The following is a 56,874-nucleotide window of genomic DNA, read 5'->3' as shown; positions in this document are numbered from 1 at the left end:
ACCAAGCATCGCAACTTCGACTACAAGATCACCCTGACCCGCGAAGAACGCGATGGCTATCTTGGTGGACGCGTCGATGCGGTATTGCCCGGGCTCTTTCCCGATGTGTCGAAGCACACCATCTTCGCCGCCGGCAGCCCAGCCTTCGTGGACAGCTGCGTCGCCACCGTCAACTCCCTGGGCGCCCGGCCAGAGCTGATCCACACCGAAGGCTTCTTCGCCCAGCAGCAGCCCGTGGTGCCGGATGCGGCGCACCTGCTCACGCTGTAATGCTCGTGCAGGGGCTGCTTCAGCCGCCTGCTCGTGCCTTTATCTGGTCGGCCTTCCTTTGTTTTGCGTTGAACGGAAAGCCAACCAGTAAAGGCCCCCCCAGCTTCGAACACAAAGAGCTGACAGCCCCCCCCCCAAAAAGCTTGAACCGGCAGATTTTGCGCCGCTCTGAAGCCGCCCCTGCATGGCGCCTCCAATTCCCGCCGAAGCCCGAAATCCCCAAAACTGATGGCGAGCCGCTAAAATCCAGGCTTTGTTGCAGCCATACGGCCCCGCAAGTGCTTCCGCCCCTCCAGAAACGCCTCGACGAGTTCCGCCAGCAGGGCCGTGTCCAGGCCGGCTCCCTGATCATCTCCGTTTTCGGCGATGCCATCATGCCGCGGGGCAGCCGCATCTGGCTCGGCAGCCTGATCCGCCTGCTCGAACCCCTGGAGCTCAACGAGCGCCTGATCCGTACTTCCGTGTTCCGCCTGGCCAAGGAAGAGTGGCTGCGTTCCGAGCCATCCGGCCGGCGCACCGACTACCTGCTCACCCCTGCCGGCCAGCGCCGCTTCGAGGAAGCCTCCCGCCACATCTATGCCTCCACTGCGCCCCAGTGGGACCGCCGCTGGCGCCTCATCATCGCAGCCGGCGAGCTCACCGCGAAACAGCGTGACGCCCTGCGCCGGGCACTGTTCTGGCAGGGCTTCGGCAGCCTCGGCGGTGACTGCTTCGTGCATCCCAGCGCCGACCTGCGGGCGGCCTTCGACGCCCTGATCGCCGAAGGCCTGGCCGAAGTGCTGGGCAAGCTCAAGCCCCTGATGGCCGCCGACGCGCAGCTAGGCGGCGCCGCCAGCGACATCGAGATGGTGCACGGGGCCTGGAACCTGGAACGTCTGGCCGGGGTGTATTCGGAATTCGTCGATCGCTACCAGCCGGTTCTGGACCAGCTGCGCGACGGCCAGGACCAGATCGACGACGAGAGCACCTTCCTGCTGCGCATCCTGCTGATCCACGACTATCGCCGCCTGCTGCTGCGCGATCCGGAGCTCCCCGACGTGCTGCTCTCCGCCGACTGGCCGGGCCAGCAGGCGCGGGTGCTGTGCAAGGAGCTCTACCGGCGCCTGCTGGCGCCTTCCGAGCGCCACCTCGACAGCCACCTGCAGCTGGCCAGCGGACAAACCCCCGAAGCCGCACCCTTCCTGCTCGAACGCTTCCGCGAAGCCGACCCCCTGGCCCAGGTGGCCTGAAGCCCTCCCCCTTGCAGTTTCCGCTTGTCATGGGCGACCGCAGCGCGTCTAATACCGCGCTTTTTGACGGGACGCCACGCGATGTACTCCTCGACTTTCATCTTTGCGTCGAAGGAATTCGATGCGGAATTCCATCGCCTCGACGCGGCGATCGCCGCGGCCGCCCGTGACATCCCGGGCTATCTCGGCGAGACCTCCTGGGAAAATCCGCAAACCGGCCTGGTGGCCAACGTGTACTACTGGGACAGCCTGGAAGCCCTGCAGGCGCTGGTGAAGCATCCGCAGCACCTCGAGGCCAAGGAGCACCAGTCCAACTGGCTGGATGGCTACCAGGTCATCATCTCCGAGGTTCTGCGCACCTATGGCGACGGCGGCCTGGGTGGCCTCCCTCCAGGCCCAGCACCGCGGGACGCACAGCCGTGACCGCCCCGGGCATTTCCATCCGCCTGGCCGGTGCCGACGACGCCCCCGCCATCGCACCGCTCTTCGACGCCTATCGATGCTTCTACGAGCAGGACACCGACCTGGAGACGGCGACGCGTTTCCTGACCGAGCGCCTCGCCCGCCAGGAGTCGGAAATCCTGATGGCCTGCGATCAAAAAGGCTGGATCCTGGGCTTCTGCCAGCTCTTTCCGACCTTCTGCTCGGTGGAGGCAAAGCCGATCTTCAGTCTTTACGATCTCTTCGTGCAGCCCGCCCATCGCCGCTCGGGCGTCGGCCGGGCCCTCTTGCTGGCGGCCGAAGATCTCGCCCGGGCACGTGGCAAGGCCCGGATGGACCTCACCACCGCCCGCAGCAATCTCCAGGCCCAGGCCTTGTATGAGTCTCTTGGCTGGCAGCTGGACACCGTGTTTCTCGCCTACAACCGCCGCATCGCGCGCTGACGTCACGCGACAGCGGGAGGAACCCTCAGCCGTCCTTCCTGCGCAGCGCCACCAGGGGCACCACGTCGGGCATGTGGATGCGCGGCCGGTCGGGTTCGACCTCGGTGAGGGGCGTCGTCTCCACCATCGTGGCCAGGCAGCGGCGGGTGAGGTCCTGGTAGGTGGCGGTGCCCTCCCCTTTCCAGCGGATCTCCTCATCGGAGAGTTCCCGGATCACCTTGGCGGGCATGCCGGCCACCAGCACCCGGGGCGGGATCTCCATGCCGGCCTTGACGAAGGCCGAGGCGGCCACGATGGAGGCCTCGCCGATCACCGCGTTGTCCATGATCACCGCGTTCATCCCGACCAATGCGTTGCGGCCGACCCGGCAACCATGCAGCACGGCGCCGTGGCCGATGTGGCCGTCTTCCTCCACCACCGTGTCGGTGCCCGGGAAGCCGTGCATCACGCAGGTATCCTGGAGATTGGCGCCCTTCTCGAGGATCAGCCGGCCGAAATCGCCGCGCAGGCTGGCGCAGGGGCCCACATAGCAGCCGGGGCCGACGATGACATCGCCTATCAATACCGCCGAGGGGTGGACGTAGGCCGTGGGATCGACGACGGGCACGATGCCGTCGATGGCGTAAACCTTGAGACTCGTCATGCTGGGTTCTCCTTCACCTGTTGTTGTGTTACTAATATTAAAACCAATTCTGGAATTCGTAACATAAACACGAGCACATCATGAGTGAAGAACTGGAAGGAAAACACGGCGTCCAGTCCCTGGAAGTGGGCATGGGCATCCTCAAGGCCATGGCCACCGGCAAGCGCTCGATGATGCTGAAGGACATCGCAGCGTCTGCCGAGATGCCTCCCTCCAAGGCCCACCGCTACCTGGTGAGCCTGATCCGCAGCGGCCTGGTGGAACAGGACCCGCTCACCTCCCGCTACAACCTGGGGCCCTTCGCCCTCAATCTGGGCCTGGTCGCCCTCGATCGCCTCGACCGCATCCGCCTGGGGCTCAGCGCCATCACCGACCTGCGCGACGCGGTCAATGAAACCACGGCGCTGGCCGTGTGGAGCGACAACGGCCCGGTCATCGTGCGCTGGGAACGGCCGCGCCGCCCAATCACCGTCAACGTGGTCACCGGCACCACCCTCGGCGTGCTCGGCTCGGCCATCGGCCGGGTCTTCGCCGCCTGGCTGCCGGAGCGCCAGACCGAAGCGCTGATCCGCCGCGAGCTCGAATCGGGCAAGGCGCCACTCGGGGTCCATACAATGGAAGACGCCCGCTCCCTGCTGGCGGGGGTCAAGGCGCGCGGGGTGTCCGTCATCTCGGGCGACTACGTGATCCGCGGCGTAGAGGCGGTGGCTGCCCCCGTATTCAACTTCAAGAATGAGATCACCCTGGTGATCGTACTGGTCGGGGTCGAGGGCTCGATGGACATGCGTGACGACGGCCCCACGCTCACAGAGCTCCGCCAGGCCGCCGCGGCCCTCTCGGCCCGCCTCGGCGCCCCTTCCGAATCTGCCGGCTAAGCCGGCTTTTTTCTGCGTCCTCATCCCGGGGACGCTGGCATGACTGCTCCCACCAGACCCCCGACCGCAACGGCCGGGGCTGCAGCAGCCATCAATCTATTTGATACATATTTTCCTGTTGACTGAATTTATTGTATCACTTCTAATAGACGGAAACGATTACAAAATACAGAACAAACACCGACCGACTCACCTCGGCACAACACCACAGGAGGCACGATGAATCCGCATACCCCCGAGCCCATGTCCTCAGGAGGCGCATGATGCTCGCCCAGTTCCTGCAGTTCTTCTTCTCCGGCATCACCGTTGGTGCCACCTACGCGCTGGCCGCCCTCGGCTTCACCCTCATCTACAACGCCAGCAACGTGATCAACTTCGCCCAGGGCGAATTCATCATGCTCGGCGGCATGCTCGCGGTGTTCTTCACCCAGGCCGGCCTGCCCCTGCCGGTGGCACTGCTGCTGGCCATCCTGGTGCCTGCGGTGGTCGGCGTGCTCATCGAGAAGCTGGCCATCGAGCCGGTCAAGGGCGCCGAGACGGTGACCCTGATCATCATTACCATCGGCGCTTCGCTGGTGATCCGCGGTCTCGTCGCGGTGATCTTCGGCAAGGGCACCCACAGCCTGCCGGCCTTTTCGGGCGACGAGCCGATCCAGATCCTCGGCGCCACACTGATGCCCCAGAGCCTGTGGGTGCTGGGCGTCACGGCGGTGGTGGTGGTGGTGCTGTGGTACTTCTTCACCCGCACCCTCACCGGCAAGGCCATGCTGGCCACCTCCTACAACCGGCTCGCCGCCGAGCTGGTGGGGATCAACACCAACGGGGTGCTCTTCATGAGCTTCGCCATGTCGGCGGCCCTGGGGGCGCTGGGCGGCATCCTGGTCACCCCGATCACCCTCACCTCCTACGACGCCGGCATCATGCTCGGCCTCAAGGGCTTCGTCGCGGCGGTGCTCGGTGGCCTGGGCAACGGCCTCGGTGCGGTGGTCGGCGGTCTGCTGGTGGGCCTGCTGGAATCCCTCGGCGCGGGCTACCTGTCGTCGGCCTACAAGGACGCGATCCCCTTCGTGCTGATCCTCTTCATCCTCTTCTTCATGCCCCGCGGCCTCTTCGGCGCCCGGGTCACCGACCGGGTGTAAAACATGCAGAAACGCGCCTATTACGGGCTTTACATCGTCATCGCGATACTTGCCGTGCTGCCGATGGTGCTGCCCAACAGCTTCTATCTCGACCTGGCGATCCGCATGGCCATCAATGCGGTGATCGTCCTCGGCCTCAACCTGCTGATCGGCTTCGCCGGCCAGATCAGCCTGGGCCATGCCGGCTTCCTCGGCATCGGTGCCTACGCCTCGGCGGTGTTGCCGACCCACTTCGGCTGGCATCCGCTGCTGGCCATGGTGGCCGGCGCCGTCGCCACCGGACTGCTGGCCGCGCTGGTGGCCCGGCCGATCTTCAAGCTCAAGGGCAATTACCTCGCCATGGCCACCCTGGGCCTCGGGATCATCCTCAACATCGCGCTGCGCAACGAGGCCACCTGGACCGGCGGCCCCGACGGCATGCCGGTACCGGCCTTCGGCCTGTTCGGTTTCGAGCTGTCGAACGACAAGCAGTGGTACTGGGTGGTCGCCATCCTGCTGACGGTCAGTGTGTGGGCCTCCCTCAACCTGATCGACTCGCCCTTCGGCCGCGCCCTGCGGGCCCTGCATGGCTCGGAGGTGGCGTCCCGGGTGGTGGGGGTGGACGTGGTCCGCTACAAGGTCGCCATCTTCGTACTGTCGGCCGTCTTCGCCAGCCTGATGGGCAGCGTCACCGCCCATTACGTGGGCTTCGTGACGCCCAACCTGGCCGACTTCTTCCACTCCATCGAGCTGGTCACCATGGTGGTGATCGGCGGCATGGCCTCGGTGTATGGCTCCCTGGTCGGCGCCGTGCTGCTCACCGCCCTGCCCCAGGCCCTGGCCACCTTTGAAGGCTGGGAGACCGTGGTCTTCGGCGCCATCCTGATGATCTGCATGATCTTCCTGCCCAAGGGCCTCGTCCCGACGCTGGCGGCGAAGTTCGACAAAGGGGATCAAGCATGAGCCTCCTCGAAGTCAAGGACCTGTCCATCCACTTCGGTGGCGTGAAAGCCGTCCAGAACGTCAGCTTCACCATCGACGCGGGCATCGTCTATTCGGTGATCGGCCCCAACGGCGCCGGCAAGACCACCCTGTTCAACCTGATCACCGGGGTGTACAAGCCCACCTCCGGCGAGATCCGCCTCGATGGCGAGTCCATCGGTGGCAAGTCGCCGGACGAGCTGGCCCGCCGCGGCGTGGCGCGCACCTTCCAGAACCTGCAGATCTGCATGAACATGAGCGCCATCGAGAACGTGATGGTGGGGGCCCACCTGCGTCTCGACCGCAATCTCATCAAGGCCGCCCTGCGCCTGCCCGGCCTGACCCGCCGTGACGCCGAGCTACGCGGCGAGGCCGCCGAGCTGATGCGCTTCGTCGGCCTCGACAAGTACATCAACGCCCGCGCCGACTCCATGCCCTACGGCGCCCTCAAGCGCCTGGAGATCGCCCGCGCGCTGGCCATGAAGCCGCGCCTGATCTTCCTCGACGAACCCGCCGCCGGTCTCAACCCCAAGGAGACCATCGAGGTGGACGAGCTGATCCGCAAGGTGGCCGACTCCGGCATCACCGTGGTCCTCGTCGAGCACGACATGAAGATGGTCATGAACCTGTCCGACCGCATCCTGGTGCTCGACTACGGCAAGAAGCTGGCCGAAGGCAGCGGCGAGGAAGTGCGCAAGAACCCGGACGTGATCGCCGCCTACCTGGGCGCCCACGCCTGAGAACGAGGAAGACCAAGATGGAAGCACTCCGCATCATCAAGGACGAGCACCGCAACCTGTGGCGCCTGGCCATCACCCTGGAACAGGTGGCTGCCGAAATGGAACGCGAACAGAAGGCCGACCCGGCCTTCCTCGGCTCGGTGTTCGACTATTTCGAGCATTTCATGGACGGCTGCCACCACCGCAAGGAGGACGAGCACCTGTTCCGCGTACTGCGCCTGCGCAGCGACGTCGCCGGCCCCCTGCTCGACCGGCTGCAGGCCGAGCATCGCAATGCCCCCAAGAACCTCGCCGCCCTGCGCCAGCAACTGGCCGACACGGTGGCCGGGCGGGGCAGCGTGAGCGGCCTGGTCGAAGCCCTCAGGCTGTATCTCGAAGACCAGAAGGCGCACATCCGCAGCGAGGAGAAGGACATCTACCCGCTGGCCTCCGAGGTGCTCACCGCCGAGGACTGGCAGGAGATCGACAAGGCCTTCCTGGACAACGACGACCCGGTGTTCGGCAGCACCGCGAGGGCGGAATTCCGCGAGCTGTTCCACAAGGTGGCCAGCCTGGCGCCCGTGTCGGTGGGCCTGGGCGGCAGCAGCGCCGGAGAACTGCAGTCCTCCACGGCCTCATCCGAAGTGCTGCTCAAGGTCGACGCCCTGGAAAGCTGCTACGGCCGCATCAAGGCCCTCAAGGGCATCTCCATGGAGGTGCGGCGCGGTGAGACAGTGGCCCTGGTGGGTGCCAACGGCGCCGGCAAGACCACCTTCCTGCGCAGCCTGTCCGGCGTGCAGCCGATGAGTGCCGGACACATCGTCTTCGATGGCGAGGACATCTCGAAGCTGCGCTCCGACATGCGCATGCGCCGGGGCATCTGCCAGTCGCCGGAAGGCCGCCAGGTGTTCGGCCCGCTGTCCATCGAGGACAACCTGCGGCTGGGCGCCTACACCCAGCCCAAGCAGCAGGTGGAGGGCGACCTGGAAAAGATCTACGCCATGTTCCCCATCCTCAAGGAGAAGCGGAAGCTGCCGGCCGGCACCCTGTCCGGCGGCCAGCAGCAGATGCTGGCCATCGGCCGGGCCCTGATGGGCCGGCCCAAGCTGCTGCTGCTGGACGAGCCCTCGATGGGCCTCGCCCCGCTGCTGGTGGAGGAAGTCTTCAACGTGGTGAAGACCCTCAAGGCCCAGGGCATGAGCATCGTGCTGGCCGAGCAGAACGCCTTCTCGGCACTGGCCATCGCCGATCGCGGCTATGTGCTGGAGACCGGCAACATCACCCTGACCGGCAGCGGCCGCGAGCTGATCGAGAACGAACAGGTGCGTGCCGCCTACCTGGGCATGTAAGACAGCCGCACCGGGCGGGACCAAGCCGGGACGAGGGGTTTCCCTCCGTCCCGGCTTTTTTACGGGTGTCTCACCTGCCTTTCCGTCGCCCCGTCCTTTCCGGTGTCCTCATCCGCGCCATGGGCCAGCCGGTAGAGCAGCGGCAGCACCAGCAGGGTGAGCAGGGTCGACGAGAGGATGCCGCCGATCACGACGGTGGCCAGGGGGCGCTGGACCTCGGCCCCCGTCCCCGTCGCGATCGCCATCGGGACGAAGCCCAGGGAGGCCACCAAGGCCGTCATGAGCACGGGGCGCAAGCGGGTCAGGGCTCCCTCTTGAATCGCCCGATCGAGCGCCTGGCCCTCCTCGCGCAGGCTACGGATACAGGCGATCATCACCAGGCCATTGAGCACCGCGACGCCGCACAGGGCGATGAAGCCCACCGCGGCCGAGATCGACAGCGGAATGTCACGCAGCCACAGGGCGATAATGCCCCCGGTCAGCGCGAACGGAATGCCCGAGAACACCAGCAGCCCATCCTTGATGTTGCCGAACATCGCAAACAGCAGCACGAAGACGAGGAGTAGCGCGACGGGCACCACGATCTGCAGGCGCTCAGCGGCCGACTGCAGGTTCTCGAAGGTCCCGCCCCAGCTCGTCCAGTAGCCCGCCGGCACCCTGATCCGCGCCAGACCCTGTTCCGCCTCTGCTACAAAGGAGCCGATGTCCCGCCCGCGCACATTCGCGCTCACCACGATCCGACGCTTGCCGTTCTCGCGGCTCACCTGGTTGGGGCCGGGGGCCAGGTCCAGGCTGGCGATCTCGGCCAGCGGGATGAAGTTCGCCCGGCCATCTCCCGCAGCAGCGCCGCGTGGCAGCGGGATCGGCAAGCGCTTGATCGCCTCCGGATCGCTTCTCAGGCTGTCGGGGAGCCGGACCTGGATGTCGAAACGGCGATCGCCCTCGAAGACGGTCCCGGCCCCGCGTCCGCCGATCGCGGTGGCGACGGCATCCTGCACATCGCCCACATTCAGCCCGTAGCGGGAACTCTTCTCCCGGTCGATCTGAACAGTCAGCACCGGCAGGCCGGTGGTCTGCTCGACCTTCACTTCCGAGGCCCCAGCGATCTTCTGCAGCATGGCGGCGATCTCCGCGGCGCTTCCGTTCAGCACCTCCATGTCGTCGCCAAAGATCTTGATCGCCACGTCGCTGCGGACACCGGAGATCAGCTCGTTGAAACGTAGCTGGATGGGCTGCGAGAACTCGTAGCTGTTGCCGGGCAGGCTGGCCACCTCGGCCTGGATCGCGGCAAGCAGGGCCTCGCGGCTGCGCCGGGGCGCGGGCCAGTCCTGCTCGGGCCTGAGCATGATGTAGCCATCCGAGATGTTGGGCGGCATCGGGTCCGAAGCGATCTCCGCCGTACCCGTCCGCGCAAAGACGCGCTCTATCTCCGGAAACTTCTCCTTCAGCCGGCTCTCCAGCTGCCGCTGCATGGCCACCGACTGGGTCAGGCTGGTGCCCGGGATGCGCAGGGCCTGGATGGCGAAATCCCCTTCATTGAGGTTCGGGATGAACTCGCTCCCCATCCGCGTGGTGATCAGGCCACTGAGGATCACCGTCACGAGGGCGAAAGTCAGCACCACGGGCCGCGCCCCCATGGCCCACTGGAGCGCAGGTGCGTAGGCCTCCCTGGCCAGCTGCATCAGGCGGTTCTCCTTCTCGGAGACCTTGTCGCCGATGAAGAGGGCCACCGCGGCCGGGATGAAGGTCACCGACAGGATCATCGCCCCTAGCAGGGCGATGACGACGGTGAAGGCCATCGGGTGGAACATCTTGCCCTCGACGCCGGTCAGGGCAAAGATCGGCAGATACACCACCATGATGATCAGCTGCCCGAACAGCAGCGCCCGCCGCGACTCGCGCGAGGCCTTGAAGACCTCGTGAAAGCGCTCCTTGCGGTCGAGGGGGCGGCCGAGGGCTGCGCGGGCGTGGGCGAGCCGGCGGACGCAGTTCTCGACGATCACCACCGCGCCGTCAATGATGATGCCGAAATCGAGCGCGCCCAGGCTCATCAGGTTGGCGCTCACCTTATTGGCGACCATGCCCGAGAAGGTGAACAGCATCGCCAGCGGGATGATGCAGGCGGTGATCAGCGCCGCCCGGATGTTGCCAAGGAACAGGAACAGGATGGCGACGACCAGGATGGCGCCTTCCAGGAGGTTCTTCTTGACCGTGGCAACGGCCTTGTCCACCAGGGCGCTGCGGTCATAGACGGTGACCGCCTCCACCCCGGCCGGCAGGTTGCGGTTGATTTCCTCGATTTTCCTGTCCACCGCCTGGGAGACTGTCCGGCTGTTCTGGCCGATCAACATGAAGACCGTGCCGAGCACCACCTCCCGGCCGTTGTCGGTGGCGGCCCCGGTGCGCAGCTCGCGGCCTATCCCCACCTCAGCCACGTCGCGGATGCGGATCGGCAGGCCCTGGGCGGTACCGACGATGATATTGCGGATGTCCTCTTCGGTCTTCACCTGGCCGGGTGCGCGCACCAGGTATTGCTCCCCGCGCCTTTCGATGTAGCCGGCCCCGACGTTGCCGTTGTTGCGCTCCAGCGCCATGACGATCTCCTGCAGTGTCATGCCGTAGGCGGCCAGTCGCTCCGGTAGCGGCGCCACCTGGTACTCCTTGGCGAATCCGCCGATCGAGTTGATCTCCGTCACGCCCGGCACGTTGCGCAGCTGGGGCTTGATGATCCAGTCCTGGATCTCGCGCAGGTCGGTAGGGCTATAGGGGCTGCCGTCGGCCTTTCTGGCGCCCTCCCGGGCCTCCACCGTCCATAGGTAGATCTCGCCGAGCCCGGTCGAGATCGGCCCGAGAGCCGGCGAGATGCCGGCAGGCAGCTTGTCCCGCGCCCCCTGGATCCGCTCGTTGACCAGCTGGCGGGCGAAGTAGATGTCGGTCCCATCCTTGAAGATCACCGTCACCTGGGACAGGCCGTAGCGCGACAGGGAGCGCGTCTGGACCAGGTTGGGCAGGCCGGCCATCACCGTCTCGATGGGATAGGTCACGCGCTGCTCGGCTTCCAGCGGGGAGTAGCCAGGCGCCTCGGTGTTGATCTGGACCTGGACATTGGTGATGTCGGGCACGGCATCGATGGGCAGCTTCTGATAGCTGAAGGCGCCCAGCGCAGCCATTCCGAAAACGGCCAGCAGGACCAGCCAGCGCTGCTCGATGGAGAAGCGGATGATGCGTTCAAACATGATCGTTCCCCTTTCGTTCAGTGCGCATGCTCGGCGGAACCCTTGCCGATTTCCGCCTTCAGCACGAAGCTGCCGGCCGCGGCGTAGGGCGTGCCGGCCTTGAGGCCGGACAGGATCTCGGTGCGCGTCCCATCACTGCGCCCGGTCTGCACGGACTGGGCGGCAAAGCCGTCGCCGGTCCGGACGAACACCACCGTCCTGCCTTCGACGATCTGGATGGCGTCGGAGAGCACGGCAAGCGGCACTTCGGTTTCGTCCGAGACCACCTCCACATTCACGAAGAGGCCGGGACGCCAGCTTCCCTGGGGATTCGACAGGAGCACCCGGGCGCGCGCCGTACGGGTCTGCTCGCCGATGAGCGCGCCCACGTAGGCCACCGTGCCGGTCGCCGTGGAGTCGAAGGACGAGGCCCGGATGGCAACCTTTCCGCCAACCCGGACCCGCGCCAGATCCGTGGCCGGCACACTGATCTCCGCCCACACGGTGCTCAGGTCGGAGAGGGTGAACACCTGGCTGTCTTCCTTGACCGCTTCACCCAGGGCGATGTGCTTCTCGACGACCATGCCGTCGAAGGGGGCGCGGAGTACGTAGCGGTTGAGGCCGCCCTCCGCCTCCGCACCGGCCCCGATGGCGCTCAGCTTCTGCTGGACGTTGGCAAGGGCGATCTCCGCCTCGCGCAGCACTTGCCGGGCCTGCAGGTAGTCCTGTTCGGCGGAGATCCGCTCCTCCCACAGCTTCTTCTCCCGCTCATAGGTCGTCGCGGCGAGGCTCAGGCGCTTGCGGGCCGCCAGCAGCTCGCTGCGCTGCTCGGACAGCGCCGGGCTGGCCAGCACGGCCAGCACCTGCCCCTTTCTGACGAGCTGCCCGAGATTGGCCGGGACGTTCTCGACCACCCCGGTAACCCGGGGAACGACGTGCGCGGTCCTGTCCTCGTTGAAGCGGATCTCCCCGGGCAATTGCAGCGACGATCGGATCCGCGCCACGCCGGCCTGGTGGACTTCGATGCCGGCGGCCCTGATCTGCTCGTCGCTGAGCGAGAGCTTGCCCTCCTCCCCTTCCGCCGGCGCCCCGGCCGGGGTTTTGGCATGGTGCTCGGCGTCGTCATGGGAATCAGAGTCCGCGTGTGCGCGGCCTGCACCGGCCTCATGCCCTCCGTGCAGGATGAAGCCACCGGCCACCCCGCCAAGGACGAGGATGAGGGCCACGGCAAGCAGGTGCTTCCGGCTGATCCGGGTCGTGATGTTGTTCAGATTCATCATGGAATCCTCTTTCATTCATTCAGAAGTGCGATCAGCCAGCAGGCGATCGATCTCGGCCGCGGCGCCATGGGTGTCGCTCAGGGCGCGGAGGTATTGCCTGCGTGCCTGGAACAGCGTCCGCTGGGCATCCAGGACATCGAGAAAGCCGAACTTGCCCAGCTCGAAGCCCTTACCGGCCTTGTCGTAGGCCAGCTCCGCCCCGGGCAGCACGTCCCGCTGCAGGGACTCAAGCTCGAGCCGGCTGTTGCTCAGGCGCTCGCGGGCCTGCAGGACATCGCCGGTGAGCCGGACCTTCAGCGCACCGAGCTCATCCCGGGCCTTGTCCTCTCGCTTGAGGGCTTCAAGCAGGTTGCCGCGATTGCTGTCGAGGACGGGTATCGGGATCGACACGCCCAGCAGCACCTGGTCGCGGCCAAGCTCCTCGGCGCGCTTCACCCCCAGCGTGATGCTGGGGTCGGGAATGCGCCGGGCACGCTCGAGCGCCGTGATGGAGGCACGCCGGGTGATCTCGAGCGAGGCCTTGTGCAGCACGGGAGAGGCCTCGATGCGCTGCCTGAGCAGATCGACGGACGGCACCGGCGGAAGCGCATCGACGTCGCCCTGGGCACGCTCGAAGCGTGGCAGGGGATTGCCCCAGAGCCCTGACAGGCGCTGGCGTGCGATCCGCAATTCACCCTGGGCCTGGGCCAGCTCGACCCGGACGCCGGCTTCGGCCACGCGCGCCCGGGTCTCCTCGACAGGCGAGACCTTGCCGGCGATGACCCGCCGCGAAACGGCCCCCGTGGCGCGCTCGGCGAGGTTCACCGTGTCGCGGGCGAGCCGGGTCCGCTCCTGGGCCGACAGCACCTCGAAGAAGGCGCTGACGACCAGGGCACGGACCTCGGCGCGCCGGCTGGCCAGCTCGATATCGGCAATGTCCCGGCCACGCTCGGCAATGGCGATCCGGGCGTCCCGTTTGCCGGGCATCTCGATGGGCTGGTTGAGCTGCACGGTCGTGGTACGCGTCGCGGCACGGCGGTCCTCCACGAGGTATTCGACGGACGGATTGGGGCGGGCATGCCCCTGGATCACGGCACCTTCGCTGGCTTCGCGCTCACGTAGCGCGACGCTGATGTCGGGGTTGGCCCGCAAGGCCAGCTCGAGCGCGGCAGCCAGGGTCAGCGTGCCGCCGGCTTCGGCGGGCAGGCGCTCAAGTACGCCTGCGGGTACGGAGAACGGTGCCTGGGCGTGGGCAGCGGATGCGGCCGCGGAAAGAATTGCGAGCAGCGCGAGCGGGGTTCGGAATGCGGTTCTGGATGGCACGGAAGTGCACATGGAAATCTCCTTGTTGTGCAGTCGCCGGCACGAGCCGACAGGACGACGAAACAAACGAGATCCGGCGCGGGCACCGCGTGAACGCGGGCTCCGGGGAGAACCTGGGTGGAAGCTGAGGGAAAACTACAGCAGGCCGCCGCGCCGGATCAGAGCGCGGCGAGCCAGTTGGGCCGCTCGGGGCCCGGGGGGATGTGGGTACGGAAGTGCGGCGACCGGGACTCCGGTGCCGGAGTCAACAGGGATTGAGGCAGGCCGAAGCTGTCCTGGGCAAGCAGTTTGAGGGTGTTGTAGTGGCACAACCCGCAATCTTCGTCGACGGACAGGCTGGCGCCGGGATCGGACTGCTTGGGTGTCTCCGCCTCCGAGGCCTTGTGCTCGTGGCTGTGATGCCCGAAATGGCCAGCCTTCTTGCCGGTTTCATGCTGGCAATAGACGCCCACCGCCGACCAGCTGAGCTGGAGCGGCATGAAAACGGCCAGGAGCAGGGCAAGCCAGAAACGCATGCGCGGCAGTATACCCAAAGATGTGTTCACTCAAGCTGCAAGGCGGCTGGCTTGAACCACGCACCTCCCGCTAGGTGTCGTACAGGTAGCAGCGCACCATGCGGCCGCCGGAGAGACGGGTCTCGGCCGGGTAAGTGCTGCGGCAGATGTCGCTGGCGTGCTCGCAGCGGGGGTGGAAGTGGCAGCCGGAGGGCGGGTTGAGGGCCGACGGCATGTCCCCGTGGGGAATGGCCGGGGCCGGCAAGGCGTCTCCGGCCACATCCACCCGCGGCACCGCCGCCAGCAGCATGCGGGTGTAGGGATGGCGCGGCTCGCGCAGCACCTCTTCGGTGCTTCCCTGCTCCACGATGCGGCCGAGGTACATCACCGCCACCTGGTGCGCCAGGTAATCCACCACCGCCAGGTTATGGGTGATGAAGAGGTAGGACAGGCCGTACTCGGCCTGCAACTCCCTCAGCAGGTTGAGGATCTGGGCCTGTACGGAAACGTCCAGGGCGCTGGTGGGCTCGTCGCAGACGATCAGGCTGGGCGACACGGCCAGTGCCCGGGCAATGGCGATGCGCTGGCGCTGGCCCCCCGAGAACTCGTGGGGAAAGCGGTAGCGCATGGCCGGGTCCAGCCCCACCCGGTTCAGCAGGGCCTCGATGCGCTCGGCACGGGCAGCGGCGTCGGACTCCACGCCCAGCGCCTGCATGCCCTCCTCCAGGATCTCGCCGACCCGCATACGCGGGTCCAGGGAGCTGAAGGGGTCCTGGAAGATCATCTGCAGGTCGCGGCGCAGGGGGCGCCAACGGCTGGCCGGCAGGGACAGGACTTCCTGGCCGCCATAGCGGACCTCGCCACCGGTGGCCTGCACCAGCTTCAGCAAGGCCTTGCCGGCGGTGGTCTTGCCACAGCCAGACTCGCCCACCAGGGCCAGGGTCTGGCCTGCAGGCACCTGCAGAGTCACGCCGTCCACGGCCTTCACATGCCCGGCAACCCGGCGGAAGATTCCCTTGCGCACCGGGAAATGGACCTTCAGGTCTGCCACATCGAGGACCTTGCCCCGGGATGCGGTCTGTTCGCCGGCCACGCTGGCCACGGGGGGCGGGGTGTCGATCCAGCTCAGCCCGAGGTCAGGGTCATAAAGGTGGCAGCGTACCGCCTGTTGCCCGACCTGGTGCAGGCCCGGCAGCGTGCTGCGGCACACCTCGCGCACCTGCGGGCAACGTTCGGCGAAGCGGCAGCCGGGCAGGCGCTCGCCCGGCCGCGGCACCTGGCCGACGATGGTTTCCAGCGGCCGGCCGCGCAGGTCGGGCGTCGGCAGGGCGGCAAAGAGCTTGCGGGAATAGGGATGCAGGGGCTTGCCGAAGAAATCCTCCCGGTCGCCGGTCTCCACCAGTTCCCCGGCATACATCACGCCGATCCGGTGGGCCATGCGGGCGACCACCCCCAGATCATGGGTGATCAGGAGCATGCCCATGCCGCGGCGGTTTTGCAGATCACGGAGCAGATCCAGCACCTGGGCCTGGATGGTCACGTCGAGGGCGGTGGTCGGCTCGTCGGCGATCAGGACGTCCGGATCACCGGCCAGGGCCATGGCGATCATGACCCGCTGCTTCATGCCGCCGGAGAGCTGGAAGGGGTATTCGGACAGGCGCCGGCGCGGGTCGGGAATGCCCACGGCCTCGAGCAGCTTTTCGGCCTCGGCCCAGGCCGGCTGGCCATGCAGGCCGCGATGGCGGACCAGCACCTCACCGATCTGGTCACCCACCGTCATCACCGGATTGAGGCTGGTGGCCGGCTCCTGGAAGATCATGGCCAGGTGCTTGCCCCGGACGTCGCGCATGCGGGTCTCGGGGAGGACCTCCAGGGCCTCGTCACCCAGGCGGATGCTGCCGCCGGCAATCCGGCCACCGGCCGGCAGGAGCCGCATGCAGGCCAGGGCGGTCATCGACTTGCCGCAGCCGGACTCGCCCACCAGGGCCAGGGTCTGGCCCGGCAGCACCTGGAAGCTCACGCCGTCCACCGGCCGTACGGGCTTGCCGCGCGGCCCCAGTTCGACCCTAAGCCCGTCCACTCGCAACAGGGCCTGTCCTTCCTTGTCCAGTGTGTTCATCGCAAAGAAAACGGACCGCAGGGGCCCGTTCAATCAGTTGGCCGCCGAGGCGGCCGACAGGCCGGTGCCACGCTCCATCGGGGGCGCGGCACCGGTCATGGGGTATCAGTGGTGATGACCGCCTTCACCATGGACGTGGCCATGGCCGATTTCCTCGGCGCTGGCGGTACGCACTTCCTTCACGGTGATGTCGAAGATCAGGGCGGTACCGGCGAGGGGATGGTTGCCATCCACCACGACCTTGCCGTCGGCAACGTCGGTGATGCGGTAGACCACGTCCTCTTCACCGTCTTCACCGACACGCTCGAAAGACATGCCGACTTCGATGTTGTCCGGGAACAGGGAGGCTTCCTCAACCAGGACCAGCTCTTCGTCGTATTCGCCGAAGGCATCTTCCGGGAGGAGCTTGACCTTCAGGTTTTCACCAACCGCCTTGCCATGGAGGGCTTCTTCGATCACGGCAAAGATGCCGTCATAACCGCCGTGCAGGTAAACCAGCGGGTGCTGGCCGTCGTCGATCATGTTGCCATCCGGGTCGGTGACCTTGTAGTCAAGCGTGACGACCGTGTTCTTGGCGATTTGCATTTGGATTCCTTGAGTTGAGTTGCTTTATCAGCTGAAAGACTTCGGCGGCATGGCCGCGCGGATTGATATCGTGCATGACGTGCCGCAGGACCCCGTCACTCGAGATGATGAAGGTCGAACGGCGGACGCTGCGTTTCATGGCCCCATTCACCATCGCCGACTGCCACACCCCGTAAAGCCTGCAGGCCTCGCCCTCCTCATCGGACAGCAATTCCACGGACAGGCCGTGCTGATCGCGGAAATCGGCATGGGTCAGGCAGTCGTCGGGGCTCACACCCACCACGATGCACTTCTCCTGCTCGAAATCGGCATCGTGATCGCTGAAATCGATGGCCTGACGGATGCAGCCCGGGGTGTTGTCACGGGGATAAAAATACAGGACCACATGATGGGAACCCAGCACCGAAGCCAGATCGAACATTTCCATGTCGGCGTCGGGCAGGGCAAAGAGCGGCGCCAGCTCGCCCACCTGGGGCTCAACCGGCACGGCGGGGGATTCTAACCGAGCCGTCTTGATAACTCTACCCGAAGCGTGTTGGGGGGTGAAATGCATGAAGATCTCCTCGGGGGCTGCGGGTTCGGTCTGGGTTTGAACCCTGGCTGTATGGGCGATACGACTTGCGCTGTTCTCTGTTCTTTTTTCTGCGGCCTGCATCGGGCCGGCATGTCTGTTCTTGCGACGTACTTTTGAATGGATAGCCCATGACCCCGGCGGGCTCAAGGCCTTTGTCATCCAATTTTGAGGTTTGTCACGGAAATCCACGTTCCCCGGCAAGGATGCGACAACTTGCAGCCGGCGAAAACCTGTATAAAATTACACACAACATCAAGGAGCCCCCATGTCCGACAACCTCACCCCCCGCCAGCAGGAGATCCTCCAGCTCATCCGTGACACCGTGGAGCAGGAAGGCCGCCCGCCTACCCGTGCCGAGATCTGCACCGCCTTCGGCTTCCGCTCCCCCAACGCGGCGGAAACCCACCTGCGGGCGCTGGCGGCCAAGGGCGCCATCACCCTCGAGGAGGGCCGGGCGCGCGGCATCCGCCTGATGGAAGCCCTTGGCCTGCCACTGGTCGGGCGGGTTGCCGCCGGCAGCCCCATCCTGGCGGCCGAACACCTGCAGGGCCGCTACCAGGTCGATCCGGGTCTGTTCTCCCCGCGCGCCGACTACCTGCTCAAGGTGCGCGGCATGAGCATGCGCGACGCCGGCATCCTCGACGGCGACCTGCTGGCGGTGCACCGCACCAGCGAGGTCCGCAACGGCCAGATCGTGGTGGCCCGGGTCGACGATGAAGTCACTGTCAAGCGGCTGGCCCGCAAGGGGCCCATCATCGAGCTGCTGCCCGCCAACCCCGACTTCGAGCCCATCGTGGTGGACACCCGCAATGCCTCCCTCGAAATCGAGGGCCTCGCCGTCGGCCTGATCCGCTCCGACAGCCTCTGACCTCCTGGCCCCTCTGCAGAGTCCACTTTCCATGGCAGGCCAGGCTTCTTCCGCGCCCCTCCGCCTCGAGGAACTCGTCTGGCGGGGTGACAGGCTCGCCGCACCGGCCAGCCCGGGCCGGCCCACCGGCTTCGCCGCCCTCGACGCCGTCCTGCCCGGTGGCGGCTGGCCGGTGGGCGCGCTCACCGAGCTGCTGCTGCCCCACGCAGGCGTCGGCGAGCTCAGCCTGCTGCTGCCCCTCCTCACACGGATCCCGGCAGGGCGCTGGGGAGTCTGCATCGCCCCGCCGGCCCTGCCCTACGCCCCCGCCCTGGCCGGGGCCGGCGTGCCCCTCGGACGCCTCCTGGTGGTCCGCGCCGAAAGTGCCGCCCATGCCCGCTGGGCCTGCCGCCAGGCCCTCGACTCGCGCAGCTGCGAGGCGATCATCCTGTGGCTGGCCGACGCCGACATGGCCGCCCTGCGGCGCCTGCAGCTGGCCGCCGAGGAAAGCGCCACCCCCGTCATCCTGATCCGCCCCGAAACCTGCGCCGGCCAGCCCTCTCCTGCCGTCCTGCGGCTGGCCCTGGCCGCCCGTCCCGGCGGGCTGCAGATACGCCTGCTGAAACGCCGGGGCCCCCTGCTGGCTGCACCCGTGGACCTCGACCTCCCGTGGGGCGCCCCCGGGGCGCGTCCCGATCAGCCCCGGGCCAGCCAGGACGCAAGCACGCCCTCCCCTTCATCCGTGACCGCCCTCCATGCTCTGGTGCGCCCTCGTCCTGCCCGATCTGGCCCTGCAGGTCTTCACGCGGGGACGCGATGAAGGCCCGCCGCTGGCCATCCTCGGCCCCCTCCCCCAGCGCCGGGTGGTGGCGGCGGATCCGGCAGCAATGGCACGCGGCGTGGCACCAGGGATCCGCCGGGCCAGCGCACTGGCCCTAGCCCCCGACCTGTGCCTGCGCGAACGGGAACCGGCTCTCGAAGGCACGGCCCTGGCCGAAATCGCAGACTGGGCCGGCGCCTTCACCTCCACCCTGAGCATTGATCCGCCGGACACCCTGCTGCTCGAGCTCAGGGCCAGCCTGCGCCTGTTTGGCGGCATGGAGAACCTGTGCGAACGCCTGCAGCAAGGGCTCGATGCACTCGGTTTCAACGCCCGGCTGGCTGTCGCCCCCACGCCGCTGGCAGCCCGCTGGCTGGCCCGGCTGGCGCCCGGCAGCCGGATCGACACACCATGCCAGCTCGCCGCGGCGCTCGACCCCCTGCCCTTCAGCGTCCTCGCCGACAGCCCCGCCGACATCCACGACAGCCTCGACCTGCTGGCCGGCATCGGCCTCCGGCAGCTGGCGGAAGTCCGCCGCCTGCCCCGCAGCGGCCTGGCCCGCCGCAAGGGCGGAGCCGTGCTCGACCTGCTCGACCGGGCCTACGGGGTCCGTGCCGACCCACGCCCCTGGCACATCCCGCCCGAACGTTACCAGGCCCGCCTCCCCCTGCCGGTCCCCAGCACCCAGATCGACACCCTGCTGTTCGGGCTGCGCCGCCTGCTGGCTGGCCTGTCCGGCTGGCTGGATGCCCGCCAGGCCGGGCTCGAGGCGCTCAGCCTGGTCCTGGAATACGAGCGCAACCAGCATCACGGCGAGGCACGCATCGAGATCATTCCCGGCAGCCTGTCGCGGGACATGGCGCGCTTCCAGATGCTGGCCCGGGAACACTTGTCCCGCCATGTCCTGCCCGCGGCGGTGGACGCCCTGCGCCTGGAGGCCGATGCGCCACGCGCCATCGCCCCGCCCCGCCACGATCTGTTCGAGGGAGACGATGGCCGGCAAGGCGACCCGGACCTGCTGCTGGCCACCCTGCGCGCCCGGCTCGGCCCGCGCGCGGTGGCCTGCCTCGCCCCTTGCCCGGATCATCGCCCGGAGCGGGCCTGGCGCTGGCACGATCCACAGGTCCCGGAGCCGTCCGGAACTCACGCCGGCGAGCCGCAGTCACAGCCCCGCCCCTTGTGGTTGCTGCCTGTCCCCCGCCCCATCGCAGCCCCCCATCCCGACAGGCTGCTGGCCGGCCCGGAACGCATCGAATCGGGCTGGTGGGACGGCGAGGAAGTGCGCCGCGACTATTTTGTCGCCCGCCGCCACGACCACAGCCTGGTCTGGATCTTCCAGGAGCGTCAGCCCCCCCATGGCTGGTTCCTGCACGGGCATTTCGGGTAGGCGCCGCGCCCCTGTCCACGAACAGGCCTCATCGATCCGGCATACACTACGCCTCCCATGTCCCCACACGCCTCCCGCCTTCCTGTCGCCCGCCGCATCATCGATCTGGCCTGGCCGGTACTGATCGCCCAGCTCTCCTCCATGACCCAGATGGTGAGCGACACCGTACTCACCGGGCGCTACAGCACCACCGACCTGGCCGCCGTGGCCATCGGCAGCGGCATCTACATCTCCATCGTGATGCTGATGGTCGGCATCCTGCAGGCCGTCGCACCCACCGTCGCCCACCATGTCGGCGCCGGCCGCAAGGCCGAGATCGGGCCGGCCGTGCAGCAGGGTTTCTGGCTCGCCCTGGGCCTGGCCATCCCGGCGGTCCTGTTCCTGCGCCACCCGGACTGGCTGCTGCGCGTCTCGGAGATCAGCCCCGCCGTCGAGGAAGGGGCCCGCCACTACCTGGCGACGATCGCCTGGGGCCTGCCCGCGGTGCTGCTATACCGGACCTTCTACGCCTTCACCAATGCCCTCGGGCGGACCCGCGTGCTGATGGTGATCAGCCTGGTCACCACCGCCGTGCATATCCCGCTTTCCTGGGCCCTGATCAACGGCAAGCTGCCGGGGCTGCCGCCCCTGGGGGGCCAGGGCTGTGCCGTCTCCACGGTGGTGATCTGCTGGCTGGCCCTGCTGGCCGCGTCCCTTCACGTGGCGGGCAATAGCACCTACGCGCCCTACCGGATCTTCTCCAGCTGGACCCGCCCGCGGGCCCGCCCCATCGGCGAACTCCTGCGCCTGGGCCTGCCCATGGGCTTCTCCAGCTTCGTGGAGATCACCGCCTTCACTCTGATCGCCCTGCTGGTCGCCCGCCTGGGGGCCACCGTGGTGGCCAGCCACCGCATCGTCGGCAACCTGGCGGCCCTGATCTACATGCTGCCCCTGGCGGTGGCCATCGCCACCCTGGTCCTGGTCGGGCAGGCCCTAGGCGGCGGCAACCGGCCGGGTGCCCGCCATGCCGCGCTGACCGGCATTGCCCTGGCCACCGGGCTGTCCACCCTGATCAGCGTGATCGCCTGGCTGGCCCGCGACCCCATCATGGCGGCCTACACCGCAGACCCGGCGGTGAGCGGCCTGGCCGCCTCCCTGGCCATCTACATCTGCCTGTACCAGTTCTTCGACGCGATCCAGACCGTCGCCGCCCATGCCCTGCGCGGCTACAAGATCACCTTCGGCCCGATGCTGGTCCATACCCTGTGTTTCTGGGGCATCGGACTGGCCGGTGGTTACGGGCTCGCCTACCACGGCCTCGGCAGCTGGCTGCCGCCGCAGGGGGTGGCCGGCTTCTGGCAGTCATCGGTGCTCAGCAACATTGCCGCAGCGCTGGCATTCGGCACCTACCTGCATCTCGTCTCGCGCGACGACAGAGGCCTTGTCACGTCCGGATAACGCATTCTTGGTAGGCTGGAGCGCATGCCCAGAATCGCACTCTTCTGCCTGCTCCAGGCCCTCACACTCCCGGCCCTGGCAGCCCGCCCCTTCGTCACTGACGATGCCCGCCTGACCACGGCGGGCAGCTGCCAGCTCGAAAGCTGGGTGCGCATCTATCCGGAAAGCCGCGAGATCTGGGCCCTGCCCGCCTGCAACCCCTTCGGCAACCTGGAGGTCACGGCCGGCGGCGGCAAGGCCAGAAACGATGGCCAGCACGGGACCGGCGATTTCATCCTTCAGCTCAAGACCCTGCTGCGCCCCCTCGAGACCAACGGCTGGGGCCTCGGACTGGCCGGCGGAATGGTGCATCACCCCCAGGTCAATCCCGGCCCCAACCTGCTGGGCAACACCTTCGTGTACGTACCAATGTCGGTTTCTTTTGCCGATGACCGGATCGTCATGCATGCCAACCTCGGCTGGCTGAAGGACAAGGCCAGCGGCGAGCAGCGCGCCACCTGGGGCCTGGGCGGGGAGTTCCGCCTTCACGACCGCCTCACCGGCATTGCCGAGACCTTCGGGGACAGCAGCTCCGGCGCTTTCTGGCAGGCCGGCGCCCGCTTCGCCATCATCCCCGAACGGGTTCAGCTGGACGCCACACTGGGCCGCGAGCTCAGCGGCCCGGCCAGCAGCCGCTGGATTTCCTTCGGCTTGCGCCTGACCCCGGACCGGCTATTCTGAGCGCCGGACAGCGCCCGGTTCAGCCTTCCAGCCAGGCCTTGCGCAGTGCCTGGCGGGAGGACTCAGCGTCTTCCAGCAGGGTCAGCCTGGCCGTATCCGGGAGCGCTCCGGCCAGCTCGACCTCGAAGCACATCAACTCGTCGCGCCGGAAGGCATGCAGCGTCACCCGCTCGCCGGGTCGTCGCCGGGCCAGCAGCTTGTCGAGGCCGGATGCCGTCAGTTTGAGACCGTCCAGGGCGACCAGCACGTCGCCCGCCGACAGCCCCGCGAGCTGGGCTGCCCCCCCCTCGTAGACGTTGGCCAGGCGCGGGAAGTCCCCCTCGGCGGCAGTCCGTGCCCCCAGGGCCGGCGTGGCAGACCCCGCCTCCCAGGCCAGCCCGACCCCGACCTGGGCGAGATGATCGGCCAGCGGCAGCTCGGCAGTGCCCTCGACAAGTTCACGCAGCCAGTCGCCCACCTCTGGGCCGCCCAATTCCGCGGCCAGGGCATACAGCCCGTCCTCAGCCACACCACGCCCGGTGAGCCCGTGACGCTGCCACAGGGCCCGCATCAGGTCATCCAGGCTCACCGCTCCGCCACTGCCGCTGCGCAGGCGCAGATCCAGCAGTAGCCCCACCAGGGCGCCCTTGGTGTAGTAGCTGACAATGGCGTTGGGGCTGTTCTCGTCCTGGCGGTAATACTTGGTCCACGCCTCGAAGGACGACTCGGCCACGCTCTGCTTGCGACGCCCACTGCCCTTGTGCACCTGGCTGACGGTCTTGCCCAGCAGGCTCAGGTAGTCCGCCACAGTGATGCGCCCGCTGCGCACCAGCATCAGATCGTCGTAGTACGAGGTGAAACCTTCGAAGGCCCACAGCAGGCGGGTGTAGTTCTCCACCGCGAGCCTGTAGGGCACGAAGGCGGCCGGCTTGATCCGCTTGACGTTCCAGGTGTGGAAATACTCGTGGCTGCACAGGCCGAGGAACTGGCGATACCCCTCGGACACCGTCTCCATGCCCGGGTAAGGCAGGTCGGCCCGGCTGCACAGCAGGGCCGTGGAGGCCCGGTGCTCCAGCCCGCCGTAGCCATCACCCACGGCCATCACCAGGAAGACATAGCGGTCCATCGGCGCCGGCTCGCCGAAAAGGCGGATCTGGGCTTCGCACACCGGCTTGAGATCGGCCGCCAGGCGCGCCAGGTCGCAATCGTGACGCCCGGTGATGGCCACCGCATGGGGCACGCCGCAGGCCTCGAACTCCACCAGGGAGAAAGTCCCCATCTCCACCGGATGATCGATCAGCGCATCGTAGTCGTCCGCGCGGTAGAGGCCGAAACCATAGGGCTCCGCCCCACCCGGCTCACCCACCGCCACCGGCAGGCTGGTGGCCACCCGCCAGCCTGCCCCCTCGAGGCCCCGCGGCGGCAGGATGTCTACAAGGTGCGGCAGGGCTTCGTGGCCATGCGCGCACAGGAAGACACTGGTTCCGTTGAAGAAGCCATGGGTCTGGTCCAGATGCGCCGTGCGCACCGACAGGTCCCAGGCGTACACGCTGTAGCGCAGGGTCACCGGCCCGCTCAGCCCCCCCGGCAGATGCCAGGTGTGCTTGTCGCTGCGGGTGACCGGCAGTACCTCGCCATTGGACTCGGCTGACAGCGTGACGATATTCCGGGCAAACTCCCGGATCATGTAGCTACCGGGAATCCAGGCCGGCAAACTGAAGACCTGACCGGCCGGTTCGGGCTGGTTGATGTGCAGCGTAACTTCAAAAAGGTGGGCACCCGGCTGGGCAGCCTGGATGGTGTAGCGGACAGGAGTGGTCATCGGGAACAAGGCGGAAACCTGGAGTGACAACGATTCTATCAAAGCCCCATCACCCGCATCGGGATGCCGCTCCGGCCTGCCCCCTGCACGCGGCGCCCGATGAGACCCTCATCGCCCTCTCAAGCCTGCAATGAAGACATTAAGGATGCTCCCGTGGGCCCTCCTGCTCTGCATCCTCAGCTGCAGTGCGGCTGCGGCCGAACGGCTCAGAGTCGGCTACTTCAGCCTGCCACCACACGTCATCGAGAACGGTTCGGCAAGCAACAGCCCCGCAATTGCCTATCTGGACAAGGTGCTCGACCGGGCCGGCCTGCAGGCGGATTACCAGAACTTTCCTCTCTCGCGCCTGCTCAACCTGCTCCGCGACAATCAGATCGACGCCGCCCTGATCCTGGCCCGCAACGATGACAGGGCCCGCTACCTGGACTACCCGGAGACACCCTTCCTGAGCACCCAGCCCGCCTTTGCGGTGACCACCGGCAAAGCGTTCGCCTCACTGGAAGGCCTTCGTTCAACCCGGCCGCTCATCATTGGCATCTGGCAGGGGGGCTACCGGTCACCAACCCTGGACAGCCTGGACGCCAGCCTTGTACCGATCGCCGGGGATGACATCGCCTCCCGGGGGCTCCGCATGCTGTCGATGGGGAGGATCGACGCCTTCTTCTCGCCCGATGCCCACTCGATCCGCGTCGAGATCCGCAAGACAGGCCTGGGTGAGCGCGTCGTCCTGATACCCGTGCCGGACGAAAGGACAGGCCTCTACACTGTGTTCTCCGTCGACGCGGGAAAGCGCTACAAGCGGAGATACCAGGAGGCCCTGAGCGCCATGCGGCGCGAGATGCCCTACGAGAAATTCCTGCTCCAGCTTCTGTCCGAGCCCCCTCCGCCGCCCCAGAACTGAGAAGGGCACAGCGCGGCTCCAGCGCCATTTGCCTCTTTTTTGTGCAATGCCACAAATCCCTTATGGCAGAAGGCCTTGCACCCTGCCCCCACAGTTTTTCCACACCTTTTCCCACGTCCGGTGGGGAGAAAACCACGCTGCACCAAGCTGGACACGACCTGCCCCATTTTGTTGCACAGCGTCTTTCTTCAAATAAAACAATGCTCTGCTGCACCGCCACACAGCTTATCCACAACTTATCCCCGGATTTTTGTGAATAGATAAAAACTATTCAAGCAACCGATATGACAGCATTGCACTATTTTTAGGCAGTACCAAAAAACCCTTTTGTGTCCGTCACATGACAGCGCCCCCCACATCTTTTCCACAGGCTTGCCCCCGCCGGCTGTGGGTAGCGGGCGACTTATCCACCTCGGGGATGACTCAGGGAATGAAGGGCAGATCGATCTGATCGCTACGGGTCACCCCGGCGGTCATCTGGCGGCACAGGGTGATGAACTCCCGCATCCCCGCGGTGACGTACTTGCGTTTGTGGGTGACGAACTGGAACTGCCGGCGCAGATCCAGCTCCGGCGTCTCGATGGGCACCAGGCTGCCCCGCCGGAACGCTTCCCGCAACGCCAGGCGGGAGATGCAGCCGATCCCCAGCCCGCTCTCCACCGCCCGCTTGATGGCCTCGGTGTGCTCCAGCTCGAGGCGCAGCTTGAGCTCCCCGGTGAAATGGCGCATGGCCTGGTCGAAGGTCTCGCGGGTCCCCGAGCCGCTCTCCCGCAGGATCCACTCCTGCCCGGCCAGCTCGTCCATGGCGGCCTGCTGGCGCTTGGCCAGGGGGTGGGAAGGCGCACAGAAGACCACCAGCTCGTCCTCCACCCAGGGCTCCACCAGCAGATCCGGATGGCGGCAGCTGCCCTCGATGAGCCCCAGATCCATTTCGTAATGGAGCAGCTGATGGATGATGGTCGCCGAGTTATGCACCGACAGCCGGACCTGGGCGCTCGGGTGGCGGCGCAGGAAGTCGGCAGCGATCAGGGTTGCCAGGTAATTGCCCACCGTCAACGTGGCGCCGATGTGCAGGGGGCCGAAGTCGGTGCGGCGCCCCAGGATGGACTCGATCTCCCGGGCATGTTCGGTCAGTTGAACCGCGTGGGGCAGCAGCACCTTGCCCAGCTCGTTCAGGCGTAGGGCCTTGCCGATCCTGTCGAAAAGCTGGGTATCGAACTGGCGCTCCAGCTCACCCAGGGCCGTGCTGGTGGCCGACTGGCTCAGGGACAACTCGTCGGCCGCCCGCGACACGCTCTCGTGGCGCGCCACCGCCAGGAAGATCTCCAGCTGTCTGAGGGTGTATCTCATATCTGTAAAATAGAATTTATATATCAATACAATCCATTTTACAGATCTTAATTGCATTGCAACAATGCACCCATCCCCCTTCCTTTACTGCTGTCGCCATGAGCAAACTGAGCACCCAGACCGTTCTGTCCGTCCATCACTGGAATGACTCCCTGTTCAGCTTCAAGGTCACCCGTGATGCGGGCCTGCGTTTCGACAACGGCCAGTTCGTGATGATCGGCCTGGAAGTGGAAGGCCGGCCGCTGACCCGCGCCTACAGCATCGCCAGCCCCAACTACGAGGAGCACCTGGAGTTCTTCAGCATCAAGGTCCCCAACGGCCCGCTGACCTCCCGCCTTCAGCACCTCCGGCCGGGCGACCCGATCGTGGTCAGCAAGAAGCCCACCGGCACCCTGGTGCTGTCCGACCTGCTGCCGGGCCGCAACCTCTACCTGTTCTCCACCGGCACCGGCCTGGCTCCTTTCATGAGCGTGATCCAGGATCCGGAAACCTATGAGCGCTTCGAGAAGGTGGTGCTGCTGCACGGCGTGCGCTACGTGTCCGAGCTGGCCTACAGCGAGTTCATCGAGCAGGCCTTGCCGGAGAACGAATTCTTCGGTGAGGACGTGAGCCGCAAGCTGATCTACTACCCCACGGTGACCCGCGAGGAGTTCCGCAACCAGGGCCGCGTCACGGACCTGATCACCACCGGCAAGTTCTTCGAAGACACCGGCCTGCCGCCCCTCGACCCGGCACTCGACCGGGCCATGATCTGCGGCAGCCCGGCCATGCTCGACGATTGCTGCAAGATGCTCGACGCGCGGGGCTTCAAGATCTCCCCCCACATCGGCGCCCCAGGCGACTACGTGATCGAGCGCGCCTTCGTCGAGAAATAAGCCGTCCGGGCCTCCCCGGCCCGGCGCTCCCGCTCAGCGCCCCGGCGGCTCCGCCAGGCGCTGCAGCATCTTGTGAACGGCCTCCACCTGGGGGCCGTTCTTCGTGGCGTAGTCCGGCGAGGCGTAGCCCCACCAGTCCCAACAGCCCTTGGGATTCACCATCCAGCGCCACGACCCCGCCGCCAGGCCGTTGCGGGCTGCGACCTGGGGATAGAGCACCACCAGCCGGTTGCTCTCGGCCCAGCGGTTATAGCCCGCCCCCTCCACGAAACGCCGGCCGACCTGATCCTCGCCCTGCCGGCAGCCATGAAAGGCCACGTGGATCCGGCAACCGCCACCGCGGCAGCTGTCCGGCACATACACGAAGCCCTCCCCGGCCAACCCGGCATCCGCCGGCAGGCCGCTGATGTAGGGCTTCTGGTCAAAGGCCTGCAGCCCGCCCTGACGGACAGAGGCAGCAGGCGCCTGGAGCGGCCCCAGCAGGTGCTTCAGCAGCTCTCCAGCCGCGTCGAAATCGCCGCAACGGTTGATGAAGGGCGGCTCCGAGGTCGCGCAGGCATTGGCCGCAGGATCCGCCACCGAGATCATCGCGTGCCCCGCCTCCGGCAAGGTGACCAAGGTCACCGCCCCGGCGGGCATCCAGCTGCGGTAGAACGCCACCAGCGCATCCACCACCGGCCGCGCCACCGTATGATCGGCAGCCCCGGTCAGCACCCAGACCCGGTCATCCGCCAGGCCCTCCGGCGGGTCGATGAGCCCCAGCCGGGCCCGGGACTCCACCCGTGCCTTGATCTCGGCCGGGTCCGCCACAGGTGCCCAACGGGTGGGGGCCATGCAATTGAGCAAGGCCCTCCAGGTACTGCCTTCGGCGCAGTCGTAAGGGCCCGCCGCCAGTATCCCTGCACCCTTGACCTGCTTTGAATGGACCACCTGGTACTGCACCGCCATGTAGCCCCCGGACGAGATGCCCGACACCGTGACGGCATCGTCCTTCACCCCGAGGGCCGGAAGGGCTGGCGCGGCGAGGCAGGGCCAGGCTCCCAGGCCGGCGAGCAGCGCCGCTGCAACATGTTTGATGCAGGCATTCATGATCCACCTCCGGTCAGCTTCCACAGCACGCCACCACCCGCCGCCAGACCGAGGGCCCCGAAGGCCAGCGCCCCGATCGTGAAGCCGGCAGCACGCCGGGCCGGATCCCGGGCATAGCCCACGGCATAGGCAATCCGGCCGACCAGCCACAGGCCGCCCAGCGCCGCGGCCACGTCGTCGCGCACATAGGCAGCGCACAACCACAGGCAGGGCAAGGTCATCACCGCCCATTCGAGGGTGTTCATCTGCACCCGGTAGAGACGCTCGAAGACCGGATGTCCGCTCACCGCCGGCGCCTGGATGGCGTACTTGTGACGCCCCTTGCCCACCGCAGCGGCGGTGCCAAAAAGGAGCAGGACGATCAGCAGGGTGACACCGGCGGTCAGGGGTGAAGTGGCAAGCAGCATGGCAGGAACGATTCCTTGGATTCGGATGCCATAGCTTACCGGCCCTCGCCGCATGTTTGTGCATCGCACCTACAATGCTCTCCCGTCACGCGCCGCCCTTCATTCCTTCCCAGCCCGCCATGCCCAGCCATCCCGCCCGCGCCCTGCTCTTCCTCCTTGCCCCCTATCGCCGCCGCGTGCTCATCGCCGCACTGGCCCTGGTCACCGCCGCGGGCGCCATGCTGGCGGTGGGCCAGGGGTTGCGCATGGTCATCGACCAGGGCTTCTCGGCAGGCAACCCGGACTGGCTCGACCGCAGCCTGGCCGCCATGTTCGGGGTCATCGCCCTGCTGGCGGCCGCCACCTACCTGCGTTTCTACAACGTGTCCTGGCTGGGCGAGCGGATCACCGCCGACCTGCGCCGCAAGGTGTTCGACCATCTGCTGAGCCTGCCGCCTTCCTGGTTCGAAGCCGGGCGCACCGGAGAGGTCATCTCCCGCCTCACCTCCGACACCACCCAGATCGAGAACGTGGTGGGCTCGAGCCTGTCGATCGCGCTGCGCAACGCCCTGCTGCTGATCGGGGGCCTGGTCATGCTGTTCACCACCAGCCTCAAGCTGACCTTGCTCACCCTCGCCGGGGTGCCGTTGGTGGTGACCCCCATCGTGCTGTTCGGCCGGCGGGTGCGCAAACTGGCGCGGGAGAGCCAGGACCGGGTCGCCGAACTGGGTAACCGTATCGACGAGACCATCCACGAGATCCGCATCGTGCAGGCCTACGGCCACGAAGCCGCCGACCGCCGGGATTTCGGTCAGCTGGTGGAGAACAGCTTCGCCACGGCACGCGAGCGGGTCGCCAACCGGGCGCGCCTGGTGGCGGCAGTGATGGTGCTGGTGTTCGGTGCGATTGCCTTCATTTTGTGGATTGGCGGCCACGACGTGCTGGCCGGCCGCCTCAGTGCGGGCGAGCTGTCGGCCTTCGTCTTCTACGCGGCCATCGTCGCCGGCAGTGTGGGCGCCCTGTCGGAAGTGTGGGGCGAACTGCAGCGGGCGGCAGGCGCCACCGAGAGGCTGACCGAGATCCTCTCCACCCAGCCGGCCATCCAGGCCCCCGCTGCACCCCGCGCCTTCCCGCTGCCGGCGCGCGGCGAGATCGAACTGGAGACGGTGCGCTTCAGCTACCCGACGCGCCCGGACACCCCCGCCCTGGACGGCTTCAGCCTGAAGGTCGGGGCTGGCGAGACCGTCGCGCTGGTCGGCCCTTCGGGCTCTGGCAAGAGCACGGTGTTCCAGCTCCTGCTGCGTTTCTATGACCCGGAACTCGGCAAAGTGCGGATTGACGGCGTGCCCCTTGCCGATGCGGATCCGGCCGCGCTGCGCAGCCGCATCGCCCTGGTCTCCCAGGAGGCGGTGATCTTTGCCGCCAGCGTCACCGACAACGTGCGCTACGCCCGCCCGGAGGCCAGCCTGGACGAGGTGAAGGCCGCCTGCGCCGCGGCCTTTGCCGATGAGTTCATCACCGGCCTGCCGGAGGGCTACGACACCGACCTGGGCGAGCGCGGTGTTCGCCTGTCGGGCGGCCAGCGCCAGCGCATTGCGATCGCCCGCGCCATCCTGGCCGACCGCCCGATCCTGCTCCTCGACGAAGCCACCTCCGCCCTGGATGCAGAAAGTGAGCGCATGGTCCAGCAAGCCCTCGACGGATTGATGCGCCAGCGCACCACCCTGGCCATCGCCCATCGTCTGGCCACGGTACAAAAGGCCGATCGCATCATCGTGATGGAAGCCGGACACGTCGTGCAGCAGGGAACCCACGCCGAGCTGATCGCCAGCGACGGCCTGTACGCCCGTCTCGCACGGCTCCAGTTCACGGCCTGAAGGCCTTGCCCGGCTTGACCTTTTGACACATGGGAGACGTTTTGTTACAGGGCGGGTCGTGACAAGGCGGAGCCCCGTCTGTAAAAAGTCCGCTGACCTGATATTTTCGATTTTTACGTTTTTGTGACTATTCTTTCAGCGGATTCCCAGATCGTCCTGCAGCCTGCCCGGCAGACGCATCATCGCGGGTCGTCACTCCAGACCGGCAAGCCACGCACGTTTTCGCGCGCTTACGAAGTCCATTGCGCCGACCCGAAACAGCACGAGCGCGGAGTGCGCCAGCTGATCGAAAGGCGCTACGCCTGGCGTGGCCTGCCCGCCCATCCGGAATCCTGCAGCCCGGCCAACAGCATTACCCTGGCGGCGTCCTGCGGGGAAGAAGTCTTCGGTACCGCCACCCTCGGCCTCGACGGCCCGGGAGGGTTGCACGCCGACCAGCTCTACAGCCATGAACTGGCCCTTCTCCGCGGCCCCGGAGTGCGTCTGTGCGAGATCACCCGGCTGGCCCTCGATACCCCCCACAACACCCTGGAAGTGCTGGGCAGCCTGTTCAACCTCATCTACATCCATGGACGCCTGATCCGCGGCGCGACCGACCTGGTGATCGAGGTACACCCGCGCCACGTCGGCTTCTACCGGCGCATGCTGGGCTTCGTGCAGCTGGGCGAAGAGAAGCCATGCCCGCGGGTGGGCAACGCCCCCGCCGTGCTGCTACACCTGGACCTCAGCCATGTGGACCGGCAGATTGCCCTGCTGGAAGTCACCCCTTCCTGCGAGGCCCGCTCCCTCTACACCTACTTCCTGTCCAGCGATGAGCAGGAAGACGTGCTGAGCGCCTGCGGCTGAGCACTGCCGGACTCGACAAACTCCCCGCAAGGTCAGGGCAACTCGGGTAAAGTCTCGCCTTTGTTTTTTCGCGTTACCGGATATCTCCCATGGCCCAATATGTCATGTCCATGCTCCGCGTGAGCAAGGTCGTTCCGCCCAAGCGGCAGATCATCAAGGACATCTCCCTGTCCTTCTTCCCCGGCGCCAAGATCGGCCTGCTCGGCCTGAACGGCTCGGGCAAATCCACCGTGCTCAGGATCATGGCCGGTGTCGAGAAGGAATTCGACGGCGAGGTCCAGTGGCAACCCAACATGTCCATCGGCTACCTGCCCCAGGAACCCCAGCTCGACCCGGACAAGACCGTCCGCGAAGAGGTTGAATCCGGCCTCGGCGAGGTCATGGAAGCCAAGCAGAAGCTCGAGGAGGTGTATGCCGCCTACGCCGAGCCGGACGCCGACTTCGACAAGCTGGCCGAACTGCAGGCCCGCTACGAGAACATCATCGCCACCAGCGGCGCCGACGTGGAAACCCAGCTCGAGATCGCCGCTGATGCGCTGCGCCTGCCGCCCTGGGACGCCAAGGTCGGCCCCCTGTCCGGTGGCGAGAAGCGCCGCGTGGCCCTGTGCAAGCTGCTCCTGTCCCGCCCCGACATGCTGCTGCTCGACGAGCCGACCAACCACCTGGACGCCGAATCGGTCGAATGGCTGGAGCAGTTCCTGGTGCGCTTCCCGGGCACCGTGGTGGCGGTGACCCACGATCGCTACTTCCTCGACAACGCCGCCGAATGGATCCTCGAACTCGACCGCGGCCACGGCATTCCCTGGAAGGGCAACTACTCCAGCTGGCTGGAGCAGAAGGAAGCCCGCCTGGAGCAGGAATCCAAGCAGGAAGGCGCCCGCATCAAGGCCATGAAGCAGGAACTGGAGTGGGTCCGCTCCAACCCCAAGGCGCGCCAGGCCAAGAGCAAGGCGCGTATCGCCCGCTACGAGGAAATGTCCAGCGTCGAATACCAGAAGCGCAACGAAACCCAGGAGATCTTCATCCCCGTGGGCGAGCGCCTCGGCGACAAGGTCATAGAGTTCACCGACGTGTCCAAGGGCTTTGGCGACAAGCTGCTGATGGACAAGGTGAATTTCAGCATTCCGGCGGGCGCCATCGTCGGCATCATCGGCCCCAACGGTGCCGGTAAATCCACCCTGTTCAAGATGATCACCGGCCAGGACAAGCCGGACGCCGGTGAAGTGGTGGTCGGGCCGACGGTCAAGATCGCCTACGTGGATCAGTCCCGCGACTGCCTGGATGGCGGCAAGACGGTGTTCGACGAGCTCGCTGGCGGTGCTGACATCCTCACCATCGGCAAGTTCGAGATGCCCAGCCGGGCCTACATCGGCCGCTTCAACTTCAAGGGCGGCGACCAGCAAAAGCTGGTGGGCAACCTCTCCGGGGGCGAGCGCGGCCGCCTGCACCTGGCCAAGACCCTGATGGACGGCGGCAATGTGCTGCTCCTCGACGAACCGTCCAACGACCTTGACGTGGAAACCCTGCGGGCCCTGGAAGACGCACTGCTGGAGTTTGCCGGCTGTGCGCTGATCATCTCCCACGACCGCTGGTTCCTGGACCGGATCTGTACCCACATCCTGGCCGCCGAGGGGGACTCCCAATGGACCTTCTTCGCCGGCAACTACCAGGAGTACGAGGAAGACAAGCGCAAGCGTCTGGGCGAGGAAGGTGCCAAGCCCAAGCGGATCCGCTACAAGCCGATCAGCCGCTGAGCGCCTGAAGCGCTCTCAGGCCGGTTTCGACCGGTTTGAGGCCAGCAGAAAGCCCCGGTTCAGGCCGGGGCTTTTTTATTTGGCGGGGGGCGTGCACGAGACCGGGCGACAGAAGACGCCCGGCCCGTAGCCCTCAGAACGAATGCAGCAGCGACAGGCCGATCACCTGGGTTGTCTGCTCAGGCTTCACGTAGACCCGGGTGCCGTCCGCATACACCCAGTTGCTCCAGGTGTAGTCGTCCATCTTGCGCAGGTCGTAGATGTAGTCGAGGCGCACCCGGGTGGCCTTGCTCACCGGGTACATGCCGAACAGCTTGACGGTGTTCTGGGTGTACTTGGTGTCCGGCAGCACGCCCATGCCGGCCGCCACCGCGCCGGTGGTCGAGCAGCTGGCATTGGTGCAGGTAGTGGCCGGCATGTTGCTGAGTTCCTGCTTGTTCTTGTCCTGGAAGATCAGCAGCTGGGCACCCAGATCCACCTTGGCAACCCGCCCGTTGAGGCCGATGCCGAACTGGTCGGAGTCCTGCTTGAGGTTGGCATCCCACTGCACCAGCGTGCCGGTGCGGAAGGTATTGACGGTGCAGTTGCTGCCATTGCCGGTGGTGCACACCGCGCCCTGGGCATACTGGCGGGTCTCTCCGGTCTGCTTGGTGTACCAGGCATTTAACTTCCAGACATCGCTGAGCGCGTAGCTGCCGTCCACCGAGAAGATCTGCCCCTGCCCCTTGTCCAGGCCATAGGTGCTCTTGTTGTAGTCGTCGACGAAGGCTTCGAAGGCGAACTGGACATTGAGGGCTTCGCTTGCGGCGACATCGAGCATGCCGCGGACGCGGTCGCGGTTCCGGTCGGCCAGGTAGACCGGCAGGATGGGCGGCGTGGTGCCGTTGTTCCACTCGGAGCCCTTGCGCTCGGAGTGGGCAAAGCTCAGAGTGCCATTCACGCTGTCGCCCATGGTCCTGGACACCGCCAGACGGCTGGTGAGCTCGGACACATCGTGGCGCTCCCATTCCTTGCTGCTCTTGTTGCTGTAGTCGAAACCGCCGGTCAGGTTGAAGCCGGCACCCAGGCGGTAGTTGGCCTCGAGCTTGCCCCAGTTGGCGGTATGGGACTCGGGGTTGTTCAGGTAGTTGGTGGTCACCCCGGCGCTGGTGGTGGTGCCGAAGATGCGGATCGGGGTCTTGTCCTGGCGGTCCTCGTAGCGCCAGGAGGCCAGCACTTTGAGGTCCTTGCTCAGGCGCGAGGTGAGGGACGAATAGACCTCGGTGGTCTGCACCTTGGCATTGAGGCTGCCGCCGATGCCGGCGAGGGTCGGCTGGCCGGTCAGGAAGTTGTCGTCCTGGCGCCCTTCCGACCACGCCACCTTGAGATTGGCCCGGGTGTCCTTCGAGAAGTTGTAGGCACCCGATGCATAGAACTGCTGCACCGAGTTGTCCGGCGCCAGGGCGATGGGCGACAGGTTGGCCGCCACCAGTGCCGTGTTGGTACCCGGGATCACATTCAGGGCGTTCTGCTTGGTACCCAGGAAGCTGCCGTAGAAGCCCGCGGCGATCTGGTACTTCTCGGTGGTGTATTCCACCGTGGCTTCCATCTGCTTGTGGTTCTGGTTGATCGGCTCCGGCGCAAACAGGAAGGCGCTGTAGATGTTGGCCGGATTGGCCCCCGTTCCAGTCACGCCGCGCACGCCGCTCATGCGGCTTCCCACCTTGTCCTCGTTCTTCACCGAGAAGCCCAGCTTGAGGCCGGGCAGCAGGAACTTGCTGGCTGCCAGGGTGGTGATCTCCCTCTCGGTCTTGAGGGTCACGTCGTACAGGTTGGGGTTGTTGGCCGCCGCCGCGGTATTGGCGATGTTCGGCTGCACGATTCGGGTGGAGCCCACCCCGCTCACCGCGGTGCTCACCTCGTAGGGGCTGAAGCGTGGGATCTGGTCATAGTCCAGGCTGATCGACCAGTCGCCCTGCCGTTCGTAGGAGATGCCGGCCTCCTGGGTGCGCAACCCCAGGTTGCGTGCATTGACGCGGAACCAGTCGGCGTCCCGGCGCCGGACGATGTCCACGTCCACATTGGTGCTCACCCCCTCCTTGGTCACACCGTTGTACTGGCGGTACAGGGGGTTGGCCTTGTCGGTATAGGGCAGGTTGAGCGCCGCTTCGGTGGTGTTGGGCGAGGTCAGTTCAGCCACATCGTCTTCGGCCCACGCGGGGGCCATCGGAAAGGCTGCCGCCAGGGCGATCACCAGGAGGGTCGGCCGGAAAATGGAATGCGTTTTCATGATCCCTCTCCTCGATCAGCGGAAGAAGCGGAAGGGTCCGCTCGACGTCGCATTGCTCGGGCTGTTACTGCCGTGGATGTTGGTATGGCAGTTGGAACAGCCCCGGGCCTGGGCATAGCCCGGGCCGATGTTGCTGCTGACGGCATTGGGCATGTTGGCGCGGATGGCCGGCACGTTGCCCGGGTGGGCGGCATCGGCATGGCACTGCTGGCACAGGAAGGGCTGACGGGCCTTGAGCATGGCCTCAGCGGTGGTGCCGTGGGGGTTGTGGCAGTTGCCGCAATCCTCGACCACCGGCTGGTGGTTGTGCACGAAGGGGCCGCGCTTCTCGGCGTGGCAGGTGTAGCAGGTGGCGTTGGTGGTGTCCTTGACCAGCATCTTCGGGCCGGCCGAGCCATGGGCATTGTGGCAGTCCGAGCAGCTCATCTTGCCTTCCGGGATCGGGTGGTGCGACGGCCGGTTCAGTTCGGAGCGCTGCTGCTTGTGGCAGGTGTAGCAGACCTCAGCCTGGGCGCGCTTGTCGCGGACCTTGTCCTTCTCGACGTGCACCTGGTGGCAGGACGTACAACCGACATCCCGGTTGGCGTGGGCGCTGGTGTTCCAGTTCATGTGCTTGCCCCCCTGGTGACAGGTGGTACAGGCAGCGCTCTTTTCCTCGGCGGTCAGCTTCGAGCTCTTGCTGAAGTTGCGGTCCGTTGCGGGGCGGTCCTTGAGCTTTTGTGGATTGTTGGTGTGCAGGTCGCTCTCACCGTGGCAGCTGGTACAGCTGGGCGTGCGGCCATCGGCGACGGTGCCATGCTTGGTCTTGCCGATATGCAGGAGCTTGGGTTCGTCCGATTCATCGTGGCAACTGGTGCACTTGGCGTCGCCCTTGAGGACGAGATCCTTGGCCGCCGGTTTGGCACCGGCTGGAGCGTCGGCGGCCGGGGCCACTGAAGCGCCGGCCAGGGCCCCGAGCACGAGGCACGAGGCGAACAACTGTCGCAAGAATTTCATGTCTTTCTCCCTGGTCCTGCTATCGGTTTCTTGAAGCGGGTCGCAAGCCCCGCTCTGCATCTGCAGCTTACTTGGCGAGGGAAAGGATCCACTCGGCCAGGTTCTGCATGGCCGCCTTGTCCTTCGTCTTCATGACTTTGTGCTCCTCTTCCTTGCCGTCCTCGAACTTGACCTTTTCGCCCGAGGTGAAATGGTGGATGAGCTTGGCGTTGGCGTCCGGCTTGCCCTTGAGGGACTTGCCGATCTCGCTGAGGGATTTGGCTTCCTTCTTCTTGTCCACCGCGTGGCACTTCAGGCAGCCCTCCTTCTTGGCCAGCGCCTGGGCCTCATCAGCATCCATGGCAAAGGTTGAGGACGAGGCGAACAGGCAGCAGGCCCAAAGGCCGCCGATCAGGGCGATGCTCGGTTTCACTTTCATGGGTCTCTCCTTGAGGGGTCTGTCGTGTGTGGCTATGCGCTTGAGAATTCAGTGCTCGTACCAGCCGGTGAACATCATCTTGAACAGGCTGGACACCTTGGGGCCCATGGTCCCCAGGTAGATGTGGCTGACCGCGAACAGGATGATCACCGCCGCCCCCAGGTAGTGGACCAGGGCAATCGGCAGCAAGCCGTCGAGGCCGAAAAGGGTGTCCGGGGAGAACTGCGGGTACAGGAAGATCAGGCCGCTGACGATCACCGCCGGCAGCACCAGGTACATGATCGACCAGTAGGTCACCGCCTGAAGGGCATTGAAGTTGGTCTCGGGTGTAGGCGGGAAGGGTTCGGGCTCGCCCTTGAAGATGCCGGAGCCGTAGTACTGCATCTGCCGCAAGCAGCGCTGGATGATGCCGGGCGGCTTGGGCACGTACTGCCACCAGTTGCCGGTGACGATGTTGCCGATCACGAAGACGGCGTAGAGCCCGACCAGGATCACCCCCGTCACGTTGTGGATGCGGGCCGCCAGGGAAAACTCCACCAGCGGCAGGGCCGGGTCGGAGAAATGCAGGCTGATCCCGGTGACCGCCAGCACGGTGATAGCGAGGGCATTGCTCCAGTGCCACAGGCGGATCCACAGGGGCAGCATGAAGACGCGCTTAGTCATTTTTCTTGCTCCTGCGCAGACGCGTGGTGATGATCCGGACCAGGCCATGCCCGAGCACGCCGACAACGGTGGCGGCAAACAGGATGATCAGGCCGAAGTCCAGGGTGGGGTTGCGGGTGGCACCGACCACATAAGAAGTGCCCAGGATCACGCTGTTGATGAAACCGTACTTGTGCTGCTCTTCGGTGGCCAGGTGGCGATACAGCCGGGCGTTCAGCGAGGTGTTGGCGCTATGGCAGGTGGCGCACTTCTTCTCCGCCTTGTCCTTGTTCTGGATCTCATGGGACAGGGACAGCTTGTCTTCCGCGGGGGTGTGGCACTCGATGCAGCGCACGGCCTTCCAGTGCAGGCGGGTGTTGGGCAGCCAGTCATGGATGTCGTCGATGGGCGGACGCTTCTTCTTCTCGGGGGCGATGCGGGCGAAGGCCAGGTCGGAATCGTGGCAGTCGAGGCAGATCTTGTTGTCCTGGGCGACGATCTTGTGCGGATCGCGGAGCTTGCTCGCCAGGGCCATGGTGTGGGCGTCGTGGCAGGTGGCGCAGGTAAAGCTGTCGCTCAGGTTCTCTGCGTGTACCGACTTGTCGAACTGGCGTTCGATGCGCATCGCCTTGCGAGCGTGGCAGTCCTGGCATTCGGACAGCTCCTCGCGGGCTTTGGCGGCATGGGGGTGGTCGTCGTAACCGTCGCCATGGCACTTGGTGCAGGCCATCTGGCCGTGATCGGATGCCGCGTAGGTATCCGCATGCACCAGGTACTTGCGCAGGGCCTTGAGGTCCATCCCATCCTTGGGCGGCTTCTTGAGCCCCGCCTCGGAGTGACAGGCCAGACAGGCTGCATTGCCCGTCCGTATCTTTGCCAGCTCAGCGGGGCTGGGCGGATCGTCAGCCAGCGCCGGAACCGCCGCCAGCACGGCCAGTAGCGCGAGGAGGCGCCACAGGGTTTTCCTGATATGACCGATCACGTGACTTCCTCAGTTTTCGAATGCTGGAAATTATCTTCTTAACTCATTTTTACAGGATGAAACGATGCAGCTAATTGACCATGACTTGATGGAAATCAAGGCTGGAAGCCCCTCCCGGCAGCAGATCCGGGTACCCGGTACATCAGACAGCATATTCATCAGCGTTTGCTGATTCAAACTTTATTACATACTTTTCTACCCAAACGAGGGAAAACCCCTAGCCAAAGCCCTCAGGCAGCCGGGCCCTGGCTCACGCATTCAAGAACCTCGACCGGCATCCCGGGGATGATCTCAGCTTCGCTGTCGGCCACGACGTTCTGCCCGAAGATCACGCCAGCCGGTGTGCGGCGGTAGCCCGCCAGGGTGCGCAGCGGCTCCTGGTCGAGCCCACGGGTGCCGGTATCCGGATCCACCGTGGTGAACACGCAGCGCTCGCACGGCTTGACGATACGCAGCACGGCGTCCCCGATGCGGATCCGCTTCCAGCTGTCCTCCGCGTAGGGCGGCGCGCCGCTCACCACCAGATTGGGCCGGAAGCGCGTCATGGCCAGAGGACGGCCGATCCGGGCACACAGATCGTCCAGCGAAGCCTGACCGATCAGCAGCAATGGAAAGCCATCGGCGAAGGACAGCGGCACCTGGCTCTCGGTCCGGACCCGCCGGGCAGTACGGGCACCGGTCCACAGCAACTTGAGCGGCGCCCCGATGAAGCCCGAGATCCAGGCATCCGCTTCGCGAGCCCCTTCCCAGGCCTGGAAGGCATCGCCCCACACCGTGGCATCGATCGGCTTGTCGAAGGCGGTGTTCGGCACGAACAAGGCCTGACGGCCGGCTGCGGAGAGGGTCACCCCGTCGGCGGCCGGGCTGGCGCCGACCAGGACCAGCTCCGGATACTCGCGCCCCGTGACGAAACGGCCGCGGGCATCCGCAACCATCCAGCAACGGTCGAAGGGAAGACCTTGCTGCGACAGCACGGCCTTGTCGAGGCGCAGACCGGCCATCGACTTGACCGGGTAGTGATAGAGGGCATCAAGCACAGGCTGGGAAGTGGGCATGGGAATTGGTCCAATCGCATGTCTGGCGGGTCCGGTTGGAGCCGCCCGCAGGATTATCGCTGCGTGCATCCTCTGGCGGAAATGACCTTCGTCTCCGGAAAGCCCGGCCGGAGGGGCGCGCTACAATGCCGTCTTTGCAAGCACCCTCACCACGCCATGACCTACGAAGAACACCTGGATGAAGTCGCCACCCTCCTTTTCGAACGCTTCGGCCTGACCGAGCATGCGGCAATCCAGCTCGTCATGAAGGCCCAGGCGGCCGGCTATTTCAGCGGCCACGATGATGATCCGTCGATCTGCACCCAGCTGCGCGCCGAACAGGATGCCAAGCGTGTCTTCAAGGAATACGGCAAGCCCGCTGCAACTCCGGCGCCGGGCGGACCGACCCGCGGACGTCCGCGGAAATGACATCAAGGGATGACAGCAGCAATACGGTTATGGCATAAACCGGGTTCGCGCGTTCTCCGCAAGACTCCCGGCATGCCTGTCCGCCACCTGATCACCCTCCTTGCCCTACTGTGCGGCGCATCCGCCTGTGCGGTGGCACACCCCGATGATGTGGTGGAGTACCGGATCATCATCGGTTTTGCCGATCCTGTCCGTGGTGACGACCCGCAGCTCCTGGCACGGCTGGCCAAGGCAGGAGCCAGGCTGCGCTTTGCAGCCAGCCTCTCCGCCCAGAGCCACGCCTACCGCCTGAGCTGCCCGCACACCAGCGGCTGCGAAGAGGCCATGGAAGCCTTGCGGGCACAAGCCGGCATCACCCACGTGCAAACCGACCACATCAAGGACCCCCGATGAGCCTCCTCCCACGCCTGTGCCTGGCACTGGCCACCCTCCTCCCCACCCTGCATGCCGCCACGGCAATGGCAGCGGACACCCTTGAAGCCCGGGTCATCGTCAAGCTCAAGGCCGCTTCGCCCCTCAAGCAGATCCAGGCCGCCGGCCGGGTCGAAACGCTGGGTCAGCGCCTGGGGCTCGCCACCCGCCTGGCAGGCCAACCCGGCCAGGACATCCATGTGATCCGTGCCAACGGCCTCAGTTCGGAGGCCCTGGCGCGCCGGCTGTCGAGGGATGCGGATGTCGAATATGCCGTCCCCGACCGCCTGAAGAAGGCCCTGGCCGTGCCGAACGACCCTCTCTTCGGCTTCCAGTGGTACCTGCACGCTCCCAGCGCCACCCAGCCCGCGGCCACCAACGCCCAGGCCGCCTGGGATCTGACCGGCGGCAGCGCCGGCGTGATCGTCGCGGTGGTGGACACCGGCGTGCGCACCGACCACGAAGACCTGGCCCCGCGCCTGCTGCCCGGCTACGACTTCATCTCGGACGACCTGCTGTCCGGCGACGGTCAAAACGGGCGGGACCCGGATCCGTCCGATCCGGGGGACTACCTTTCCAGCGCCGACCTGGCCAACGCCACCCTGCGCAACCTCTGCAGCACCACCCTGCCCACCACCAGCAGCTGGCATGGCACGCAGGTGGCGGGCATCGTGGCAGCGGAAACCAACAACTCCCGCGGGATCGCCGGGATGGCGGGCGCCAGCCGCATCCTGCCCGTGCGCGTGCTGGGCAAGTGCGGCGGTTTCGACTCGGACATCATTGCCGGCATGCGCTGGGCGGCCGGCCTGAGCGTTCCCGGCGTCCCCGCCAACCCCAACCCGGCGCGGGTCATCAACGTCAGCCTGGGTGGAGAGGGCAGCTGCAGCGCCGCCTTCGCCGCGGCCATCGCCGAGATCCAGACGGCGGGTGCCCTGGTCGTCGCCGCCGCCGGCAACGAGACCGGCCCTGTCCTGGAGCCGGCAAACTGCGCCGGGGTCCTGGCCGTGGCGGGGATCCGCCATGTCGGAACGAAGGTGGGCTATTCGAGCTACGGCGCGCAGGTCGGCGTCAGTGCGCCGGCCGGCAACTGCGTCAACGTGGTGGCGGGGCAGCCCTGCCTGTTCCCCCTGATCAACACCATCGACCTGGGCAGCACGGTGCCTGCCGGCAATGGCTATACCGGCATCAACGATGTCACCGTCGGCACCAGCTTCGCGACGCCCCTTGTCGCCGGCACCGCGGCCCTGATGCTGGCAGCCAACCCGGCCCTGAGCGGCAGCGAGATCACCCGGCTCATCAAGCAGAGCGCCACATCCTTCCCCACCGATGCCAGCCTGCCCACCTGCCCGGTGGTCACCTCCGACGGACAATGCAACTGCACCACAACCACCTGCGGTGCCGGCATGCTGAACACCCACAGCGCGGTGGCTGCCGCACTGGCCACTGCCGCAATCGCACCGGTGGCTCACATCACGTTCAGCGGCACCCCCACCGCCCAGGCTGCCCTGACCCTGGACGCCTCCACCAGCACGAGCGCCGACGGCAGCCGCATCGTGGCCTGGAAGTGGGTCCAGGTCAGCGGTCCCCAGGCCGGCAGCTTCAGTGCCGACAACGTGGCCAGTCCCAGCTTTACCGTACCGGCGGCCGGAACCTATGTTGTCTCCCTCACCGTCACCACGGAGGCTGGGCGGCAAGGCAGCAGCCAGGCCAGCATCGACGTGCAGGCCGCGCCGGCCAAGTCTTCCGGCGGCGGCGGCGGAGGTGCCCTGGATCTCGCCAGCCTTGCCTTCCTCGGGCTGCTGGCGGCCCTGGCCTCCCTGCTGCGCCATGGCAGCGTGACATCGAGGTCCTGACCCCCCGGTCTGCCCGAACGGCAGGCCCTTCCCCGCTGGCGCTTGCATGAATAACTGTTTATTTATACAGTCAACTCATGTCCAGCGCCAATGCATCCCCCTTTTCTCCCACCGCTTTTGCCGAGCTTTACTGCCGCAGCAACTTCAGCTTCCTGACCGGCGCATCCCACCCTGAGGAACTGGTCGCGCAGGCGGCAGAGCTGGGCTATGCCGCACTGGCCCTGACGGATGAGTGCTCCCTGGCTGGCATGGTCCGTGGCTATGCCCAGTGGCAGCGGCAGCCCACCCTCAAGTTCATCGTCGGAACGGTGATCCAGCTGGCCGACGGCCCCCGGGTCGTCCTGCTGGCCACGAACCGCCACTCTTACGGACGCCTGGTCCGGCTGATCAGCCTGGGACGCCAGGCCGCCCCCAAGGGCCAGTACTGCCTGCGGCGCGGCGATCTGGAAAGCGGGCTCGACGGCTGCCTGGCCCTGCTGCTGCCTCCGGATGACGGCAGCGCGGCGCTTTCCCTGCTGGCTGCCGACGCCCTATGGCTGGCAGATGCCTTCCCCGACCGGGCATGGATCGCGGCCCTGCTTCCGCTGGGGCCCGACGACGCCCGGCGGCAGAGCCTGATAGCCCACGCGGCGCGGCAGGCCGGCATCCCGGTGGTCAGTACCGGGGCGCCACGGATGCACTGTGCCGACAGGCAGCGCCTGGCCGATGTGCTCGCGGCCCTGCGCCACCGGACCAGCCTGGACCAGGCAGGCTATCGCCTGGAGGCCAACGCGGAAGGCCATCTCCAGGCTCCCGCGGTGCTGGCCCGGCGCCATCCGCCCGAATGGATCGCCGAAAGCCTCAAGATCGCCGGGCAGTGCAGCTTCTCGCCGGGCGAACTGCGCTACGAGTATCCCGAGGAGATCATCCCGCCAGGCCTCACCGCCAGCAGCCACCTGACGGCACTGGTCGCCCACGGGCTGAGCCGCCGCTACCCTCCTGGTCCGGACGGAGAAAGCCGCATCCCCGGCGACATCCGGGCCCGGGTCGAGCAGGAGCTCGCCCTGATCACGGAGCTGCGTTACGAAGCCTTCTTCCTCACCGTCGAGGACATCGTCCGCTTTGCACGCAGCCAGGGCATCCTGTGCCAGGGGCGGGGTTCGGCGGCCAATTCGGTGGTGTGCTACGCCCTGGGCATCACCGAGGTGGCCCCCGAGGAAGCCACCCTGCTCTTCGAGCGCTTCATCTCCCGGGAACGGGACGAACCTCCCGATATCGACGTGGATTTCGAGCACGACAGGCGGGAGGATGTCATTCAGTACATCTACGCCAAGTACGGCCGCGACCGGGCCGCGCTGGCCGCTACGGTGATCCGCTACCGGCCCCGCAGCGCGCTGCGCGATGTGGGCCGCGCCCTCGGCTTCGATCCCGGCCAGCTGGACCAGCTGACCCGCCGCCTGGCCTGGTGGGACGGCCGCCAGGTGGCGCCCGAGCGGATCCGGGAAGCCGGGCTCGACCCGGACAGCCCTCGGGTGAGCCTGTTGCTGGAGCTGGCCAACGAACTCATCGGCTTCCCCCGCCACCTGTCCCAGCACGTGGGCGGCTTCGTCATCTCCCGCGGCCCCCTGGTGGAGCTGGCCCCGGTCGAAAACGCCGCGATGGAAAACCGCACGATCATCCAGTGGGACAAGGAAGACCTGGAAACCCTCGGCCTGATGAAGGTCGATGTGCTGGCCCTGGGCATGCTGTCAGCCATCCGTCGCAGCTTCGAATTGATCGCCGCCTGGCAGGGCGAAGCCTCCTTCGAGATGTCCAGGGTGCCGCGCGAGCAGGCAGCCGTCTACGACATGCTGTGCCAGGCCGATGCCATGGGTGTGTTCCAGGTGGAGTCCCGCGCCCAGATGAGCATGCTGCCGCGCCTGCGCCCAAGGCGCTACTACGACCTGGTGGTCGAGGTCGCCATCGTCCGTCCCGGCCCCATCCAGGGGGGCATGGTGCATCCCTACCTCACGGCCCGCGACAGGCTGGCCCACCATGAGGATATCGACTACCCCCACCCCGAGCTCGAGCCCGTGCTGGCCCGCACCCATGGCGTGCCCATCTTCCAGGAGCAGGTCATGCAGCTGGCCATGGTTGCCGCCGGCTTCACCCCCGGCGAAGCCGACCAGCTGCGACGCGCCATGGGGGCCTGGGGGCGCCAGGGCGAACTCACCCGCTACCAGCAGAAGCTCACCGACGGCATGCTGCAACGCGGCTATCGCAAGGATTTTGCCGATGCCCTGTGCAGGCAGATCCAGGGCTTCGGCAGCTATGGCTTTCCCGAATCCCACGCCGCCAGCTTCGCCCACCTGGTCTATGTATCGGCCTGGATCAAATGCTTTCACCCGGCGGCTTTCCTGTGCGGCCTGCTCAACAGCCAGCCCATGGGCTTCTACGGCCCGTCCCAATTGATCCAGGACGCCCGCCGGCACCAGGTGGAGGTGCGCCCCGTGGATGTCACCGCCAGCGACTGGGAGTGCACCCTTGAGCCGTCCGCCACATCCCCGGCGACGCCGGCAGCACGCCTCGGCCTCCGCCTGGTCAAGGGCCTCCATGCGGCCGCCGCCGCAAGAATCAGCGCGGCACGCCGGATCCGCCCCTTTGCTTCAGTGTCCGACCTCGTCCTGCGGGCTGCGCTCGTCCCGGCCGAGACGGAATGCCTGGCCAGCGCAGGCGCCCTCGCCCGGCTGGCCGGCCACCGCCACCAGGCCAGGTGGGCTGCGGCCGGCAGCCAGGCGCCACCGGGCCTGCTCCACGCCTCCCCCGTGACCGACCCGGCCGATGCCACCGCCACCCTGCCAGCCCCCGCGGAAACCCAGGACATCATCGCCGACTATGCTCGCCTGGGCTTCAGCCTGGGCCGGCACCCTCTCAGCTTCCTGCGCGGCCTGCTCAGCGCCGAGCGCTTTCTGAGCGCCGCTGAAATCGCCAGCTGCCCCGACCGCAAGCTGGCCCGGGCCGCCGGCGTCGTCACCTGCCGGCAACGGCCGGGGACGGCCAAGGGCACGATGTTCGTCACCCTCGAAGACGAAACCGGGTGGATCAACGTGATCGTCCGCCCCGAGCTGCTTGAGGCCGAACGCCGTATCCTGCTGGGCGCCACCCTGCTCGGTGTGTATGGGCAGATCAGCCGCCAGGGCGACATCGTGCACCTGCACGCCAAGCGGGTGGTTGACCGCTCGGCCCAGCTTGGACGCCTGAGCCCCCGCAGCCGGGACTTTCATTGAACCCTGCGCCAGGGCCGTGGTCTGCGCGTGCACAACCTGCCTATTCCGGAGCTTTCAATGCAAGCGCTCAGCCCCCTCAGACTCGTCACCGGCCTGATCGCCGCCCTCCTGCTCCTGACAGGCTGCAGCAACTCGACCCTCAAGTCGGTATGGCGGGACAATCAGGACAATGGCATCACCCCCCGCAAGCTTGTCGTCTTTGTCGCGGCAAAGGACGACAACCTGCGCCGCATGGCCGAAAACAGGGTCGTCCAGTCCCTCCCCGCCGGCTATGGCGCCAGCGCCGGACACACGCTCGACGTTGATCCCTTACTCGAATCCGCAAGCGTGCGCGAACGTCTCACCGCTGGGGGCTACGACGCCGCGCTGGTCGCCCGCCTGGTGTCCGTGGACACCTCGCAGACAGTCGTTCCGCCCCAGACCCAAGTCGGCCCCGATCTCATGTTCCGGCGCTTCGGGCCACGCTACAGCAGCTTTTACACCTTCTATCCCTATGTCTACACCACCCCCGGCTACACCGTGAACAACACTACTGTTGTCGTCGAAACCCTGCTCTACCGTCTACCCGAAGGCAAGCCGGTGTGGACCGCGGTCAGCGAAACACTCAATCCACGCTCTTCGGCCCAGGTCATCGAGGAGCTCATCAAACTGGTTGGCGGCAAGTTGAGGGACGAGGGCCTCCTGCCCATCCGCTGATTCCTGACTGAATCCTGACAAGACCCTTTCATTGAAATGGGTATTGCTCAATTTCTTAACCAGCCTTAACATGCGAACAATTCTTATTTGCAAGAAGGCTGCACTGCAAGCCTCTTGCCTGCGCAAGCCAGCCACGTCAGGCCTCGACCAGCCCAGCCAGCCAGCGACGAGAAATCACGACAACGCCTCGCGTTGTGTCGCCGCCCGCGGACTTTTCCGCCGAACGACTGGAGCCATTCGATGCGCAGCCTTGCCCGTGCCGCCTGTACCCTGCTGGTGCTCACCCTTGCCGCCTGCGGAGGCGGCGGAGGTGGAGGATCAGGAACGGGGACCACCCCCTCCACCCTGTCTGCCGCCGCGCAGATAGGCGAGAAGCTCTTCAACGAGCCCCTCTTGTCCAGCACCGGCAGCCAGTCCTGCTCCAGCTGCCACGACAAGAACAACCACCACGCCGCACCGGACACCCGTTCCGTCCCCGCTGGTGCCAGTCCCGGCCACGAAGCCGGCCGCCAGGCACCTTCCCTGCAGTACCTGAAGTTCAATACCGCCTTCTTCTTTGACAAGGATGGGACGCCGACCGGTGGCTTCACCTGGGATGGACGCGCTGCCAGCTTCGCCGAACAGGCCGCCGGCCCCCTGCTCAACCCCAACGAGATGGCCAACCTCAGCGTCGAGGACGTGGTCTCCAAGCTCAAGCGCTCCAGCCACGCCGCCGAGTTCCGCCGGGTGTTCGGCGATGACATCCTGGATCGTCCCGCCGACGCCTTTGCCCGCCTGCAATACGCGCTGCAGCAATACCAGCAGGAAGACCCCGACTTCGCGCCTTTCAGCAGCAAGTTCGACCTCTGGCAAGCCGGCAAGACCCAGCTCAACGCCGCCGAACTGCGGGGCTGGTCCCTGTTCAACGACCCCAACAAGGGCAATTGCGCCGCCTGTCACGTCAGCAGCGGCGTCAATGGCAATCCCGCGCTGTTCACCGACAACACCTACGACGTGCTGGGCGTACCCCGCAACATGGAGATCGCCGCCAATGCCGACCCCGCCTACTACGACCTGGGCCTGTGTGGACCAACCCGGACCGACCTGGCCTCGCGGGGCGATCTGTGCGGTGCATTCCGGGTTCCCAGCCTGCGCAACGTAGCCAAAACCGCCCCCTACTTCCACAACGGCGCCATCAAGAACCTTACCGACGCCGTGCGCTTCTACGTCCGGCGGGACACCAACCCGGAAGAGTGGTACCCCACAGACAGCAACGGCCTGGTGCAGAAGTTCAACGACCTGCCCCTCGCCTACCAGCGCAATGTGAATACCACCGAGGCCCCCTACAACCGCAGCCGGGGCGAGACACCGGCCCTCAACGAGACGGAGATTGCCGACCTGGTGAGCTTCCTCGGCACGCTGACCGACGGCTACACCCCCTGAGCCTTCTCTCCTCCACCGAATTTCACCTTCCGGAGTCGCCCCAATGAAGATCACCCCCCTCTGCCTGGCCCTTGCCGCCCTGTTTCCCGCCGGTGGCGCCCACGCGGCGAGTGATGCCAAGCTGCTGGCCCGCTTCGAAAAGCTGGCCGCTGAACTCGAAGCCGTGAAGGCGGAGCTCAAGACGGTCAAGGCCCAGGTGGCCGCGCAGCCGGCCAGCCCGCCGGCTGCAGTCCGGCCGGCCACCCCGGCCACCCCAGTTGCCATCGCCGCATCGACTGCACCTGCCGCAGCTGCCGCGTCGGCACCGGCTGTGCAACCGACCGCGACAAGCTTGGCCGCCCGCGAGCCCTACACCTCACCGCTCGCCGCCCCGGCCAGCCCGACCAGCTTCTTCGGTTATGGCGAGATCAGCTACAACCGCCCCTTCCGCAACCAGAGCCAGACCCAGATCGACGTCCGTCGCGTGGTGCTGGGCGTCTCCCATCAGGCTTCCGAGCGCACCCGCATCGTCACCGAACTGGAGTTCGAACATGCCGTAACGTCTGCAGACGATTCCGGCGAGGCGGCCATCGAGCAGGTGTATGTCGAGCATCGCCTCAACGACAACGTCGGCCTCAAGGGCGGCCTCTTCCTGATCCCGCTGGGCTTCCTCAATCTCAAGCACGAGCCGCTCACCTACTATGGGGTGGAGCGCAACTTCGTCGAGACGGCGATCATTCCCAGCACCTGGCGTGAAGTCGGCCTGTCCGCCTTTGGTGTCAGCGATGCCGGCCTGCGCTGGGACATCGGCATGACCAGCGGCTTCGATCTGAACAAGTGGGATCGCAGCAGTACCGAAGGCCAGGAATCGCCTCTCGCCTCGATCCACCAGGAAGGCCAGTTCGCACGCTCCAATAATCTGTCGGCCTATGCCGCAGTGAGCTGGCGTGGCACCCCGGGCCTCGATGTGGGCGCCGGCATCTTCTCGGGCAAGGCCTCGCACAAGCTCAAGGACCCTTCCACCGCCAACGCCGGTCAGTACGCCAGCGGCGCCCGGATCACCCTGTGGGACGCCCACGCCCGATGGACCCCCGGCAATTGGGACCTCGCCGCTCTGTATGCCCGCGGCACCATCACTGACACGAACGAGCTCAATGTCCAGCTCGCCGGAGGCACCCTGGTGCCCAAGACCTTCTTTGGCTGGTACACCCAGGCAGCCTACCGGATCTGGGAACACGGCGAATATCAGCTGAGCCCGTTTGCCCGCTATGAAGTCTTCAATACGGCCTCCGGCTATGCCGCACCGGCCTGGGTCGGCGCCAGCCCCCTGCAGGATGAGAAGGTCCTGACCACCGGCGCCAACCTGAAAGTGGGTGAGAATGTGGTCCTCAAGGCCGACATCCAGCGCTTCCAGGTCGATCGCAGCCGCGACCGGCTCAACCTGGGCATTGGCTACCAGTTCTAAGGAACCGGTTCACCGGTCTTGACCGGCTTTGTCACCGCCCGGCGGCCTCCTTGGCCGGCCGGGCCTTCCAGCTTCAGGGATCGTCACGCGATGAACACCACCACCAAGGCCTGGACCACCACGCCCCTCGTCGCCCTGGTCAGCGCCGGGCTGCCCGCACTGTATCCACCCAGCGTGCAGGCGGCCGCTTCCATGAGCCCCGAGCAGGCCGCCCATGCGGCCTTCCCCGAAGCGGACCGCTTCGACGCACGCAGCCTGCGCCTGAGCAGCGAGCAATTGCATGGACTGGACGCCGTGGCGCCAGTACGCCAACGCGGCGAGGTACGGCTGTTCGAAGCCTGGGCCGGCTCCCGGCTGCTCGGCACGCTCTACATCGACGACGTGATCGGTAAGGTCGAATGGGTCACCTATGCCCTGGCCCTGGGGGCCGACGGAAGCGTGCGGAGCCTGGAGATCCTGGAGTATCGCGAGACCCACGGCTTCGAGGTGCGGACCCCGAGCTGGCGCAGGCAATTCTCCGGGCGCCGAGTAGACACGCCCTTCCGCTTCGGTGAAGACATCAAGAACATCAGCGGCGCGACCCTCTCCTGTGCCCACCTCACCGCCGGTGTGCAGCGTCTGATGGCCCTGCACACCCAGCTGGCAAAAACCTCCGCCAGATGAACGGCTTTCCCGCCCGACGCACACGCCCCCTGCTCGGCACCTACGTGCACGTGGAGGTCATCGCCGAGAACGCAACACAGGCCGAACGGGCCATCGAGGTGGCCTTCCTGCGCATCGAGGCGGTGCACCAGGCGATGAGCTTCCACAGCCCGGACAGCGAGCTCAGCCGTGTGAACCGGGAAGCCCACCGCCAGCCCGTCCCAGTCGGCTCCGACACCCTCGCGGTGTTGCGCCGGGCGCTCTACCTGGCCCGGATCTCCGCTGGCCGATTCGATCCCAGCATCGCTCCCCACCTGGTGCGGGCGGCCCTGCTGCCAGCCCCCGCGCCGCTGCCTGAAAAAGCAGGACATTGGTCGTGCATCCAGCTCGACGAGGCTGCGCGGACGGTATATTTTTCGCAGCCGCTCTGGCTGGATCTGGGCGGCCTCGCCAAGGGCTACGCGGTCGATGCCGCCATCGAGGCCATGGCGGAACACGCGCCTCTCCGTGCCCTGGTAAATGCCGGCGGCGACCTGCGCGTCCTGAACCGGACACCTGGCACACCGGGGTTTCCCGTTCATCTGCGAACACCTGCCGAGGCCCGGGAAACGCTGCCTCTCGGCCAGCTGGACCACGGCGCCCTGGCCACCTCGGGGGAGATCCTGCTGGGACGCACGGGCCGCAACGCGGGCCTGTCTCCCCTGGTCGACCCGGCAAGCGGCATCCGCCCGGCCCAGGCGCGCAGTGTCACGGTGCTGGCACCGGAGTGCTGGCTGGCCGACGGCATGACCAAGATCGTGGGCCTGCTCGGCCCGGACAGCCAGCCCATCCTGGACGAACAGGACTGCCACGCGGCCATCATCGACCCTGCAGGACACCTCCACGCAAGCCCAGGCTTCTGGCAGGCAGTCAATCGCCCCCATCCCCCAGGAGACCACCCCGATGCATGAAGCTCTGCACCAGCGGCCGCGCAAGGCGGTGCGCCCCGGACGACGCCAGCGACTCGCCGCCTACTGGAGCAGCGCGCTGCTGCTGGCCAGCGGCACGCTCTGGCTGATTGCCCACTATCTGCTGCCCCTGCCCGAATTCGCCGCCCGCCACCCCCTTGAAACCTGGGCCATGCGACTGCACGGCGCCGCCACCCTGTTCGGGCTCGCGGTGTTCGGGAGCCTGTGGGGCAATCACCTGCTGCCGGCCTGGAAACAGGGCCGCCACAGGCCGCATGGCGGCGCCCTGGCCCTGTTCTGGCTGCTCCTGATCCTGACCGGCTACGGGCTGTACTACCTGTCCGATGAAGAGGTCCGCGCCCTCGCCGGCACCAGCCACATCGCGCTGGGCGCCGCCCTGCCCCTGGGGCTGGCCGTGCATGTGAGCCAGGCACACCGACAACGCCACACGGACCCCGCCTAAGCCGTCAGGCGCCCGCGGAACGCTCCCGGCGGCGGTAGTGAACAACCGCCGGCGCCACCAGCGCCGCCCCCGCCATGAGCACCAGGAACAGCGGCCACAACACCGGATTGTTCCATTCAGCCCGCATGCGCTCCCGCTGGGCCACATCAATGCGCTGGTATTTGAGTGTGTTGCGGATGATCTTGCCCGGCTTGCGATTGAACAACCAGCCATGCTGCAGGGTATAGGCCTTCTCGTAGAAGCCCCAGACCCACGGCGCGTCGTGCTGGAGGATGGCCAGCATGCGCGCAATGATGACCTGACGCTCCGGACTGTCGGGCATCGCCTTCATCTGCTCGAAGAGCCGGTCGTACTCTGCATTCTGGTAGTTGGCGGCGTTCTCCCCCTGGCTCTTGACCTTGCCCTGCGGGCCGTAGAGCAGGAACAGGAAGTTCTCCGGATCGGGATAATCCGCGTTCCAGCCCCAGTAGAACAACTGGGCATTGCCCTTGCGAATCTTGTCCTGGAAGCGGTTGTAATCGGTGGCCCGCACCACCAGCTGGACATCCAGCTTGCGCAGCTGCTTGGACAGCCAGTCAAGCGTGGATTTGTCCCCCATGCCGCTCCCCGTGGTGTCCAGGTTCACCACCAAGGGTTCGCCGGTCTTGCTGTCGCGCCCACCGGGATAGCCCGCCTCGGCGAGCAGGCGGCGGGCTTCCTCCACCGGCTTGCGCAGGGGCTTGCCATCCACCCAATCGTAGACCTGGGGGTTGATCCCCGCCTCCCCCGTCCGGTGGCCAAAGATCCCCGGCGGAATCGGATGCATGGCCGGCACACCCCGGCCGTTCTGAAAGACCGAGATGAACTCCTCCTGATCGATCGCCACCGACAGGGCCAACCGCAGCTTGCGCGCCCGTTCACCTCCGCCACCCACCACCGGATCGAGCATGTTGAAGCCCATGTACATCACCGTGGGCGCAACTGAAGTATTCAGCCTGATGCCTTTGGCCGTCATTTCGTCGCTGAGCGCGACATCCCCCTGGCCCCCCATCTGCACAGCCTGGTCGAAGTTGTCCGACGACACCCCGGACGCATCGTAGTAGCCCTGCAGAAACTTGTTCCAGTAGGGAATGCTCTCCTTCTCCCGCGTAAACACCACCTTATCGATGAAGGGCAGTGGCTTGCCGCAATCGGCCAGCAGACCGGCATCCTTGTCCTCCGCCTCACCCTCGCAGGGATAGGCCTCGCCGTGGAAATTGGGGTTGCGGACAAGGGTCATCCGGGCGTTGGGATTATTCTCCTGCAGCATGTACGGCCCGGTGCCTATCGGCCAGCCGTCCAGTGTGAGATTCCGCTCAGCCATTCCCGGCTGGGCAAAGAAGCGGTCCGCCTCATGGGGAACCGGCGCAAAGAAGGGCATTGCCAGCCAGTACGGGAACTGGGGGTAGGCCCCCTTGAGGCGGATCCGGTAGGTGTAGCGATCTACCAGCTCCACCCCCTCCATCGAATATTTGCGCAGATCAATCCAGGCCTGCCCTCCCCGGGCCTTGTCGTCGTCCTGAAGGCGCTGGTGCAGCGCCTTCAGCCCGATGATGTAATCGCCCATCAGCTCCAGTACCGGAGAATGCAGCCTTGGATGGGCCAGGCGCTTGATCTGGTAGACGTAATCCTCGGCCGTCAGCTCGCGGGTCCCGGTCTGCGGAAAATCCGCGAGTGTGCGCTTGTCTGCGACATCACCGGCCTTCAGGTCGAGATACAGCGGCTTGCCGTCGCTGCCCTGGGCAAACGCCGGATGCGGCTGATAGCGGATGCCCGGCCGGATCCGGATCTCATACTCGCTGCGGGCAACCCGGGCTGGATCGCCCCCCTCAGGCAGGAGCCGGCCTTCCTGGTCGTACTGACGCAGCACCGGCATGCTCTCCACGGTGCCCGGCGCCAGCTGGAAGGGCCGCTTGAGGTAGTGATACTGCAGGGGCGGCTCATAGATCTGGTACAGGAAGGTGGCCTCGTCCTCACTGTAAGACTGGACCGGATCCAGATGCTTGGGGCGCTGGGTGAAAGCCGAGTACAGGATGCTCCTGCCACGCTCCGCAGCCGGATAAGGGTCGTTCCAGACCTGTCCGCAGCCGGCCAGCACACCGGCCGCCACCATCGAAGAAAAAAATCGGAGTGTCACGCGCATGTTCCGCAGTCTACCGGATGTGCCCGGATCCGCGGCAGCGCACGCCAAGGAAGCATCCGTTATAATCGCGGGGTTATTCACAGGAGACACCTTGATGGGCTTTCTCGCCGGCAAACGCATTCTCATCACCGGATTGCTGTCCAACCGCTCGATCTCCTACGGGATCGCCAAAGCCATGCACAGGGAAGGCGCCGAACTCGCCTTCACCTACCAGAACGAACGTTTCCAGGAGCGTGTCGCCAAAATGGCTGCCGAGTTCGGCAGCACCCTGGTATATACCTGTGATGTGCAGGACGACGAACAGATCAACAGCTTGTTCGAACAACTGGGCAAGGAATGGGACGGCCTGGACGGCCTGGTCCACTCCATCGCCTTCGCACCCAGCGAAGCACTTGAAGGCGACTTTCTGGATTCCGCCAGCCGCGAGGCCTTCCGGATCTCCCAGGAAGTCAGCGCCTACAGCTTCCCTGCCCTTGCCAAGGCCGCCCGTCCGATGATGAAAGGCCGCAATGGCTCCCTGCTGACCCTGTCCTACCTGGGCGCGGTGCGTACCATGCCCAACTACAACATCATGGGCCTGGCCAAGGCCAGCCTGGAAGCTGCCGTGCGTTACATGGCCGTCAGCGTCGGCCCGGAAGGCACCCGCGTCAATGCCATCTCTGCCGGCCCGATCAAGACCCTGGCCGCCTCGGGCATTGGCAACTTCGGCAAGCTCCTGGCCTTCAACGAGCGCAATGCACCGCTGCGCCGCAACGTGACCATCGACGAAGTCGGCAATGCAGCGGCCTTCCTGTGCTCCGACCTGGCCAGTGGCATCACCGGCGAGATCATGTACGTGGACGGGGGCTTCAACACCACTGCCCTGGGCAACCCCGATCAGGGCTGATCCCGGAACACCAAGAAAAAACCCGGTTGCAACCGGGTTTTTTTTCGTCCTGTGCTGGCGTCCGCTCCGCCCACCTTTTTGCGGATACCGTATCCGCAAAAAGGTTTACCGGGCCCGGACAGCGGGAGCCCTTACTTGCTCTGCTCCAGCTTGGCTGCATTCACTTTCACGTCATAGCGCTTGCGCAGGGCACCGAGATAGGCCGAGAACTCTTCCTCGGCGAGAACCCGGCCGTATTGCTGCCTGAGCGCCTGCATGCGCGGGTCGTCCTTGCCCGACGCAACGGGGCGGGTCACCTTCTCGATCCGGAACAACACGTAGCCAACCCCCTGCACCTTCGCCCCGGCATAGGCCGGCAGCTTGTCCACGGGCGCCCGGAAGATCGTGCGCAGGACTTCCGGCGGAATGCGCTGATCAACACGTTGGATCGGATGCGCTGCCCCCCACTGAAGCTCAAGCGCCTCGCCCTTGCCCAGCTTGGCAAGCTTGTCGACGCCATCCTTCTCGGCGAGCACAACGGCCTCTTCAAGGGTCAGCACCTTGTCAATGTCAGCCTTGACCTCCTCGAAGGCCTTGACCGACGCAGGCTTGTGCTCGACAACCCGGGCGGTGACCAGGGTTCCCTTCGCCACCTCGATTGCATCGGTATTGCGCTTGTTCTTGACCGCGTCGTCCGAGAACAGGGCGGCAAGCAGCTTGGGATTGTCGAACGGTGCCGGAGCCCGGCCTCCCTGTGCAATCCATTCGGACGTCCGGATCTGCAACTTGTACTTCTCGGCTGCCGGCTTCAGGCTGTCGGCTTGCTCATACACCGTATTGGTGAAACCTTCGGCCATCTCGGCAAAACGCTTGCCCGCCTCGGCACGCTTCAGCTCGCCGAGGATCTCTGCCTTAACCTCATCAAAAGCACGGGCTTTCTCTGCCTTGATGCCCGACAGACGGATGATGTGGAAACCGAAATCCGACTGCACCACGTCGGACATATCACCCTCCTTGGCCAGCCCGAAAGCGGCATCCTCGAAGGGTTTGACCATGGCGCCACGGGCAAAGAAGCCGAGATCGCCCCCCTTCTCGGCGGAGCCCGGATCCTGGGAGTTCTCCTTGGCCAGGCGCGCAAAATCGGCAGGGTTGGCCTTGACCTGTTTCAACAGCGCCTCGGCCTTCTCCTTGGCAGCCTTGAGTGCAGCAGCGTCGCCATCCCTGGCAGCCTGGATCAGAATGTGACTGACACGACGCTCCTCGCCCTGGCGGAAGCGCTCTGGGTGAGCATCGTATTCCTTGCGGGCATCCGCGTCGCTGATCGACAGCTGGGAGGCCACCTCATCCGGGCCGAGAACGAGATACTCCACCCGAACCTGGGCCGGCAGCTCGAAGCGCCGACGATTTTCATCGTAGAACTTGCGGGCAGCCTCGTCGGCAAGTTTCACGGAGCCTGCATACTGCGCAGCAGCCAGGCGCGCCTCGCTGACGACACGCTCCTCGAACTGCACCGAGTACACCTGGCCGACTGAATTGCCGGAAACCATCACACCCTCGGCCACTGCGCCAAGCACCTGTTTGAGCGCCAGATCGCTGCGGACGCGCGACTCGAATACGGCCTGGGTCATTCCCTGGGCCTTCAGGACGGCTTCGTAGCGCGGCAGGGAAAACTGCCCGTTGTCCTGAAAGGCCGGAATCTCGGCAATGGCTTGCCGCAATTGCTGATCCGCCACGCTCAGATGCATCTTGCTTGCATCCAGGGCGAGCAGGCGCTGGTTGATCAGATTATCCAGAACCGCCTTGCGCGCTTCCGGCGTTTCCAGCATCGCCGGGTTGAAGTTCTCACCCATGCTGGCTCTCAGACGATCCTGCTGCTCTCTCATCGCCTGCTGGAACTCGTTCATGCTGATCGAGTTTCCCCCCACCGAAGCCAGCGAATCTCCGTTTCCGGCATTCTTGACATAGGAGTCGACGCCCCAGAAGGCAAAGGGTAGCGTGATCAGCAACAGGAAAATCTGAACAATCTTCTTGTTGTTGCGTACTGCATCAAACATGCGGAATCCTCTGCGTGACTACTGATTGCAAGTGATCTTTGTGACAGCGGCACGTAAAAAAAGCGAACCTGCGTTCGCCTCGATATCTGGCACGGCACACATGTCAGGAGACATCGGTCGTCCAATTTACGCAATCAGACCAAAGGGCCACGCCATCACGACACGGTTCAGTGC

Annotated in this window: 50 protein-coding genes (1 of these 50 cut by a window edge); 30 read left to right on the top strand and 20 right to left on the bottom strand. The window is 66.1% G+C overall.

Annotation, left to right across the window (positions count from 1 at the left end; genetic code table 11):
• The 4 genes from HHL15_RS00770 to HHL15_RS00755 form a co-directional block, all read left to right on the top strand.
• A protein-coding gene (locus HHL15_RS00770; RefSeq protein ID WP_169143908.1) for a 2Fe-2S iron-sulfur cluster-binding protein crosses the window boundary here: on the top strand, nt 1–270 show its 3' portion. Its footprint begins 780 nt before the window's first position; the window shows 270 of its 1,050 coding nt (coding positions 781–1,050); its start codon lies beyond the left edge, outside the window; it ends in the stop codon at nt 268–270.
• 278 nt (nt 271–548) lie between these two features.
• On the top strand, nt 549–1,499 hold the full coding sequence (paaX, locus tag HHL15_RS00765) for a phenylacetic acid degradation operon negative regulatory protein PaaX (protein ID WP_328824971.1): 951 nt from the start codon (nt 549–551) through the stop codon (nt 1,497–1,499).
• Between the two features lie 81 nt (nt 1,500–1,580).
• A complete protein-coding gene (locus HHL15_RS00760; RefSeq protein WP_169143906.1) occupies nt 1,581–1,922 on the top strand; it encodes an antibiotic biosynthesis monooxygenase family protein in 342 nt (113 codons plus the stop codon).
• Nucleotides 1,919–2,383 carry a GNAT family N-acetyltransferase gene (locus HHL15_RS00755; protein WP_328824970.1) on the top strand — a complete coding sequence of 155 codons (465 nt, stop codon included), beginning with the start codon at nt 1,919–1,921 and terminating at the stop codon, nt 2,381–2,383. The genes HHL15_RS00760 and HHL15_RS00755 overlap by 4 nt, the downstream gene beginning before the upstream one ends.
• 25 nt (nt 2,384–2,408) lie before the next feature.
• Here the strand turns inward: HHL15_RS00755 and paaY are convergent, their stop codons facing one another.
• Entirely contained in the window at nt 2,409–3,026 is a 618-nt protein-coding gene (gene paaY, locus HHL15_RS00750) for a phenylacetic acid degradation protein PaaY (protein WP_169143905.1), read from the bottom strand.
• 80 nt (nt 3,027–3,106) lie between these two features.
• On the opposite strand from paaY, the gene HHL15_RS00745 reads away from it, so the two are divergent.
• From HHL15_RS00745 to HHL15_RS26840, 5 genes are all read left to right on the top strand, one after another.
• The gene (locus tag HHL15_RS00745) at nt 3,107–3,901 is read left to right on the top strand and encodes an IclR family transcriptional regulator (RefSeq protein WP_169143904.1); all 795 of its coding nucleotides are present in this window, start codon (nt 3,107–3,109) and stop codon (nt 3,899–3,901) included.
• A gap of 260 nt (nt 3,902–4,161) precedes the next feature.
• On the top strand, nt 4,162–5,040 hold the full coding sequence (locus HHL15_RS00740) for a branched-chain amino acid ABC transporter permease (RefSeq protein WP_235943159.1): 879 nt from the start codon (nt 4,162–4,164) through the stop codon (nt 5,038–5,040).
• A 3-nt stretch (nt 5,041–5,043) separates the two neighbouring features.
• Complete coding sequence (locus tag HHL15_RS00735) at nt 5,044–5,982, top strand: branched-chain amino acid ABC transporter permease (RefSeq protein ID WP_169143903.1); 939 nt, start codon at nt 5,044–5,046, stop codon at nt 5,980–5,982.
• Nucleotides 5,979–6,740 carry an ABC transporter ATP-binding protein gene (locus tag HHL15_RS00730; RefSeq protein ID WP_169143902.1) on the top strand — a complete coding sequence of 254 codons (762 nt, stop codon included), beginning with the start codon at nt 5,979–5,981 and terminating at the stop codon, nt 6,738–6,740. The genes HHL15_RS00735 and HHL15_RS00730 overlap by 4 nt, the downstream gene beginning before the upstream one ends.
• Nucleotides 6,741–6,757: 17 nt before the next feature.
• Entirely contained in the window at nt 6,758–8,068 is a 1,311-nt protein-coding gene (locus HHL15_RS26840; protein ID WP_169143901.1) for an ATP-binding cassette domain-containing protein, read from the top strand.
• 59 nt (nt 8,069–8,127) lie between these two features.
• Here the strand turns inward: HHL15_RS26840 and HHL15_RS00720 are convergent, their stop codons facing one another.
• The 7 genes from HHL15_RS00720 to HHL15_RS00690 all read right to left on the bottom strand — a co-directional run bounded on the left by HHL15_RS00720 (nt 8,128) and on the right by HHL15_RS00690 (nt 17,616).
• Complete coding sequence (locus HHL15_RS00720; protein ID WP_169143900.1) at nt 8,128–11,304, bottom strand: CusA/CzcA family heavy metal efflux RND transporter; 3,177 nt, start codon at nt 11,302–11,304, stop codon at nt 8,128–8,130.
• Between the two features lie 17 nt (nt 11,305–11,321).
• A complete protein-coding gene (locus tag HHL15_RS00715) occupies nt 11,322–12,563 on the bottom strand; it encodes an efflux RND transporter periplasmic adaptor subunit (protein WP_328824969.1) in 1,242 nt (413 codons plus the stop codon).
• A gap of 15 nt (nt 12,564–12,578) precedes the next feature.
• On the bottom strand, nt 12,579–13,877 hold the full coding sequence (locus tag HHL15_RS00710) for a TolC family protein (RefSeq protein ID WP_169143899.1): 1,299 nt from the start codon (nt 13,875–13,877) through the stop codon (nt 12,579–12,581).
• A 146-nt stretch (nt 13,878–14,023) separates the two neighbouring features.
• Nucleotides 14,024–14,380 (bottom strand): DUF2946 family protein, encoded by a 357-nt coding sequence (locus HHL15_RS00705; RefSeq protein ID WP_169143898.1) that lies wholly within the window; start codon nt 14,378–14,380, stop codon nt 14,024–14,026.
• Nucleotides 14,381–14,450: 70 nt separating this feature from the next.
• Entirely contained in the window at nt 14,451–16,478 is a 2,028-nt protein-coding gene (locus tag HHL15_RS00700; RefSeq protein ID WP_169143897.1) for an ABC transporter ATP-binding protein, read from the bottom strand.
• A gap of 105 nt (nt 16,479–16,583) precedes the next feature.
• Nucleotides 16,584–17,063 (bottom strand): FKBP-type peptidyl-prolyl cis-trans isomerase, encoded by a 480-nt coding sequence (locus tag HHL15_RS00695; RefSeq protein ID WP_169143896.1) that lies wholly within the window; start codon nt 17,061–17,063, stop codon nt 16,584–16,586.
• The gene (locus HHL15_RS00690) at nt 17,029–17,616 is read right to left on the bottom strand and encodes a peroxiredoxin (RefSeq protein ID WP_169143895.1); all 588 of its coding nucleotides are present in this window, start codon (nt 17,614–17,616) and stop codon (nt 17,029–17,031) included. The genes HHL15_RS00695 and HHL15_RS00690 overlap by 35 nt, the downstream gene beginning before the upstream one ends.
• A 286-nt stretch (nt 17,617–17,902) precedes the next feature.
• On the opposite strand from HHL15_RS00690, the gene lexA reads away from it, so the two are divergent.
• The 5 genes from lexA to HHL15_RS00665 are packed head-to-tail and all read left to right on the top strand — an operon-like array spanning nt 17,903 to nt 22,848.
• Nucleotides 17,903–18,505 (top strand): transcriptional repressor LexA, encoded by a 603-nt coding sequence (gene lexA / locus HHL15_RS00685; protein ID WP_169143894.1) that lies wholly within the window; start codon nt 17,903–17,905, stop codon nt 18,503–18,505.
• A gap of 31 nt (nt 18,506–18,536) precedes the next feature.
• Nucleotides 18,537–19,304 carry a translesion DNA synthesis-associated protein ImuA gene (gene imuA, locus HHL15_RS00680; protein ID WP_169143893.1) on the top strand — a complete coding sequence of 256 codons (768 nt, stop codon included), beginning with the start codon at nt 18,537–18,539 and terminating at the stop codon, nt 19,302–19,304.
• A complete protein-coding gene (locus HHL15_RS00675) occupies nt 19,240–20,691 on the top strand; it encodes a Y-family DNA polymerase (RefSeq protein ID WP_169143892.1) in 1,452 nt (483 codons plus the stop codon). Before imuA ends, HHL15_RS00675 begins: the two co-directional genes overlap by 65 nt.
• Nucleotides 20,692–20,748: 57 nt before the next feature.
• Nucleotides 20,749–22,128, top strand: coding sequence for an MATE family efflux transporter (locus HHL15_RS00670; protein WP_169143891.1), 1,380 nt, complete (start codon nt 20,749–20,751; stop codon nt 22,126–22,128).
• A gap of 24 nt (nt 22,129–22,152) precedes the next feature.
• The gene (locus tag HHL15_RS00665; RefSeq protein WP_169143890.1) at nt 22,153–22,848 is read left to right on the top strand and encodes a hypothetical protein; all 696 of its coding nucleotides are present in this window, start codon (nt 22,153–22,155) and stop codon (nt 22,846–22,848) included.
• A gap of 19 nt (nt 22,849–22,867) precedes the next feature.
• Here HHL15_RS00665 and HHL15_RS00660 read toward each other — a convergent pair whose 3' ends face one another.
• Complete coding sequence (locus HHL15_RS00660; protein ID WP_169143889.1) at nt 22,868–24,649, bottom strand: M61 family metallopeptidase; 1,782 nt, start codon at nt 24,647–24,649, stop codon at nt 22,868–22,870.
• Between the two features lie 145 nt (nt 24,650–24,794).
• On the opposite strand from HHL15_RS00660, the gene HHL15_RS00655 reads away from it, so the two are divergent.
• Nucleotides 24,795–25,550: a substrate-binding periplasmic protein gene (locus tag HHL15_RS00655; RefSeq protein ID WP_169143888.1), complete on the top strand. Its 756-nt coding sequence runs from the start codon at nt 24,795–24,797 to the stop codon at nt 25,548–25,550.
• Between the two features lie 423 nt (nt 25,551–25,973).
• On the opposite strand, the gene HHL15_RS00650 is transcribed toward HHL15_RS00655, so the two are convergent.
• Nucleotides 25,974–26,900 carry a LysR family transcriptional regulator gene (locus tag HHL15_RS00650; protein ID WP_169143887.1) on the bottom strand — a complete coding sequence of 309 codons (927 nt, stop codon included), beginning with the start codon at nt 26,898–26,900 and terminating at the stop codon, nt 25,974–25,976.
• Between the two features lie 98 nt (nt 26,901–26,998).
• On the opposite strand from HHL15_RS00650, the gene HHL15_RS00645 reads away from it, so the two are divergent.
• Nucleotides 26,999–27,775, top strand: a complete 777-nt coding sequence (locus HHL15_RS00645; protein WP_169143886.1) for a ferredoxin--NADP reductase — start codon at nt 26,999–27,001, stop codon at nt 27,773–27,775.
• 33 nt (nt 27,776–27,808) lie between these two features.
• Here the strand turns inward: HHL15_RS00645 and HHL15_RS00640 are convergent, their stop codons facing one another.
• The gene (locus HHL15_RS00640; protein WP_235943158.1) at nt 27,809–28,864 is read right to left on the bottom strand and encodes an extracellular catalytic domain type 2 short-chain-length polyhydroxyalkanoate depolymerase; all 1,056 of its coding nucleotides are present in this window, start codon (nt 28,862–28,864) and stop codon (nt 27,809–27,811) included.
• On the bottom strand, nt 28,861–29,271 hold the full coding sequence (locus HHL15_RS00635) for an MAPEG family protein (RefSeq protein WP_169143885.1): 411 nt from the start codon (nt 29,269–29,271) through the stop codon (nt 28,861–28,863). The genes HHL15_RS00640 and HHL15_RS00635 overlap by 4 nt, the downstream gene beginning before the upstream one ends.
• Before the next feature lie 119 nt (nt 29,272–29,390).
• On the opposite strand from HHL15_RS00635, the gene HHL15_RS00630 reads away from it, so the two are divergent.
• The 3 genes from HHL15_RS00630 (at nt 29,391) to ettA (ending at nt 33,727) form a co-directional block, all read left to right on the top strand.
• Nucleotides 29,391–31,127, top strand: coding sequence for an ABC transporter transmembrane domain-containing protein (locus HHL15_RS00630; protein ID WP_206198519.1), 1,737 nt, complete (start codon nt 29,391–29,393; stop codon nt 31,125–31,127).
• 273 nt (nt 31,128–31,400) lie between these two features.
• A complete protein-coding gene (locus tag HHL15_RS00625) occupies nt 31,401–31,973 on the top strand; it encodes an N-acyl amino acid synthase FeeM domain-containing protein (protein WP_169143884.1) in 573 nt (190 codons plus the stop codon).
• A gap of 89 nt (nt 31,974–32,062) precedes the next feature.
• On the top strand, nt 32,063–33,727 hold the full coding sequence (gene ettA / locus HHL15_RS00620) for an energy-dependent translational throttle protein EttA (protein ID WP_169143883.1): 1,665 nt from the start codon (nt 32,063–32,065) through the stop codon (nt 33,725–33,727).
• Nucleotides 33,728–33,860: 133 nt separating this feature from the next.
• On the opposite strand, the gene HHL15_RS00615 is transcribed toward ettA, so the two are convergent.
• The 6 genes from HHL15_RS00615 to HHL15_RS00590 form a co-directional block, all read right to left on the bottom strand.
• On the bottom strand, nt 33,861–35,996 hold the full coding sequence (locus HHL15_RS00615) for an MtrB/PioB family decaheme-associated outer membrane protein (protein ID WP_169143882.1): 2,136 nt from the start codon (nt 35,994–35,996) through the stop codon (nt 33,861–33,863).
• 15 nt (nt 35,997–36,011) lie between these two features.
• Nucleotides 36,012–36,992, bottom strand: coding sequence for a DmsE family decaheme c-type cytochrome (locus HHL15_RS00610; protein WP_169143881.1), 981 nt, complete (start codon nt 36,990–36,992; stop codon nt 36,012–36,014).
• 67 nt (nt 36,993–37,059) lie between these two features.
• Nucleotides 37,060–37,410, bottom strand: coding sequence for a c-type cytochrome (locus tag HHL15_RS00605; protein WP_169143880.1), 351 nt, complete (start codon nt 37,408–37,410; stop codon nt 37,060–37,062).
• 48 nt (nt 37,411–37,458) lie between these two features.
• A complete protein-coding gene (locus tag HHL15_RS00600) occupies nt 37,459–38,073 on the bottom strand; it encodes a cytochrome b/b6 domain-containing protein (protein WP_169143879.1) in 615 nt (204 codons plus the stop codon).
• Nucleotides 38,066–39,034, bottom strand: coding sequence for a cytochrome c3 family protein (locus HHL15_RS26835; protein WP_169143878.1), 969 nt, complete (start codon nt 39,032–39,034; stop codon nt 38,066–38,068). Before HHL15_RS26835 ends, HHL15_RS00600 begins: the two co-directional genes overlap by 8 nt.
• Before the next feature lie 230 nt (nt 39,035–39,264).
• The gene (locus HHL15_RS00590; RefSeq protein WP_169143877.1) at nt 39,265–40,089 is read right to left on the bottom strand and encodes an MOSC domain-containing protein; all 825 of its coding nucleotides are present in this window, start codon (nt 40,087–40,089) and stop codon (nt 39,265–39,267) included.
• Between the two features lie 156 nt (nt 40,090–40,245).
• Between HHL15_RS00590 and HHL15_RS00585 the strand changes: the two genes are divergently transcribed.
• The 10 genes from HHL15_RS00585 (at nt 40,246) to HHL15_RS00540 (ending at nt 51,620) form a co-directional block, all read left to right on the top strand.
• Nucleotides 40,246–40,497, top strand: coding sequence for a hypothetical protein (locus tag HHL15_RS00585; RefSeq protein ID WP_169143876.1), 252 nt, complete (start codon nt 40,246–40,248; stop codon nt 40,495–40,497).
• A gap of 72 nt (nt 40,498–40,569) precedes the next feature.
• Nucleotides 40,570–40,890: a hypothetical protein gene (locus tag HHL15_RS00580; protein WP_169143875.1), complete on the top strand. Its 321-nt coding sequence runs from the start codon at nt 40,570–40,572 to the stop codon at nt 40,888–40,890.
• The gene (locus HHL15_RS00575; protein WP_169143874.1) at nt 40,887–42,761 is read left to right on the top strand and encodes a S8 family peptidase; all 1,875 of its coding nucleotides are present in this window, start codon (nt 40,887–40,889) and stop codon (nt 42,759–42,761) included. Before HHL15_RS00580 ends, HHL15_RS00575 begins: the two co-directional genes overlap by 4 nt.
• Before the next feature lie 77 nt (nt 42,762–42,838).
• A complete protein-coding gene (locus HHL15_RS00570) occupies nt 42,839–46,006 on the top strand; it encodes an error-prone DNA polymerase (RefSeq protein WP_169143873.1) in 3,168 nt (1,055 codons plus the stop codon).
• Between the two features lie 57 nt (nt 46,007–46,063).
• Complete coding sequence (locus HHL15_RS00565; protein ID WP_169143872.1) at nt 46,064–46,702, top strand: DUF4136 domain-containing protein; 639 nt, start codon at nt 46,064–46,066, stop codon at nt 46,700–46,702.
• Between the two features lie 240 nt (nt 46,703–46,942).
• Nucleotides 46,943–48,124 (top strand): cytochrome-c peroxidase, encoded by a 1,182-nt coding sequence (locus HHL15_RS00560; protein ID WP_169143871.1) that lies wholly within the window; start codon nt 46,943–46,945, stop codon nt 48,122–48,124.
• A 43-nt stretch (nt 48,125–48,167) separates the two neighbouring features.
• Nucleotides 48,168–49,568 (top strand): porin, encoded by a 1,401-nt coding sequence (locus HHL15_RS00555; protein WP_169143870.1) that lies wholly within the window; start codon nt 48,168–48,170, stop codon nt 49,566–49,568.
• A 90-nt stretch (nt 49,569–49,658) separates the two neighbouring features.
• A complete protein-coding gene (locus HHL15_RS00550; RefSeq protein WP_169143869.1) occupies nt 49,659–50,231 on the top strand; it encodes an FMN-binding protein in 573 nt (190 codons plus the stop codon).
• On the top strand, nt 50,228–51,160 hold the full coding sequence (locus HHL15_RS00545) for an FAD:protein FMN transferase (protein ID WP_169143868.1): 933 nt from the start codon (nt 50,228–50,230) through the stop codon (nt 51,158–51,160). The genes HHL15_RS00550 and HHL15_RS00545 overlap by 4 nt, the downstream gene beginning before the upstream one ends.
• A complete protein-coding gene (locus tag HHL15_RS00540) occupies nt 51,153–51,620 on the top strand; it encodes a DUF4405 domain-containing protein (RefSeq protein WP_169143867.1) in 468 nt (155 codons plus the stop codon). The genes HHL15_RS00545 and HHL15_RS00540 overlap by 8 nt, the downstream gene beginning before the upstream one ends.
• Nucleotides 51,621–51,624: 4 nt before the next feature.
• Here the strand turns inward: HHL15_RS00540 and HHL15_RS00535 are convergent, their stop codons facing one another.
• A complete protein-coding gene (locus tag HHL15_RS00535) occupies nt 51,625–53,781 on the bottom strand; it encodes an ABC transporter substrate-binding protein (RefSeq protein ID WP_206198518.1) in 2,157 nt (718 codons plus the stop codon).
• A gap of 94 nt (nt 53,782–53,875) precedes the next feature.
• On the opposite strand from HHL15_RS00535, the gene fabI reads away from it, so the two are divergent.
• On the top strand, nt 53,876–54,667 hold the full coding sequence (gene fabI, locus HHL15_RS00530; protein WP_169143866.1) for an enoyl-ACP reductase FabI: 792 nt from the start codon (nt 53,876–53,878) through the stop codon (nt 54,665–54,667).
• A 131-nt stretch (nt 54,668–54,798) separates the two neighbouring features.
• On the opposite strand, the gene HHL15_RS00525 is transcribed toward fabI, so the two are convergent.
• Nucleotides 54,799–56,700, bottom strand: a complete 1,902-nt coding sequence (locus HHL15_RS00525) for a SurA N-terminal domain-containing protein (protein ID WP_169143865.1) — start codon at nt 56,698–56,700, stop codon at nt 54,799–54,801.
• Between the last annotated feature and the right edge of the window lie 174 nt (nt 56,701–56,874).

The sequence above is a fragment of the Zoogloea dura genome, assembly GCF_012927165.1.
GTDB classification, from domain to species: Bacteria; Pseudomonadota; Gammaproteobacteria; order Burkholderiales; family Rhodocyclaceae; genus Zoogloea; species Zoogloea dura.
Note: the sequence above shows the minus strand (reverse complement) of the source record. Positions and strands in the feature narration are given on the sequence as shown.

Excerpts from the sequence above, each read along its gene's own strand:
- HHL15_RS00760 (WP_169143906.1), top strand. The coding sequence starts at position 1,581 with ATGTACTCCTCGACTTTCATCTTTGCGTCGAAGGAATTCGATGCGGAA.
- paaY (WP_169143905.1), bottom strand. The coding sequence starts at position 3,026 with ATGACGAGTCTCAAGGTTTACGCCATCGACGGCATCGTGCCCGTCGTC.
- HHL15_RS00745 (WP_169143904.1), top strand. The coding sequence starts at position 3,107 with ATGAGTGAAGAACTGGAAGGAAAACACGGCGTCCAGTCCCTGGAAGTG.
- HHL15_RS00740 (WP_235943159.1), top strand. The coding sequence starts at position 4,162 with ATGATGCTCGCCCAGTTCCTGCAGTTCTTCTTCTCCGGCATCACCGTT.
- HHL15_RS00735 (WP_169143903.1), top strand. The coding sequence starts at position 5,044 with ATGCAGAAACGCGCCTATTACGGGCTTTACATCGTCATCGCGATACTT.
- HHL15_RS00730 (WP_169143902.1), top strand. The coding sequence starts at position 5,979 with ATGAGCCTCCTCGAAGTCAAGGACCTGTCCATCCACTTCGGTGGCGTG.
- HHL15_RS26840 (WP_169143901.1), top strand. The coding sequence starts at position 6,758 with ATGGAAGCACTCCGCATCATCAAGGACGAGCACCGCAACCTGTGGCGC.
- HHL15_RS00720 (WP_169143900.1), bottom strand. The coding sequence starts at position 11,304 with ATGTTTGAACGCATCATCCGCTTCTCCATCGAGCAGCGCTGGCTGGTC.
- HHL15_RS00715 (WP_328824969.1), bottom strand. The coding sequence starts at position 12,563 with ATGATGAATCTGAACAACATCACGACCCGGATCAGCCGGAAGCACCTG.
- HHL15_RS00710 (WP_169143899.1), bottom strand. The coding sequence starts at position 13,877 with ATGTGCACTTCCGTGCCATCCAGAACCGCATTCCGAACCCCGCTCGCG.
- HHL15_RS00705 (WP_169143898.1), bottom strand. The coding sequence starts at position 14,380 with ATGCGTTTCTGGCTTGCCCTGCTCCTGGCCGTTTTCATGCCGCTCCAG.
- HHL15_RS00700 (WP_169143897.1), bottom strand. The coding sequence starts at position 16,478 with ATGAACACACTGGACAAGGAAGGACAGGCCCTGTTGCGAGTGGACGGG.
- HHL15_RS00695 (WP_169143896.1), bottom strand. The coding sequence starts at position 17,063 with ATGCAAATCGCCAAGAACACGGTCGTCACGCTTGACTACAAGGTCACC.
- HHL15_RS00690 (WP_169143895.1), bottom strand. The coding sequence starts at position 17,616 with ATGCATTTCACCCCCCAACACGCTTCGGGTAGAGTTATCAAGACGGCT.
- lexA (WP_169143894.1), top strand. The coding sequence starts at position 17,903 with ATGTCCGACAACCTCACCCCCCGCCAGCAGGAGATCCTCCAGCTCATC.
- imuA (WP_169143893.1), top strand. The coding sequence starts at position 18,537 with ATGGCAGGCCAGGCTTCTTCCGCGCCCCTCCGCCTCGAGGAACTCGTC.
- HHL15_RS00675 (WP_169143892.1), top strand. The coding sequence starts at position 19,240 with ATGCTCTGGTGCGCCCTCGTCCTGCCCGATCTGGCCCTGCAGGTCTTC.
- HHL15_RS00670 (WP_169143891.1), top strand. The coding sequence starts at position 20,749 with ATGTCCCCACACGCCTCCCGCCTTCCTGTCGCCCGCCGCATCATCGAT.
- HHL15_RS00665 (WP_169143890.1), top strand. The coding sequence starts at position 22,153 with ATGCCCAGAATCGCACTCTTCTGCCTGCTCCAGGCCCTCACACTCCCG.
- HHL15_RS00660 (WP_169143889.1), bottom strand. The coding sequence starts at position 24,649 with ATGACCACTCCTGTCCGCTACACCATCCAGGCTGCCCAGCCGGGTGCC.
- HHL15_RS00655 (WP_169143888.1), top strand. The coding sequence starts at position 24,795 with ATGCTCCCGTGGGCCCTCCTGCTCTGCATCCTCAGCTGCAGTGCGGCT.
- HHL15_RS00650 (WP_169143887.1), bottom strand. The coding sequence starts at position 26,900 with ATGAGATACACCCTCAGACAGCTGGAGATCTTCCTGGCGGTGGCGCGC.
- HHL15_RS00645 (WP_169143886.1), top strand. The coding sequence starts at position 26,999 with ATGAGCAAACTGAGCACCCAGACCGTTCTGTCCGTCCATCACTGGAAT.
- HHL15_RS00640 (WP_235943158.1), bottom strand. The coding sequence starts at position 28,864 with ATGAATGCCTGCATCAAACATGTTGCAGCGGCGCTGCTCGCCGGCCTG.
- HHL15_RS00635 (WP_169143885.1), bottom strand. The coding sequence starts at position 29,271 with ATGCTGCTTGCCACTTCACCCCTGACCGCCGGTGTCACCCTGCTGATC.
- HHL15_RS00630 (WP_206198519.1), top strand. The coding sequence starts at position 29,391 with ATGCCCAGCCATCCCGCCCGCGCCCTGCTCTTCCTCCTTGCCCCCTAT.
- ettA (WP_169143883.1), top strand. The coding sequence starts at position 32,063 with ATGGCCCAATATGTCATGTCCATGCTCCGCGTGAGCAAGGTCGTTCCG.
- HHL15_RS00615 (WP_169143882.1), bottom strand. The coding sequence starts at position 35,996 with ATGAAAACGCATTCCATTTTCCGGCCGACCCTCCTGGTGATCGCCCTG.
- HHL15_RS00610 (WP_169143881.1), bottom strand. The coding sequence starts at position 36,992 with ATGAAATTCTTGCGACAGTTGTTCGCCTCGTGCCTCGTGCTCGGGGCC.
- HHL15_RS00605 (WP_169143880.1), bottom strand. The coding sequence starts at position 37,410 with ATGAAAGTGAAACCGAGCATCGCCCTGATCGGCGGCCTTTGGGCCTGC.
- HHL15_RS00600 (WP_169143879.1), bottom strand. The coding sequence starts at position 38,073 with ATGACTAAGCGCGTCTTCATGCTGCCCCTGTGGATCCGCCTGTGGCAC.
- HHL15_RS00590 (WP_169143877.1), bottom strand. The coding sequence starts at position 40,089 with ATGCCCACTTCCCAGCCTGTGCTTGATGCCCTCTATCACTACCCGGTC.
- HHL15_RS00585 (WP_169143876.1), top strand. The coding sequence starts at position 40,246 with ATGACCTACGAAGAACACCTGGATGAAGTCGCCACCCTCCTTTTCGAA.
- HHL15_RS00580 (WP_169143875.1), top strand. The coding sequence starts at position 40,570 with ATGCCTGTCCGCCACCTGATCACCCTCCTTGCCCTACTGTGCGGCGCA.
- HHL15_RS00575 (WP_169143874.1), top strand. The coding sequence starts at position 40,887 with ATGAGCCTCCTCCCACGCCTGTGCCTGGCACTGGCCACCCTCCTCCCC.
- HHL15_RS00570 (WP_169143873.1), top strand. The coding sequence starts at position 42,839 with ATGTCCAGCGCCAATGCATCCCCCTTTTCTCCCACCGCTTTTGCCGAG.
- HHL15_RS00565 (WP_169143872.1), top strand. The coding sequence starts at position 46,064 with ATGCAAGCGCTCAGCCCCCTCAGACTCGTCACCGGCCTGATCGCCGCC.
- HHL15_RS00560 (WP_169143871.1), top strand. The coding sequence starts at position 46,943 with ATGCGCAGCCTTGCCCGTGCCGCCTGTACCCTGCTGGTGCTCACCCTT.
- HHL15_RS00555 (WP_169143870.1), top strand. The coding sequence starts at position 48,168 with ATGAAGATCACCCCCCTCTGCCTGGCCCTTGCCGCCCTGTTTCCCGCC.
- HHL15_RS00550 (WP_169143869.1), top strand. The coding sequence starts at position 49,659 with ATGAACACCACCACCAAGGCCTGGACCACCACGCCCCTCGTCGCCCTG.
- HHL15_RS00545 (WP_169143868.1), top strand. The coding sequence starts at position 50,228 with ATGAACGGCTTTCCCGCCCGACGCACACGCCCCCTGCTCGGCACCTAC.
- HHL15_RS00540 (WP_169143867.1), top strand. The coding sequence starts at position 51,153 with ATGCATGAAGCTCTGCACCAGCGGCCGCGCAAGGCGGTGCGCCCCGGA.
- HHL15_RS00535 (WP_206198518.1), bottom strand. The coding sequence starts at position 53,781 with ATGCGCGTGACACTCCGATTTTTTTCTTCGATGGTGGCGGCCGGTGTG.
- fabI (WP_169143866.1), top strand. The coding sequence starts at position 53,876 with ATGGGCTTTCTCGCCGGCAAACGCATTCTCATCACCGGATTGCTGTCC.
- HHL15_RS00525 (WP_169143865.1), bottom strand. The coding sequence starts at position 56,700 with ATGTTTGATGCAGTACGCAACAACAAGAAGATTGTTCAGATTTTCCTG.